The organism is Candidatus Desulfosporosinus nitrosoreducens (genome assembly GCF_030954495.1).
In the GTDB taxonomy this organism is placed as follows: Bacteria; Bacillota; Desulfitobacteriia; order Desulfitobacteriales; family Desulfitobacteriaceae; genus Desulfosporosinus; species Desulfosporosinus nitrosoreducens.
In genome coordinates this window covers 1-57671 of the sequence record NZ_JAVHUW010000044.1, presented here as the reverse complement: position 1 = coordinate 57671, position 57671 = coordinate 1, and the positions used below count along the sequence as shown (strand labels likewise).

At 47.8% G+C, this 57671-nt stretch carries 53 protein-coding genes (1 of these 53 running past the window's edge); 11 read left to right on the top strand and 42 right to left on the bottom strand.

The window, feature by feature from the left end:
* A protein-coding gene (locus REC12_RS08750) for an ABC transporter ATP-binding protein (protein WP_308893662.1) crosses the window boundary here: on the bottom strand, nucleotides 1-551 show its start. It extends 1675 nt beyond the left edge of the window; 551 of the gene's 2226 nt are visible here — the first part of the coding sequence; it begins with the start codon at nucleotides 549-551; its stop codon lies beyond the left edge, outside the window.
* A 275-nt stretch (nucleotides 552-826) separates the two neighbouring features.
* Here REC12_RS08750 and REC12_RS08745 point away from each other — a divergent pair, with 275 nt between their 5' ends.
* On the top strand, nucleotides 827-1804 hold the full coding sequence (locus REC12_RS08745) for a 2-hydroxyacid dehydrogenase (protein WP_308893660.1): 978 nt from the start codon (nucleotides 827-829) through the stop codon (nucleotides 1802-1804).
* A 108-nt stretch (nucleotides 1805-1912) separates the two neighbouring features.
* On the opposite strand, the gene REC12_RS08740 is transcribed toward REC12_RS08745, so the two are convergent.
* Nucleotides 1913-3262: an MFS transporter gene (locus REC12_RS08740; RefSeq protein ID WP_308893658.1), complete on the bottom strand. Its 1350-nt coding sequence runs from the start codon at nucleotides 3260-3262 to the stop codon at nucleotides 1913-1915.
* A 166-nt stretch (nucleotides 3263-3428) separates the two neighbouring features.
* Between REC12_RS08740 and REC12_RS08735 the strand changes: the two genes are divergently transcribed.
* On the top strand, nucleotides 3429-3971 hold the full coding sequence (locus REC12_RS08735) for a transcription repressor NadR (protein ID WP_308893656.1): 543 nt from the start codon (nucleotides 3429-3431) through the stop codon (nucleotides 3969-3971).
* 215 nt (nucleotides 3972-4186) lie between these two features.
* Here the strand turns inward: REC12_RS08735 and REC12_RS08730 are convergent, their stop codons facing one another.
* From REC12_RS08730 to REC12_RS08680, 11 genes are all read right to left on the bottom strand, one after another.
* Nucleotides 4187-4708 (bottom strand): hypothetical protein, encoded by a 522-nt coding sequence (locus REC12_RS08730; RefSeq protein ID WP_308893654.1) that lies wholly within the window; start codon nucleotides 4706-4708, stop codon nucleotides 4187-4189.
* A gap of 1 nt (nucleotide 4709) precedes the next feature.
* Nucleotides 4710-7310: a selenium-dependent xanthine dehydrogenase gene (xdh, locus tag REC12_RS08725; protein WP_308893653.1), complete on the bottom strand. Its 2601-nt coding sequence runs from the start codon at nucleotides 7308-7310 to the stop codon at nucleotides 4710-4712.
* A gap of 46 nt (nucleotides 7311-7356) precedes the next feature.
* Nucleotides 7357-7899 (bottom strand): 4Fe-4S binding protein, encoded by a 543-nt coding sequence (locus REC12_RS08720; protein ID WP_308893652.1) that lies wholly within the window; start codon nucleotides 7897-7899, stop codon nucleotides 7357-7359.
* Between the two features lie 225 nt (nucleotides 7900-8124).
* Complete coding sequence (gene hprK / locus REC12_RS08715) at nucleotides 8125-9018, bottom strand: HPr(Ser) kinase/phosphatase (RefSeq protein ID WP_308893651.1); 894 nt, start codon at nucleotides 9016-9018, stop codon at nucleotides 8125-8127.
* A gap of 114 nt (nucleotides 9019-9132) precedes the next feature.
* Nucleotides 9133-10839, bottom strand: a complete 1707-nt coding sequence (ptsP, locus tag REC12_RS08710; protein ID WP_308893649.1) for a phosphoenolpyruvate--protein phosphotransferase — start codon at nucleotides 10837-10839, stop codon at nucleotides 9133-9135.
* 10 nt (nucleotides 10840-10849) lie between these two features.
* Nucleotides 10850-11119 (bottom strand): HPr family phosphocarrier protein, encoded by a 270-nt coding sequence (locus REC12_RS08705; RefSeq protein WP_308893647.1) that lies wholly within the window; start codon nucleotides 11117-11119, stop codon nucleotides 10850-10852.
* 2 nt (nucleotides 11120-11121) lie between these two features.
* Complete coding sequence (locus REC12_RS08700; protein WP_308893646.1) at nucleotides 11122-12381, bottom strand: zinc-binding dehydrogenase; 1260 nt, start codon at nucleotides 12379-12381, stop codon at nucleotides 11122-11124.
* A 36-nt stretch (nucleotides 12382-12417) separates the two neighbouring features.
* Entirely contained in the window at nucleotides 12418-13347 is a 930-nt protein-coding gene (gene pfkB / locus REC12_RS08695; protein ID WP_308893644.1) for a 1-phosphofructokinase, read from the bottom strand.
* Nucleotides 13347-13787, bottom strand: coding sequence for a PTS mannitol transporter subunit IIA (locus REC12_RS08690; protein WP_308893643.1), 441 nt, complete (start codon nucleotides 13785-13787; stop codon nucleotides 13347-13349). Before REC12_RS08690 ends, pfkB begins: the two co-directional genes overlap by 1 nt.
* Entirely contained in the window at nucleotides 13784-15829 is a 2046-nt protein-coding gene (locus REC12_RS08685) for a BglG family transcription antiterminator (RefSeq protein WP_308893641.1), read from the bottom strand. Before REC12_RS08685 ends, REC12_RS08690 begins: the two co-directional genes overlap by 4 nt.
* Nucleotides 15830-15840: 11 nt before the next feature.
* Nucleotides 15841-17247: a PTS mannitol transporter subunit IIBC gene (locus tag REC12_RS08680; protein ID WP_308893639.1), complete on the bottom strand. Its 1407-nt coding sequence runs from the start codon at nucleotides 17245-17247 to the stop codon at nucleotides 15841-15843.
* A 342-nt stretch (nucleotides 17248-17589) separates the two neighbouring features.
* Between REC12_RS08680 and REC12_RS08675 the strand changes: the two genes are divergently transcribed.
* The 4 genes from REC12_RS08675 (at nucleotide 17590) to REC12_RS08660 (ending at nucleotide 22250) form a co-directional block, all read left to right on the top strand.
* Nucleotides 17590-18255, top strand: coding sequence for a Crp/Fnr family transcriptional regulator (locus REC12_RS08675; RefSeq protein WP_308893637.1), 666 nt, complete (start codon nucleotides 17590-17592; stop codon nucleotides 18253-18255).
* Between the two features lie 319 nt (nucleotides 18256-18574).
* On the top strand, nucleotides 18575-19069 hold the full coding sequence (locus REC12_RS08670; protein ID WP_308893635.1) for a 4Fe-4S dicluster domain-containing protein: 495 nt from the start codon (nucleotides 18575-18577) through the stop codon (nucleotides 19067-19069).
* Between the two features lies 1 nt (nucleotide 19070).
* Complete coding sequence (gene cooS, locus REC12_RS08665; RefSeq protein WP_308893633.1) at nucleotides 19071-20981, top strand: anaerobic carbon-monoxide dehydrogenase catalytic subunit; 1911 nt, start codon at nucleotides 19071-19073, stop codon at nucleotides 20979-20981.
* 15 nt (nucleotides 20982-20996) lie between these two features.
* Nucleotides 20997-22250: an NAD(P)/FAD-dependent oxidoreductase gene (locus REC12_RS08660; RefSeq protein WP_308893631.1), complete on the top strand. Its 1254-nt coding sequence runs from the start codon at nucleotides 20997-20999 to the stop codon at nucleotides 22248-22250.
* A 69-nt stretch (nucleotides 22251-22319) separates the two neighbouring features.
* Here REC12_RS08660 and REC12_RS08655 read toward each other — a convergent pair whose 3' ends face one another.
* The 4 genes from REC12_RS08655 to REC12_RS08640 form a co-directional block, all read right to left on the bottom strand.
* Nucleotides 22320-24296, bottom strand: coding sequence for a glutamate mutase L (locus REC12_RS08655; RefSeq protein ID WP_308893630.1), 1977 nt, complete (start codon nucleotides 24294-24296; stop codon nucleotides 22320-22322).
* A 71-nt stretch (nucleotides 24297-24367) separates the two neighbouring features.
* On the bottom strand, nucleotides 24368-25015 hold the full coding sequence (locus tag REC12_RS08650; RefSeq protein WP_308893692.1) for a DUF1638 domain-containing protein: 648 nt from the start codon (nucleotides 25013-25015) through the stop codon (nucleotides 24368-24370).
* A complete protein-coding gene (locus REC12_RS08645; RefSeq protein WP_308893628.1) occupies nucleotides 25015-26976 on the bottom strand; it encodes a hydantoinase/oxoprolinase family protein in 1962 nt (653 codons plus the stop codon). Before REC12_RS08645 ends, REC12_RS08650 begins: the two co-directional genes overlap by 1 nt.
* 404 nt (nucleotides 26977-27380) lie before the next feature.
* Nucleotides 27381-28655, bottom strand: coding sequence for an amino acid permease (locus tag REC12_RS08640; protein ID WP_308893626.1), 1275 nt, complete (start codon nucleotides 28653-28655; stop codon nucleotides 27381-27383).
* A 119-nt stretch (nucleotides 28656-28774) separates the two neighbouring features.
* Between REC12_RS08640 and REC12_RS08635 the strand changes: the two genes are divergently transcribed.
* Nucleotides 28775-29713, top strand: coding sequence for a LysR family transcriptional regulator (locus REC12_RS08635; protein WP_308893624.1), 939 nt, complete (start codon nucleotides 28775-28777; stop codon nucleotides 29711-29713).
* A gap of 104 nt (nucleotides 29714-29817) precedes the next feature.
* Here the strand turns inward: REC12_RS08635 and REC12_RS08630 are convergent, their stop codons facing one another.
* Nucleotides 29818-30366, bottom strand: coding sequence for a flavin reductase family protein (locus REC12_RS08630; protein WP_308893623.1), 549 nt, complete (start codon nucleotides 30364-30366; stop codon nucleotides 29818-29820).
* 549 nt (nucleotides 30367-30915) lie between these two features.
* Here REC12_RS08630 and REC12_RS08625 point away from each other — a divergent pair.
* Nucleotides 30916-31647, top strand: coding sequence for a class I SAM-dependent methyltransferase (locus tag REC12_RS08625; RefSeq protein WP_308893621.1), 732 nt, complete (start codon nucleotides 30916-30918; stop codon nucleotides 31645-31647).
* Between the two features lie 307 nt (nucleotides 31648-31954).
* Here the strand turns inward: REC12_RS08625 and REC12_RS08620 are convergent, their stop codons facing one another.
* From REC12_RS08620 to REC12_RS08595, 6 genes are all read right to left on the bottom strand, one after another.
* Nucleotides 31955-33130, bottom strand: coding sequence for a DegT/DnrJ/EryC1/StrS family aminotransferase (locus tag REC12_RS08620; protein ID WP_374214191.1), 1176 nt, complete (start codon nucleotides 33128-33130; stop codon nucleotides 31955-31957).
* A gap of 116 nt (nucleotides 33131-33246) precedes the next feature.
* Nucleotides 33247-34371 carry a DegT/DnrJ/EryC1/StrS family aminotransferase gene (locus REC12_RS08615; RefSeq protein ID WP_308893619.1) on the bottom strand — a complete coding sequence of 375 codons (1125 nt, stop codon included), beginning with the start codon at nucleotides 34369-34371 and terminating at the stop codon, nucleotides 33247-33249.
* Nucleotides 34372-34409: 38 nt separating this feature from the next.
* Nucleotides 34410-35183 (bottom strand): DeoR/GlpR family DNA-binding transcription regulator, encoded by a 774-nt coding sequence (locus REC12_RS08610; RefSeq protein ID WP_308893617.1) that lies wholly within the window; start codon nucleotides 35181-35183, stop codon nucleotides 34410-34412.
* A gap of 213 nt (nucleotides 35184-35396) precedes the next feature.
* Nucleotides 35397-36800 (bottom strand): FMN-binding glutamate synthase family protein, encoded by a 1404-nt coding sequence (locus REC12_RS08605; protein ID WP_308893615.1) that lies wholly within the window; start codon nucleotides 36798-36800, stop codon nucleotides 35397-35399.
* Between the two features lie 33 nt (nucleotides 36801-36833).
* The gene (locus REC12_RS08600; protein ID WP_308893613.1) at nucleotides 36834-38222 is read right to left on the bottom strand and encodes a cbb3-type cytochrome c oxidase subunit I; all 1389 of its coding nucleotides are present in this window, start codon (nucleotides 38220-38222) and stop codon (nucleotides 36834-36836) included.
* The gene (locus tag REC12_RS08595) at nucleotides 38219-38614 is read right to left on the bottom strand and encodes a c-type cytochrome (RefSeq protein WP_308893612.1); all 396 of its coding nucleotides are present in this window, start codon (nucleotides 38612-38614) and stop codon (nucleotides 38219-38221) included. The genes REC12_RS08600 and REC12_RS08595 overlap by 4 nt, the downstream gene beginning before the upstream one ends.
* Nucleotides 38615-38853: 239 nt before the next feature.
* Here REC12_RS08595 and REC12_RS08590 point away from each other — a divergent pair, with 239 nt between their 5' ends.
* The 3 genes from REC12_RS08590 (at nucleotide 38854) to REC12_RS08580 (ending at nucleotide 42363) form a co-directional block, all read left to right on the top strand.
* A complete protein-coding gene (locus REC12_RS08590; protein ID WP_308893611.1) occupies nucleotides 38854-40029 on the top strand; it encodes a pyridoxal phosphate-dependent aminotransferase in 1176 nt (391 codons plus the stop codon).
* 174 nt (nucleotides 40030-40203) lie between these two features.
* Nucleotides 40204-40752: a hypothetical protein gene (locus tag REC12_RS08585; protein WP_308893610.1), complete on the top strand. Its 549-nt coding sequence runs from the start codon at nucleotides 40204-40206 to the stop codon at nucleotides 40750-40752.
* Between the two features lie 303 nt (nucleotides 40753-41055).
* Nucleotides 41056-42363, top strand: coding sequence for an aminotransferase class I/II-fold pyridoxal phosphate-dependent enzyme (locus tag REC12_RS08580; protein WP_308893609.1), 1308 nt, complete (start codon nucleotides 41056-41058; stop codon nucleotides 42361-42363).
* A gap of 132 nt (nucleotides 42364-42495) precedes the next feature.
* Here REC12_RS08580 and REC12_RS08575 read toward each other — a convergent pair whose 3' ends face one another.
* From REC12_RS08575 to REC12_RS26465, 18 genes are all read right to left on the bottom strand, one after another.
* Nucleotides 42496-43554 carry a hypothetical protein gene (locus tag REC12_RS08575; protein ID WP_308893608.1) on the bottom strand — a complete coding sequence of 353 codons (1059 nt, stop codon included), beginning with the start codon at nucleotides 43552-43554 and terminating at the stop codon, nucleotides 42496-42498.
* Between the two features lie 429 nt (nucleotides 43555-43983).
* The gene (locus REC12_RS08570; protein WP_308893606.1) at nucleotides 43984-44964 is read right to left on the bottom strand and encodes an MBL fold metallo-hydrolase; all 981 of its coding nucleotides are present in this window, start codon (nucleotides 44962-44964) and stop codon (nucleotides 43984-43986) included.
* Between the two features lie 49 nt (nucleotides 44965-45013).
* Entirely contained in the window at nucleotides 45014-46708 is a 1695-nt protein-coding gene (locus tag REC12_RS08565) for a M3 family oligoendopeptidase (protein WP_308893605.1), read from the bottom strand.
* Between the two features lie 50 nt (nucleotides 46709-46758).
* Nucleotides 46759-47268, bottom strand: a complete 510-nt coding sequence (locus REC12_RS08560; protein WP_308893603.1) for a GNAT family N-acetyltransferase — start codon at nucleotides 47266-47268, stop codon at nucleotides 46759-46761.
* Between the two features lie 193 nt (nucleotides 47269-47461).
* Nucleotides 47462-47905, bottom strand: a complete 444-nt coding sequence (locus tag REC12_RS08555; protein WP_308893602.1) for an acyl-CoA thioesterase — start codon at nucleotides 47903-47905, stop codon at nucleotides 47462-47464.
* Between the two features lie 119 nt (nucleotides 47906-48024).
* Nucleotides 48025-48810, bottom strand: a complete 786-nt coding sequence (locus REC12_RS08550) for an enoyl-CoA hydratase/isomerase family protein (protein ID WP_308893600.1) — start codon at nucleotides 48808-48810, stop codon at nucleotides 48025-48027.
* Between the two features lie 70 nt (nucleotides 48811-48880).
* Complete coding sequence (locus tag REC12_RS08545) at nucleotides 48881-49594, bottom strand: NUDIX hydrolase (RefSeq protein WP_308893599.1); 714 nt, start codon at nucleotides 49592-49594, stop codon at nucleotides 48881-48883.
* Nucleotides 49595-49771: 177 nt separating this feature from the next.
* Entirely contained in the window at nucleotides 49772-50059 is a 288-nt protein-coding gene (locus REC12_RS08540) for a hypothetical protein (protein WP_308893598.1), read from the bottom strand.
* Between the two features lie 200 nt (nucleotides 50060-50259).
* Nucleotides 50260-50931, bottom strand: a complete 672-nt coding sequence (gene hisIE / locus REC12_RS08535) for a bifunctional phosphoribosyl-AMP cyclohydrolase/phosphoribosyl-ATP diphosphatase HisIE (RefSeq protein ID WP_308893597.1) — start codon at nucleotides 50929-50931, stop codon at nucleotides 50260-50262.
* 153 nt (nucleotides 50932-51084) lie between these two features.
* A complete protein-coding gene (gene hisF / locus REC12_RS08530) occupies nucleotides 51085-51849 on the bottom strand; it encodes an imidazole glycerol phosphate synthase subunit HisF (RefSeq protein ID WP_308893595.1) in 765 nt (254 codons plus the stop codon).
* A gap of 1 nt (nucleotide 51850) precedes the next feature.
* Complete coding sequence (hisA, locus tag REC12_RS08525; RefSeq protein WP_308893593.1) at nucleotides 51851-52618, bottom strand: 1-(5-phosphoribosyl)-5-[(5-phosphoribosylamino)methylideneamino]imidazole-4-carboxamide isomerase; 768 nt, start codon at nucleotides 52616-52618, stop codon at nucleotides 51851-51853.
* The gene (gene hisH / locus REC12_RS08520) at nucleotides 52596-53225 is read right to left on the bottom strand and encodes an imidazole glycerol phosphate synthase subunit HisH (protein ID WP_308893591.1); all 630 of its coding nucleotides are present in this window, start codon (nucleotides 53223-53225) and stop codon (nucleotides 52596-52598) included. Before hisH ends, hisA begins: the two co-directional genes overlap by 23 nt.
* A 30-nt stretch (nucleotides 53226-53255) precedes the next feature.
* On the bottom strand, nucleotides 53256-53846 hold the full coding sequence (gene hisB / locus REC12_RS08515; RefSeq protein ID WP_308893689.1) for an imidazoleglycerol-phosphate dehydratase HisB: 591 nt from the start codon (nucleotides 53844-53846) through the stop codon (nucleotides 53256-53258).
* 120 nt (nucleotides 53847-53966) lie between these two features.
* Entirely contained in the window at nucleotides 53967-55040 is a 1074-nt protein-coding gene (gene hisC / locus REC12_RS08510; RefSeq protein WP_308893590.1) for a histidinol-phosphate transaminase, read from the bottom strand.
* 21 nt (nucleotides 55041-55061) lie between these two features.
* Nucleotides 55062-56342: a histidinol dehydrogenase gene (gene hisD, locus REC12_RS08505; RefSeq protein WP_308893588.1), complete on the bottom strand. Its 1281-nt coding sequence runs from the start codon at nucleotides 56340-56342 to the stop codon at nucleotides 55062-55064.
* Between the two features lie 100 nt (nucleotides 56343-56442).
* Complete coding sequence (hisG, locus tag REC12_RS08500; RefSeq protein WP_308893587.1) at nucleotides 56443-57123, bottom strand: ATP phosphoribosyltransferase; 681 nt, start codon at nucleotides 57121-57123, stop codon at nucleotides 56443-56445.
* A gap of 190 nt (nucleotides 57124-57313) precedes the next feature.
* Nucleotides 57314-57544 carry a hypothetical protein gene (locus tag REC12_RS08495; protein ID WP_308893585.1) on the bottom strand — a complete coding sequence of 77 codons (231 nt, stop codon included), beginning with the start codon at nucleotides 57542-57544 and terminating at the stop codon, nucleotides 57314-57316.
* Nucleotides 57508-57597, bottom strand: coding sequence for a group II intron maturase-specific domain-containing protein (locus tag REC12_RS26465; RefSeq protein WP_374214189.1), 90 nt, complete (start codon nucleotides 57595-57597; stop codon nucleotides 57508-57510). Before REC12_RS26465 ends, REC12_RS08495 begins: the two co-directional genes overlap by 37 nt.
* Between the last annotated feature and the right edge of the window lie 74 nt (nucleotides 57598-57671).

Sequence of the window (57671 nt, the reverse complement as noted above, 5' to 3'; positions counted from 1 at the left end):
GAAAGAAACTGCTTATTCATAGCCTCATTGATTTGAGATAATTGGGCCGGAGGCATCTTAGCCAGCAACGCAAACAGATCTGTATTAGCCGGAATCTTCATGCCGTTAAAGGAAATGACTCCTCCTTTGGCTTCGGATTTCAACTTGTCGATACCTGAAACAGCTAATAAAGCCCTCCCCATTAGCGGGTTCAGTTGATCCGTTTCCGACTTGTCAAGAGTATTAAGAACATAGACAGGCTCCTGGGCCAGAGCCGGATAGTCTTGAACATACTTGGCATAATCCGGGCTCGAAGCATCTATCAAGGTGTAATCCCTCATGACCTCTGTCTTGGCGTCCGCACTCATAAATAAAACGAGATGATTCATTTGGCTTTGTCTGATTGCCCGCGGGATAGCGTTGACAATCCCCCCTTGCTGAATTCCCTGATTTACAATATTGGACATATAATCCGGCAAGGAAAGGTCACACATAGCTTGGACAAAGATCAAAATAATTGCCCCGATAATTATAGTTAGAAACGGTTTCAGATATTTAGCTAGTTTTAGCATGGCAGTAATTACTCCTTATCCATCCGGTAGATTTTCAAATTCTCTGGAAAAACTTCCTCACAATGAAATAATTGTTCCCATAAAGCAGGCGCAATATGAGCAGAAAATAAAAACGCTCCCCTGCTGATATAGGATGGCTGGACATGCTAAAATACAATCAAGAATTTTAATTCAGCTTGATCCGCCCTAACCTTTAACCATAGTTTGGAGTTATAATGTACTTCATAATGGGAACTAATAGTTTTATAATCAGATTACACAAGCGGAGGATGAACATGACTAGATGGAACGTTTATGTAACTAACGAAATCCCTCAGCCGGCTCTTGACCTGCTGGCTGAACATTGCGACATTGAAGTGAATCGCGAGGGTAGGGTTCTCTCCAAACCGGCTCTTTTGGAAAAAATCCGGGGCAGGGACGCCGTGCTGTGCCTGCTGACTGACCTTATTGATACCGAAGTGCTTAAAGCGGCCGCAGGCACCAAAATCTTTGCCAACTACGCAGTTGGTTTTAACAACATCGACATTCCCTCTGCGACAGAACTGGGAATCATGATCTCCAACACCCCTGGGGTGCTTACCGACACTACCGCCGAGATGGCTTGGGCTTTATTATTTTCCGTCGCCCGCCGGGTCGCGGAATCTGACCGGTATACAAGAGAAGGAAAATTTGAGGGCTGGGGACCATTGCTTTTTCTTGGGCAAGACGTCATGAACAAAACTATGGGAATTATAGGGGCCGGAAGAATCGGCTTGTCCTTTGCGAAAAGGGCCCCGGCTTTTGCTATGAAAGTGCTCTACACAGGCAGAGCACCTAACCTCCAATTTGAAAAGGAGACGGGTGGTCAGTTTGTCAATCTGGAAACCCTCCTTAAAACCTCGGACTTTGTATCCATCCACACGCCGCTTCTGCCCGAGACCTTCCACCTGATCGGCGAGAAAGAGTTCGGGTTGATGAAAAAAACAGCCATCTTAATCAACACTTCCCGTGGCCCGGTCGTCGATGAATTAGCCCTCGTCAAAGCCTTAAAAAGCGGGGAAATCTGGGGAGCAGGCCTGGATGTCTATGAATGGGAACCTAAATTAGCCGAAGGTTTAAGTAAGCTCGATAATGTAACCCTCTGCCCCCATATTGCCAGTGCAACCATAGATACCCGCACTAAAATGGGCCTCATTGCCGTATCTAATATCTTAGCTGCGATGAAAGGGGAACTTCCCCCCAATTGTCTTAACCCTGAAGTGTATAAAAAATAAGCCAAGGGCAAGTGGTTTATGCTCGTCATCCGCAAGCACGACACGTTCCCTTGGCAATATTGTCCGGTAAGGTGAGAAACTTCAACGTTTAGCTTTAGCTGGATCAATTCACTGTTCCGGAGCAAGCTGCTCCAGCGATTGCCCCTTTGTCTCTTCGCCCAGAATAAGGACGTCCAGCACTACCACCACTAAAACAAGGGCGAACAGGAGAAACACGGTTTGCGTCTCCAGATGATTGCCAAGCATTGCCCCCACGATCATAGGGGCTAAAATGCCTCCGATACGCCCGAAGCCTGCCGCCCAGCCTGAACCTGTCGCCCGGGCGTGAGTCGGATAAAGTTCGGGGGTATAGGTGTAGAGAATTCCCCAAGCTCCCAAGTTAAAGAAGGACATTAGAGAGCCCATGGTAAGAATGACCGTCGCTGTTGTTCCTTGCCCAAAGAAATAGGCGGTAATCGCCGTTCCCAAAACATAGAGCGCCAGAGTCGGTTTACGTCCGAGCCGGTCTACAAAATAGGCCGCGCTGAAATAGCCGGGGATCTGGGCGAGGGTCATGATTATGACATAACTAAAGCTCTTCGTCAGCGAGAAGCCCTTAAGAGCCAGCAGGGAAGGAAGCCAGGTAAAAATCCCGTAATACGAAAAGACGATTCCGAACCACAGCAGCCAGAGAAAAATCGTCCTCCGCGCAAAAGTAGGGGAAAAAAGCTCCTTGAACTTGGCCTGATCAGGCTGTGTTCTCACTTCTGCTTCTCTGCCCCTGCTTGCTCCTCCCGAAACCTTTGGTTTTGCTGAGGCGTTACTTGCCTGCTCGACTTTCGCCACGATCTCTTCTGCTTCCTTTATACGCCCTTGGCTCTCCAAATAACGCGGCGACTCGGGGATGGAGCGCCATAAATATAAAATATAAAGAGCCGGCAGAAATCCGATAAAGAAAGCAATCGGCCAGCCAAACCTTGGAATAATAAGGTAAGAAATTATGGCTGCCAGCAGCCAGCCGAAAGCCCAAAAGCTTTCCAGCAGAACCAGAAATTTGCCGCGATGTTTAACCGGAGAAAACTCACTGACTAAAGTGACCGCCACCGGAAGCTGTCCGCCCAGGCCAAAACCGACGATAAAACGGAAGACCATCAGCGATGTTAAGTTCCAGGAAAGCCCGCACAACCCCGTAGCTATACTGTACGTCAGCAAAGTAAAGGCAAAGACCTTTTTCCGTCCGATTCTGTCCGCAAACGTTCCGGAAATAATGGCCCCTATTGCCATACCCAGCAAACCGATGCTGCCAATATTTCCAACCTGTTCCGGCGTTAAATTCCACGTTTTCATCAGCACCGGCAAAACAAACGATACAATGCCCGTGTCCATGGAATCAAACATCCAACCTAAACCTGCTGTGATAAGTAAAGCATAATGAAACCTTGAGACCGGCAACTGCTCCAACCGTTCACTAATTTTCACATCGTACTCCTCTTTCTTTATAAAATAACGGGGATCTCAGAGCCATGGCAAAACCCTCATCTCTCGTTATCTTGTTTTATCACAATATCTTTACATGTGTCAAGACACTAATTTGACAATTTTTCACCTCCCATATTAAAATCAAGCATAAGGCAGGTGATTTTTGATGAGCCAAAAAGAAGGACAATCTGGGCGAGAACGCCGAGATAGTTTGCTGAACATTCTCAAGAACAGCCAAGAACCTATTAAAGCCGCTTCTTTAGCCAAACTTACAGGAGTGAGCCGCCAGGTTATCGTTCAAGACATAGCCCTTTTGCGGGCGGCGGAAGAACCGGTCATCGCTACCCCTCAGGGTTATCTCTATTCTACGGATATCGGCCCGAAAGGCCTGCAAAAAATCGTCTATAGCCGGCATTCACCTTTAGATACAGAGAAAGAATTGAATATCTTAGTGGACCATGGAGTTAGTGTACTCGATGTTGGAGTAGAGCATTCGGTTTACGGCAAAATTTTTCGCCCTCTGAAGCTTAAAAGCCGCCTCGATGTCAAAAAATTCGTGGCGCAAATGGCAGAAAATAATGCCAATTTACTCTCCTCTTTGACAGGAGGGCTGCATCTGCACACTATCGAAGCCCCCAATGAAGAGGTGTTGGAACAAGTATGTGACGTTCTTCGCCAAGAAGGATTTTTAATTGACTTCAAAGAATAACAAATAAGGCATATTCGGAAAACTCTGCCTGTTTGCCTGCAGAGTTTTTCGGATATGCCTTAATACTGGAATGCTAGGGGCCGTTAACCCGTTCCAGGTGAGGAAAATTACAAAAACAGATGCGGCAAAAGCATCTGTTTTTGCTTGTTGGTAATCAAAGCAGTCCCGACCACGGTTGGAGCAGATTTCCTCCAGATGTTAAGCTTGCAGCTGCGCTAACAAAGCATTGACCTGCGTGCATGCCAGATAATATTTGCGGCCATATCGCTATAATCTTGATAACCTAGAACTTCGTCACCCAATACCAATAGCTCAGTCATACAATTGGGTTGCCAGCCGGGCCGAAAATAAAAGACTGCCCCAAAAAGAGGATCATGGGTATTATAGGGATTACGCAATATTTGAACGCCGCAAAGATGAATATGGCAGAGAATCTCTTGGTTGCCGATAACGTCACAGCTATCGCCATCTACAGAGTCAGAAAAGCCCTTTTCCCGATTTCTGTGTTTAATCATCAGAGAGCAAATCTCCTCCAAAGCTTGGAATCCCATATTGTTTAGACTATTCTCTATATAGCTTTCAACTTGGGACAGCCGAAAAAGCTGCTCTTCAAACTGATAAATCGTATACTGCTTAAACAAGGAAGAATATCCGGCCCCGGCCACCATTGCTATGTCCTTCATTGAAGAGGAGGAAGAAAAATGAACGACATTTTCAAGATGGAACGAGTTCTCCATCTTATACACCTCCTGCCTTTTGGGGCTTTCTGTAATAGGTATCCTCCATGGGGAATTTGGTTCGAAGAACATGATCCAGAGCATAATATGCTCCTTGCACCGCGGGAGCGGTTGGGATCGTAGCGATCTCGCCAATTCCCTTAGCGCCGTAAGCTATATCCAGCAGCTCATCCTTTTCTACATAAATGGCGTGGATATCCGGAATTTGATTGGCCCGCATCAATCCCAGAGTGCCGTATTTTGCTTGCGGGACACAGTCCTTGAGCGGAAAGTCCTCAGTCAGCGCATATCCAAGTCCCATCAGAACGCCGCCTTCAATCTGCCCCTGTATGGCAATGGGATTCACAACTTTTCCAGAGTCGTGAGCCGCATAGACCTCTTTCACCCGGCCCTCATCGTCGATAATTACTACATGGGTCGCAAAACCGTAAGCCACATGGCTTTTAGGGTTTGGCTTGTCCGATCCCAGTTTGTCGGTCGGCTCAAAGAACTCCGCGAAGAATTCCCGCCCCTCTAGCTGGTAAAGATCCCCGCCCACTTCCCGCAGGGCCTTGTTCAGATCGGCGGAAGCCATGCGGATTGCTTCTCCCGTGATCAAGGTCTGGCGGGAACCGGAGGTCGTACCGGAATCGGGCGCCACCTCCGAATTACTCCCCATATTCCGAATCTGCTCCCGTTTCAGGCCGGTCGCTTCCGCAACCATCTGAACAAATACGGTTGCGCAACCTTGCCCGATGTCCGAAGCGGCGGCATAAATCTCCACAGTGCCATTCTGAACCACCAGCTTGGCACGCCCCTTATCCGGCAGCCCGACACCAACACCCGCATTTTTCATAGCGCAGGCAATGCCGGCGCGGCCTGGATTTTTCTCATAAGCCTCTTTAACCGCCTCCAGTGTTTCCTTTAAAGCGGTGGAGCAATCCGCGATTTGGCCGTTGGGCAGAATCTTACCGGGCTCAATGGCGTTGCGATAGCGGATTTCCCAGGGAGAAATTCCAACCTTTTCCGCCAGCAGGTTAATGTTGGATTCCAGCGCAAATTCACTTTGACATACGCCAAATCCCCGGAAAGCACCGGCCGGCGGGTTGTTTGTATAGTAACCATAGCCGCGGATATCGGTATTCTGATAGCAATATGGGCCGACAGAATGGGTGCAGGCACGCTCTAAAACCGGGCCGCACAGCGAGGCGTAGGCGCCGGTATCAAAATAAATTTCACAATCGAGGCCCGTAAAGATCCCATTTTCATCACAGCCCAAGGTAAACGTGCCCTCCATAGGATGGCGTTTGGGATGAAAAGCCAGCGATTCCTTGCGTGAGAATTTCACTTTTACCGGGCGCTGTACCTTCAGCGCGGCCAATACTGCGATGTGCTGAACCGAAACATCCTCCTTCCCGCCAAAACCGCCGCCTACCAGCTTGTTCTCCACTACAATCCGGTCATAATCCTCCCATCCCAGCATGATAGCGATCTCATGCCGGGTGTCATACACGCCCTGATCGGTGCTATAAACCTTAACCCCATCTTTGTAAGGAAAGGCAATAGCGCATTCCGGCTCCAGGAAGGCATGTTCGGTAAACGGAGTACTGTAGCTCTGGGTTACGGTATATTTCGATTCGGCCAAGGCCTTCTTCGCGTCGCCCCTGGTGACATGGCGGGATTGGCACAGGTTTCCCTTCTCGTGAATTTTCGGTGCGTTTTCGGCCATGGCTTCCCAGACATTGCGCACTGGCTCCAATTCTTCATAATCAATCTTGATCAGCTTTTTGGCTTTCTCCAAAATCTCCTCGGTTTCGGCGATTACCAAACAGATGGCGTCACCCACCGCCCGTGTGATGTCCCCTTTGGCAATCATGGTATCCCAATCCTGCTGGATATGGCCTACCTTGTTGTTAGGTACATCTTCGGCTGTCAGCACATCCAGAACGCCGGGCAGAGCCAGGGCTTTGGTTGCATCGATTTCCAGCACACGAGCCCTTGGATACTTGGAGCGGACAGCGGAGGCATGAACCATTCCCTCCATTATTACATCGTCTACATACTCGCCGTAACCCAGCACCTTTTCCCGGACATCGATCCGGAAAGCGCGTTTTCCCACGCCAAAATCCTCGCCTTTTTCCAATTCGGTTTCGATCTGTGCATCGCCGCGGAGGATTGCTGCTGCAAGCTGGATGCCTTCGATTATTTTTTTGTATCCGGTACACCGGCAGATGTTGCCCTTAAGCGCAAGCTTAATCTCTTCCTCCGAGGGATCGGGAATCCGGTCAATTAACGCTTTTCCCGCCAGCACCATTCCGGGGATGCAGAAGCCGCACTGAACCGAACCCTTATTTCCAAAAGCGTAGACAAACGCTTCCTTCTCCCGGTCGCTCAATCCCTCCACAGTCAGGATCGTTCGCCCTACCGATTTCTTAGTGGTCAAGACGCAAGACTTTATGGCCTTGCCATCTACAATTATGGTACAGGTGCCGCAGGCCCCTTCACTGCAGCCATCCTTGACAGAATGCAGATGCAGGTCGTCCCGCAGAAATCGAAGCAATGATTTGTCCTCTGTGGTATCGCAGAGCGCGCCATTAACGGTAAAACAATAGTGTTCTCCCATAGTTCCCTCTTCCTCTGTAATTTCATGTCAATACCGTGATTTGCTGTCACACGGTTGTAAAAATTCCATCCGAGTCAATGATCACACCGCGGGGGCACTTTACCGCACACATCCCGCAGGCAATGCAGCGCTCTTCATTGATAACAGCGTGATTCTCAATCACCATGATTGCATCGGCAGGACAGTTTTTTTCGCAGATGCGACAGGCAATACAGCTGACTGCGCAGACTTTTCTTGCGGCAGGACCTTGGTCTAAATTCGAGCATCGGGGCATAATCGTGTTTTCGGGCAGGATCATACCAATGAGTCCCTTGGGACATGCCTTAACACAGAGCCCGCACCCTACGCATTTTCCAGGGTCCACCTCTGCGACGCCATAGGAATTGATCTGAATTGCTTTCAAGCGGCAGCTGTTGACACAACTGCCCAGACCAAGGCAACCCCGCTCACATTCCAGAATGCCTTCGGGATATTTCGCCAATGCCTGGCTGCAATCACCGTCTAATAAGCTGCGCTCAACCTTTGAGTTTGCGCGAACTCCACCGCGGCAATAAACCACCGCTCTTCGCTTTTTACGTTTTTTCTCCAACGAAGGCTCATCCTTTCAAAAGACTACAACTTATGGTCGTTTGCTTAACCTGACCATATTATTTGTTGATTTAAATCAAAATTTATCATTTTTAGAATATAACATTATTATTGTAAGGTCAATGTGATTTATGCATAAATAGTCGAACTGTGTTTATAAATTATTGGCACTGCCAGTAAGGGGGCAACTTTCGTTGCCCCCTCGAAAAACCGTTGCTAGTTTTCTTTAGTATCCGCTCTGGAACAGCGGATGCCCGTCTTCCGTCTTGCGCAGCCGGTTTTGCATAACCGCAACCTCGATGATCGACGCCAGCTGGCGTCCCGGACGCACCGGGACTGTCACTTTGGGGACGGGGATGCCGAGAATCGTAAACGTTTGAGGAGGATCAAACCCCAAGCGGTCGTAATATTTCCCTTCTTGCCATTCCTCTAATTCCACAAGCAGGTGGATTTCCTTCTCATCGCGAACAGCACCGGCTCCAAAAAGTTTCGTGACATCCATGATTCCCAGCCCCCGCACTTCAAGGAGATGCCGGATGGCTTGAGGCGCTCTGCCGTACAAATTTTCTTCGTCAACCCGCTGTACCTCAACGGCATCGTCGGCCACTAACAAATGTCCGTTGCGAATCAGTTCTAAAGCTGTTTCGCTTTTCCCAATGCCGCTATCTCCAGTGATTAAAACCCCGACTCCGTAAACATCGACCAAAACGCCGTGAACTAAGGTTGAAGGCGCCAGGCGATTGGCCAAAAAACGGATGAGCAAGTAGTAAAGCTGAGTTGTGGAGCGTTCGCTGGCCAGCAAAGGGATATTTCTCTCTTCTGCCAATTGAATAAATTCCGGCGGCACCGGCAAGCCCCGGGTGACAATCAGACAGGGGACTTCCGCAAGCATGACTCTGCCCAGATTCTCATAGCGCAGCTCCGGCGCGAGCTGCTGAAACAGCCCCAGTTCCGTGCGGCCGTAAATCTGAATTCTTTGGGGAGTAAGGTAGGTCAGATAGCCGACTAATTCGGCGCTGGGCCGTTTGAGACTATAATCCGTAATCTCCTTATTCAAGCCCCCGCGCCCGGCCACAATCTTAACATTAAATTCCTCTACTAACTGGCCGACTGTCAGCATCTTAACCCTCCCTCTATACCATGGACATTTCAGGTAATAACCAAGGTAATCAAAAATCCATACGGTTCTTAACTGCCTAAAACCACTGAACAAAACAAGCGCAAAGAAGGACAGTTAGACAATTTGCCTGGAGAGAAAGGATTCAAGGGCTTCTCTCACACCGGCAGCACTGCCGCAGGCCAAAACAGATTCGACCAAGGACTCACTCTCACCCGGCGATAAAGCCAGTTTCCCCAAGGCTGCCCTGACTTTCACCAAAGAACCCGGCGCCATGCTCAATTCTTTGATCCCTACGGCTCGAAAGAAAGGAGCCAGGAGAGCATCCCCTCCCGCTTCTCCGCACACTCCTGTCCAGATTCCTCTCCGGAGCGCGGCCTGACTGACGCGGGCAATCATCCCCAGAACGGCGGGGTGATAGGGCTGATAGAGGTCAGCCAGTTCCGTGTTTTCCCGATCAACGGCCAGCATATACTGGGTCAAATCATTGGTGCCGATAGAGAAAAAGTCAACCTTGGCGGCAAATTGGTCGGCCAGCCAGGCGGCGGAGGGAATCTCAATCATCATCCCGATCTGGAGTTCTCCCACATCATGACCCGACTGTAACACTTCTTCCCGGGCGGCCCAAAGAGCTTCCTTAGCCTGATCAAGTTCCTCCAAGGTTGCTATCATAGGAAACATGACAGCAGTCGGGCCCGAGGCAGCCGCCCGCCATATGGCCCGCAGCTGTTGGCGGAACAGCTCGGGCCGCCGCAAAGTCAGCCGCAGCGCCCGGACACCGAGAAAAGGATTTTTCTCTTGAGGAAGGCCCAGGGCGGGGGCTTTTTTATCTCCCCCGATATCCAAGGTTCTGATGACGGTTAGTTGCGGTGCACAGGCTGCAACGACCTGGCGATAAGCTTCCACCTGCTCTTCTTCACTGGGAAGCTCCTCTCCCATAAATAAAAACTCTGTCCGGTACAAGCCGATGCCTTGAGCTTTAAACTTCTCTACCAGCGGCAAGTCACCCGGACTGCCGATATTGGCCGCTAAAGTCATGTCCTGCAGAGCATTGTCGGGCAAGGAAATTTCTTCCTCTCTTAACCCGCTGTCGGCAAAGACAATGCGGTTTTCAGCGGAAGGACGTATCCAACCTTCCTCGCCGTCCAGTTCAACCCATTTCTCAAGCTTCAAATCTTCCCAGTCTCCGGCCACACCTGCGAGGGCGGGGATACCGTAGGTCCGGGCCAAAATGGCGGCATGAGAGGTTTTCCCTCCCTGGCGCACAACAAAACCAAGAACGCGTTCCTTGGGCAAGGCAATGGTCTGGGCAGGAGTCAGCTCATCGGCCAGAATAACATAATCTCCGGTTGGGGGAAACAAGTCCGCTCCTTCTTCTTGGACATCCTGAAGACTTTTCAAAAGTTGTACCAAAACATCCTGCACATCTACTGCCCGCTCTTGAAAATAAGGATCTTCCAAACCGCGCAGCATTTTGACGGCTTCTTCCGCCACTTCCCGAAGGGCCTCTTCGGCACTTAACTGTCCTTTTTGCAAGCGTTCCTGAGCCTCGCCGATAAAGGCGGGGTCGCTGAGCAATAATTTATGGGCGACAAAGATTTGAGCGACTTCCTCACCTTGCTCAACCTTGACTTGTTCTTCCAGACGGGTCAGGGTCTGTTCCGTGCGGGTGACCGCTTGCTGCAGACGGGACAGTTCCTCTTCCGGGGAACGGCTTTCAGAGGTCTTCGGCGTCGCCTCCGCTTGAAATCCTTTTAAATACCAGGTTGGGCCTGCCGCCCTTCCTGCCGAAACCCCAAGCCCGCGCCAAATCTTATTATTCATGTCCTTCTACCTACCCGTCCTGGTTTTCTAAATCAATCATTAACGCCTCCAAGGCGGCAACGGCCTCCGTTTCATCCTCGCCCTCAACTAAGAGTTCAAAAATGCTGCCTTTCGATAAGCCTAAGGAAAGAATCCCTAAAATACTTTTGCCATCGACGACAGTATCCTGGCGCTTAATCTTGATTTTGCTGCGAAAGCGACTGGCGGTTTGAACCCACAAAGACGCCGGACGGGCATGAAGCCCCGACTTGTTGTTGATCGTCAATTCACGGGTGAGCATGATTAATCCCTCCATTTCTCAAGCAGATAGCGTTCCGCCTCAGCGCACCACAAACCCTTATTGTTGCTGACAATGTCGGCCAGGCAGGCAAAGCGGGTGTCATTGAGTCCAAGTTTAACAAAATCATCGATAGCCGTTAATTTCATATTAATGTGCGTATAGATCAGCTTTTTCCCGCCGGGAATATGGGGCAGGTTTAAAACCGTCTCCGCCACGGCATCCAGGCCGCCGACATGGGTTACCATAACGGCGGGATTGATTTTTTTCTCTTCCGTCATTTTCAAGGATTCCAGCAGATCTGCCGTGTTCCCTCCCGTTGTGCCCATAATATGGGTTGACCCGTAATGAACGTTATATAAGTTCAGGTGAGCGCCGAATTGAGGATCGGTCGGACCGGCAAAAAAGTTAAGACAACCGTCACGGCCCAAAATCTGGTCCCCCTGTTCAACCACAGGCTTGACCGGAGTAAAGACGAACACATCATCAAAACCGGTGTCGCCTGTCAAAGCGCGCAGCTTGGCCGGAACGTCGGCCACTCCCTGCGTGTTGACAAAGACCAGCTCCACTCCGCATTTCTTGGCTTCTGCCGCGGTAAAAATCGTGCGGGCCCGGGCGAGTTTCTCTTCATCGACGTCTGTCACCACGAGCAGAGAGGGGCGGCGATCCGCGTGCAGAGCATAGTCAATGGCTCCCAGTCCCATGGGGCCGGCGGCCGCTAACAAAGCCATTTTTCCGCCCTCAACAATACCCATGCGGTGTTCATAACTTCCCATGCTTGTGTGGTAGCTGGCGTGGAAAGCTCCGATAATACAAGACATCGGTTCGGCCAAAGAAGCCTCATAATAGGTTTCTCCCTGATAATTAAGGAAACAGCCGATTTCCATGACCTCACGGGGAATCACATTATAGGTGGCATCGCCGCCAAAATAGCGGTAAGAATAGCCGGGCGACCACATACTCCCTTTGTAATTCAAAGCGGGCTGCAAGGCAAATTTATTTCCTTCCTTAAATTGGCCCTTCAGTTTTTTACCTACTTTTACAATGTTGCCGGCAAACTCGTGCCCCACGATAATGGGATGAACATCGATATCTTGAGGCACTCTCTTGTGTTTTGTGCCTAAAATGGCCGCTTTATAAGTCGACATGCAGACGCTGTCTGAGATGACTTCAACCAAGATTTCCTCATCCGTAATTTCCGGCAGCTCGAATTCCTCCAAACGCAGATCATTTTCTGCATATAAGCGTACTGCTCTGGTTTTCATGACATACCCCTCCAGATTCTATTTAGAATAGTAAGCCTAGATATTAGTGCAGCGCACTTGATCCAGATAGGAAAGCACTTTCGTCAGTTCCGGAGGCTGAGTCCCTGGGGTCGTTATTTGGGCGGCGCTGGCTGCTATTGACCAGCGAACCGCTTGAGCCAAATAATCTTCACCGCTCGGGACAAGGGTCAGGGCGGCAACCATGGCATCCCCTGCTCCCACCGTGCTTTTGACCTCGACAGGCAAAGCTGCGGCATGGACCACTTGCTCCCCATAAGCAAAGAGGGCGCCTTGGGAACCCAGGGAGACGACCAGCATTTCCAACCCTTGAGCCAATAAGCTGCGGGCAGCCTTCGCTACATCCTCAAGGGTTGGCAGTGTCTGCCCAACAAGACCCTCCAGTTCATGAAGATTGGGCTTGGCGAGAAAGGGCTTGGCCTTAATCCCTTCACGGAGCAGTTCACCGTCGGCATCCAAAAAGGTTTTCCCGCCGAGGGCTTTGGCTCGTTCCAGCCAGCGCCGATAGATAGAGGCGGGCACTGAGGCCGGAACGCTGCCCGACAAAACTAAACTTGTGCCGGCAGCAAAATCTTTGAAGATCTTTGCTTCGAGCTGTCTAAGCTCATCTTCGGAAATGGCAGTTCCGGGTTCATTGATGTCCGTGAAAGTTGAATTTAGAGAGTCCACAACTTTTAAATTCGTTCGGGTCTCACCCGGGATAAACAGGAAATCATGGGCAATCCCCCGGCGCTCCATTTCAGCCTGTATAAATTCGCCATTATGCCCTGCCAGGACGCCCAAGGCCATACTCTCACCCTGCAAAGCCTGAATGACCTTGGAAACATTAATTCCTTTTCCTCCGGCATCAAGCTGAAGCTTAGTGATGCGGTTGACGGCCCCTAAGCGGAAATCTCGGACCTCGACGGTTTTGTCGACGGCCGCATTCAAGGTGACAGTTCTGATCATCAGACATCACCGCCGGCCAGAATTTCCAGGACTTCCTCTTTGCTGGCAGCCTGTTTAAGCCGGGTCACATTCTCTTCGTCCTGACAGACTAAGGCGATGGTCGAGAGAAGTTCAAGATGTTCATCATCTTTGCCGGCGATGCCAATCAAGAGGTACGCTGTGTTTCCCTCCCCAAAGTCAACACCTTCAGGGTACTGCAGGAAGACAAGCCCGGATTTAAGGATATAGGGGATATAGTCCGGCAAACCATGGGGAATAGCGACACCGTTGCCGACATAGGTCGTCAAACTCTCCTCACGTTTGGCCATTCCCTCCAGGTATTCGTTTTGCACGTAGCCATTTTTCCTGAGAAGTTCGCCCGCTCTTAAGATAGCGGCGCTTTTCGGTTCGGGAGCCAGGTTAAGTTGTATATTGCTTTCATTAAATAGTTCCTGCTTCAATACTCTTCCTCCTTATTTAGGATCTCAACCAACTCATTGCGTATATCCTGCAAGTCTCCGAAACGCAAAACCTCGGCAAAGCGATTATTCTCCACAAGAGCGACGCTGATTTTTCCAAGCAGTTCGAGAATGTAGTTGCTTTCATCTTTGCGGGCAAGCATCACGAGGAACGTATCGATGTCTTCAGAAGAGTACCCGACTCCTTTGGTTTGGATAAAATGCTTGATGCGAAAAGCGCCCACAAAGGGTGCGCTAATTTCTTCAGCGCGGAAGTGGATGAGGGCTATATGCCGCCCGGGAATAATAACATTGCCCTTTTCCTCCCGTTTCCTGATCAAGTCGTGGATACGTTCTTTGTCCTCCAGGCGATGGAAGGTGTATATCTCTTGGACAATATCCCGGATCGTATCCTGATAGGTTTCAGCCCCTAGATTTTTAAGCTGAAAATTCGCGAGCAGGGCATTGGCCGTGTCAAATTCTTTGGCTGTTTCATTGGCTTCGCTGACGGGTAAGGATACATTCTTCTCCAAGGCCCTCTCTTGACCCGCCTTATTCAGAACTGCCTTGATTTTCTCGATATCTTCCTTCGGCAAAAACGGAGAGATTACGGTCAGCCCGGGTATATCTTTATACCCGATATTAACCGTTGAAACAACCATGGTATAGCCTTCTTTAATCTTATCATGCATATCCCGCAGGGAACATATCTCAATGGTCTCAAAATCGGGAAACTCGTTCCGGATTTTATGGTAGAGCATTTTCGCCGTACTCATGCCATTCGGACAAATAATCAGCATCTTGTTTATTCTCTCCAGCTTGCGTTGGCGTTCAAGAGCCGCTCCGATATGCATCGTAAGATAGCCAACTTCATTGCTGGGAATGGTTAAGTTATATTTTGAGAAAACATGCCGGCAGGCATAAGAAACCGCCTGATAAAGTTGTTCATAATGGTGTCTGATCTCATTGATAATCGGGTTTCTTACTTCCAGACCCATTGTCAAACGGTACAACGCCGGATTAATATGCTGGATTAAGCCTTTCAGCAACGTCTCGTCACACATGATTTTTTGGTTGAGTTTTTTCTCAGTGAGATAAATCAATTCCCGGATCAGGTCTTCGAGTTCAAAACCCAGCCCTTTGGCTTCATTTTCATCTTGAAAGAGTTTCCTTTCCCCATGCAAGTGTATGGCCAGATAGGCCAGTTCGCTCTCCGGAAGGTCAATGCCTTTCTTACGAAGAATTTCCTGCACTTGCGTCATAAAGCCGAATTCCTCGGAATTCAGGATATCCCGAACTAATTGAGGGGGCAATTCAATAGGATCTTGACTTTCCGTACGTTTAATAACCAGCAAGAGATGAATATAAGCACTGAAAAACTTAAGGTCATTGTTCAGAGACACGTTTTCATAAATCTCTTCGATAAGTTCTTTGGTGAGGGAGGTTAGCTTTTCTCCAAAAGTAACCCTGAAAAAGGCCAATAAAGAATAATCCTTGCTGTCTTCATAGAGAAAGGTCAGCAATTCGCTTAAGGGTTTATAGTTGTAAAGGAGATCGACAAAAGCATTGCGCTTATACCAATCAGAGCCTTTAACTTCCAGACCATATCCTCTTTTACGCAGGAGTGTCAAGTTTTTCTCCTGCAGCCAACTTTGAATTTTATCCAGATAAAAACCGATCGTTCCTTCGACAACATTGAATTGATGACTGAAGTAAGCCGATTTGATGGGTTCATTGGCCAGAAGAAGCTGAGCCGTGATCAGCACTTGGCGCTGGTCCTGAGTAAGCATCCAGAGATGGGGAATTTCTTTGAGCGCCTCCCTGACCCTGGCTAAATCCCGCTCCGCCCCATCGATATAGAGCTTTCCCCCGCTTTCTGAAATTCGCACCTTGTGCTGCTTGAGCCAATCGTTCAAAGCCGAGGTTTCCCGTAAAATGGTTCGTCCGCTGACATCAATTTGTTGAGAAAGGCCCCTGATGGTCAGGGGACCTTTCTCCAGAAGATTATTCATAATGAACTTTTGCCGCACGGTTAATTTTTCCACATTCTCACAACCTATTTTATTAAACTGTTGACATAGTCTTCATAGGCTGATTTATCCAGGAAGTTTTTGATGGGGACGATTTGCGCCTTAGGCACAACTTGCGCTGCGCGCTCTGCTAAACCTTCCTGTGTGAAAACAACATCGACATCCGCAGGAATTTGATTTACGGCTGAGTGGCGCACCTCAATATTCAAGCCTGCATCTTTGAGACTCTTTTTGAGGATAGATTCTCCCATTGCCGATGAACCCATACCTGCTTCACAGGCAAAGATGATTAGTTTAGGCAGTTGATTTGATTTTTGTCCTTTACTCAGGGACTTCATTTGGTTGACCATTCGTTGGGCTCCGGCAAGTTCTTCACTATTAACCTCAGTTTTGTCACGTTTTAAAATGACGGAGGCGATTAAAAAGGAGACCACTGCGCCGACGGCTATACCCAACATAACCACCAGAAATCCGCCTTTGGGAGCCATTGCCATTTCAGCGAAAATACTTCCCGGGGAGGGGGTGGCTACTAAGCCCGCCTTAGTGATGACGAAGGTTAAATCTGCCGCAATCCCACCGCCGATGACAGCTAACAAGAGCAAAGGCTTCATCAGTATATAAGGGAAATAGACTTCATGAATTCCACCCAAGAACTGAATAATGATAGCACCCGGAGCTGATTGCTTGATCAATCCTTTGCCGTAGACCCAAAAAGCAAGTAAAATTCCCAAGCCAGGTCCGGGATCTGATTCCAGGAGGAAGAAGATGGACTTTCCGGTTTGAGTAACTTGCTGAATTCCTAAAGGTGCCAGAACACCATGATTGATAGCATTATTTAAAAATAATATCTTACCTGGTTCAATAAAGATAGCGATTAAGGGCAAGAGTCCGGCATTAGTGACCGCCACGGCTAAATTACCCAACACGGTCGAGAAACCTTGTACTACGGGTTCAATCACGGTATAAGCGAGGATTGCCAGCAGAGCGCCCAAAATTCCTGCCGAAAAGTTACTGATCAACATTTCAAAGCCAGTGGGCACTTTATCTTCGATCAGTTGGTCGAATTTCTTGATAACCCAACCACCAAAGGGCCCCATGATCATGCCTCCCAGAAACATTGGAACTGAGGACCCCACAATAATTCCGGCAGTAGCAATGGCGCCGAGTACTCCGCCTCGTTGTTTATAGACCAGACTTCCTCCCGTATAACCGATCAGCAGAGGGAGTAGATAGGTAATCATCGGAGTGACTAATTTGGCCAGATAATCATTGGGCGTCCATCCTGTTGGTATGACAAACATGGTGATCAAGCCCCAGGCAAGGATGGCGCCCATATTGGGGATGACCATCCCAGCCATGAAACCGCCGAATTTCTGGATCTTAGCTTTTGTTTTTCCGCCGCCGGTGACTAGAGAATTTACATTGGCCGACATATCCATACCTCCTTTGTTTTGTTAAATTCATCTTAAGCCCGGCTAAGGCGTTTTACAATTTAAAGAAAACCAATCTTGACACCGCATTTTACTGACAATTTTAACAATTTATATTCTGCCAATTTATGTAATTTACAAATAAAACTGCACCCTTCTACTTCAGAAAGCATAGCTTGATTGCCTAGTTTTGGCAATGTAACGTAACATTTTTCAAAAAGAGCATTGCCATATAGCAACGATTTGAAAATTTCAGTAAATCCAGTGACGCCCTCTCCACATTATGGTATCCTTAAGGCAAAAAAGCTCTTGTGTTGATCATTGGTCTCAAAAGGATGTGATGTAATGTCATTAGCGTTAGAGCAATTTCCTTTGTTTCACGGTCTTTCCCCGGAACTTTTGACTCAGTGGGGAAAATTTTTCAGAGAGCGACGCTTTACCAAGCGTCAGCTTCTTGAGTTTTCCCCGGACTGTTTAGAACCCATCTACTTTGTCCGATCAGGGCGAATTAAGATTTCCTATTTATCTGAGGATGGTAAAGAATTCACAGTAGCCTGCCTTTCTCCTGGGGATGTCTACAGTGTTCATTCTTTGGCCTCCGCCACAGCGCTGGAAAATTCAGTCGTTATTTATCTGGGGATGGACAAGTTCCGCCCGTTGCTTGAGGAATGTCCGGAACTTAGTTTACGTTTAATCCGTTTGCTCGGCAACCTTTTGAAAGACACTAATGACGTCATCCTGGACCTGGCCTTTCGAGAAGTCTCCGTGCGTTTAGCCCATGTCATTCTGCGTGAAGGACATCCCGCAAACAAGCAGCAGGTTATTGTCAAGTTACCCAGTTTTCTCGACTTTACGCACGAACAATTAGCTGCCTTGATCGGAACAACCCGCCAAACGGTCAATGAGATCCTTAAACGCTGGGAACGCCAGGGAATCGTGGCTTTAAAACGCGGGAAGGTTGCCGTACTTAATTGGGAACTGCTTAACGATAAAGGAAATCTATTTTCATGAAGGAACACGCTTCATAAACATTTAACCTTACTTGTCAAAAACGTATTGTCGCTTATCCTCTAAGGTTATCCGCTTTACCACAGATAAATTCTAACGTTGCCATGAGCTTGACAAAAGGGCTGTGCGAAAACTTGTTGATCGTTTGAGCACAGCCCTATTTTCGTTTATATGATCATTACGCAAAAACGCCCTTATTTCTCTTGGCAGAGAAAAGGACGCTTTTGTTACAACAGTGTCAGCAAGCCGATGGAAGAAATGAGAATATTGCAATAGATTTATTCTGAGGTATTGTCCTAAACGTTCAAAAGGAGGGATAAGGTTGAAACAGATTCTGACCAAAAGTGAATATTGCCTCGGCTGTAAAAGCTGTGAGCTGGCCTGTGCCGTGGTCCACTCCGCCAGCAAAACCTTGTTTGCAGCAATTAAGGAACTTGAAGCGCCGCAAAAACGGGTCTTCGTAGAGTCCAGCGAGGGACTCAATTTCCCCCTGCAATGCCGGCAATGTTCAGACACGCCTTGTGTACATGCCTGCATGAGCGGAGCTATGCAGCTTGATCCCCGGACCGGACTTGTTCAAGTCGAAGAGCTCCGCTGCGTGGGCTGCCTGATGTGCGTCATGGTCTGCCCTTTCGGAGTAATAGCGGAGGTTTCCGCGACCCGCAAAGTTGCCAAGTGTGACCGTTGCCGGGAACTGGATTACAATCCGGCCTGTGTTGCCGCCTGTCCGACGAAAGCACTGGAATTTGTCGAGGTTCAGGAATTTGCCCGCAGCGGACGGCAAAGCTTTTTAAACCAAATGAAGGGGGCTAACTAAGATGAAATCTCATCCGCAATCAATTGATCCCGCCGTTCTTGAATTATTGCCTAAAGCAAGCTCAGACGGCGTAGAAACAGTTTGGGATCGTTACGAAGCACAACAACCTCAATGTGGGTTTGGCAGCCTAGGAGTCTGTTGCCGTCATTGCGTTCAAGGCCCCTGCCGAATTGACCCCTTTGGCAACGGACCTAAAGCAGGAGTTTGCGGCGCCGGCGCCGATGTCATTGTCGCCCGCAATCTGCTCAGGCAAGTGGCGGCCGGAGCCGCCGCTCATGTCGACCACGCCTACGACGTGGTTGAGGCCTTGGAATTGGCGGCCAAAGGAGAAATTAATTACGCCATTACAGACGAAGCAAAATTGCACCGGGTAGCCCAAGGACTGGAGATAGAGATCTCCGGCAAAACTACGGCGGAAGTAGCTTTAGCGGTTGTCAAAGCCGCCTATGCCGATTTGGAAAACCACGGAAAGCGGCCCGCTAAGTGGCTGATGTCTCACGCCCCGCAAGAAAGGGTTGCCCTTTGGGCGAGCCTGGGCATTCTCCCGCGCAATCCCGACCGGGAAATCCGGGAAGCTCTGCACCAGACGACTATGGGTATGGACGGCGACCCGGTGAATTTAGTTCTAGCCACCGCGAAACAAGGGCTTGTCGACGGATATTCCGGCCTGAAATTGGCCACGGATATGCAGGATATCCTTTTCGGAACCCCTGCTCCTGTCGTGACAGAGGCGAATTTAGGCGTTCTCAAAGAGGATTACGTCAATCTGATTGTCCACGGTCATGTCCCCTTGCTTTCCGAGAAGATTGTTTATTGGGCCGCTAAACTCCAAGAGGAAGCGCGGCTTGCCGGGGCTCAAGGGATTTTAGTCTCGGGGATTTGCTGTACCGGCAATGAAGTTTTAATGCGCAAAGGGATTCCGCTGGTGACCAATTACCTGGCCCAAGAGCTGGCTATTGTTACCGGAGCTGTTGACGCTATGGTCGTCGATGTGCAATGTATTATGCCTTCCTTAACCCAAGTGGCCTCTTGTTATCACACGGAAATCATCACAACCATGCCCATTGTCAAACTTCCGGGAGCCGCTCACATTCCCTTCACCTTAGAAAATGCTGATGAAGCGGCTCAGGAAATTGTGCGCAAGGCCATCTCCTCCTATACCCGGCGGGACCCCCAAAAAGTCCATATTCCCAATTACAGGCGCAAAATTATGGCCGGATTCAGCGTTGAAGCCGTCGTCGGGGCCCTAGCCACGGTCAATCCGGCGGACCCTCTGAAGCCTCTTATTGATAATATCGTCAACGGCAATATCCTGGGAGTTGTGGCTACAGTGGGCTGCAACAATGTTAAAGTGACTCAGGATAGCCTGCATGTCGAATTAGTGAAAGAGCTGATCAAAAACAACGTTCTGGTTGTGGCCACAGGTTGTTCCGCTCATGCCTTAGCCAAGGCCGGTTTTATGAACTCCGAAGGTACCGAGACCTATGCCGGCGAAGGGTTAAAAGCCGTCCTAGGGGCTATTGGTCAAGCGGCGGGTCTGGGCGCCCCGCTTCCGCCGGTTTTGCACATGGGCAGTTGCGTCGATAACTCCAGAATCGGGGATTTAGTCACCGCTATTGCCAAATACCTGAAGGTCGATTCGGCTTTGCTCCCGGTTGCTGCCAGCGCACCCGAACCCCAGCATGAAAAAGCTCTGAGCATCGGGACTTGGGCTGTAACCATGGGGCTGACCACACACCTGGGGGTTGTGCCTCCCGTGCTGGGAAGCAAGGCAGTCGCTGAGCTGCTTACCCAAGGACTGACCGACGTGATCGGCGGCAAATTCTATATCGAAACCGACGCCCAAAAAGCCGCCCAGGGACTTATCGAGGACATCCGGGCCAAACGAAAAAAACTCGGACTCCCCGGTTAAAGGACGGAAAAAATCATGAGCTATATCATTGTTGGCAACAGCGCCGCGGGGCTGTTTGCCGTGGAAGAAATCCGCAAGCACGACACCCAATCCGAAGTGGTCCTGCTCACGGCGGAACAGGAGCCCAGTTATTCCCGTTGTCTGACCACCTATTTTTTAGCCGGGGATATCCCCGCCTCCCGCCTTTATTTGCGCGGCGAAGATTTCGCCCAACGGCTTAAACTGACGATGGTATACGGAGCCGAGATTAACGGCGTCGATCCCACGCGTCACTGTCTGCAAAGCAGCGCCGGGCAGGAGTGGAACTACAGTAAGCTTTTACTCGCTATGGGAGCCACAGCCAATAAGCTCACCATCCCGGGCGGAAATCTCCCTGAGGTTTTTACTCTGCGCACCATGAAGGATGCCTTAGCCATTGCCGCCGTTTTGGAGCGGGGGGCGGGCAAGGCCGTCGTCATCGGGGGAGGCCTGGTCAGCCTGAAAAGCGCTTACGCCCTGAGAAAACGCGGGCTTGAGGTCACCGTTTTAGTCTCTTCCGGCCAAATTCTCTCCCAGATGCTTGATCGGAAGGCCGCTAACCTGATCCAAAACCATTTGCAGGCCCACGGCATAAACTTTCTTTTACAAACTGAAGCCTTGGAGATCACCGGTGAAGGTCATGTACAAGGTGTTCTGGTCTCTCCCGCCGCCAAGCTTGAAGCAGATATTGTCATCGTTGGCAAAGGAGTCCGGCCCAATGTGGGAGCTTTAATAAATTCCGGTTTAAACATTGGCCAAGGGATTCGCGTAGATTCCCATTTAGCCACCAATCTTCCCGGCATTTACGCGGCAGGCGATATTGCCGAAACTTGGGATCTCGTCCGCCAAAGGTTTACGGTGAACGCTACCTGGCCGAACGCCTCGGCCCAAGGCAGAATTGCCGGAGCCAATATGTGCGGAAAGCAAGAGGTCTATCCCGGTTCCTTAGGTCTGAACTCCGTAGACTTTTACGGCCTCTCGGCTATGTCCGCCGGCATCACCAAGCTCCCTGAAAATAAGGAACCGGGGAATTGGCAGCAAACGGAAGGTTTAAAAAAGACCGGGGGATTGCCCATCTATCACAGTCTAATTTGGCAGGGGGATATTTTAAAGGGGTTTGTGCTCGTGGGTGACACCTCCCAGTGCGGTGTCCTGACGGCTTTAGTTAAATCAAGCCGACCTCTCAGTTCAGCCCAAAAGAATTTGACTCTCGGCAAACGAGGAACCCTGGCGGTAGGCATGATGAAGTAGAAAAGAGGCGGCACTGGACGTAAGTCACAGGCCGCCTCTTGGAGAATTTCCTCTCCGGATCTTAATAAGTTAGTGATCCCCAGACAGTATATATCCCGAGGCAACAATTTCCAAAGCCTCGCTGACAAAAACCGTGCCGAAATCTGTCTCACAGGAAAACACATCGTGATTGACGACAACCTCGGGATTAAATACCCCGGCTTGACGGGCGTTTTCCAGGACACGCTCCCGCCCTTTGGTCAGAATACTGTTGCGGGCATCTTCCAGTTCCATATAGGTCTCGTACCCCCAGGGAGCATGCACTTTGAAGCCGGGTTTAATGATAGCGGTCACCCGCTCACTAACTTTTCCTACTGCCGCTCCAACGGCATTGGCAACCTCGCTGTGTTCAGGAATAATGATTTCGCTGTGTAATAACCCTCCGACATCGGGCAGGTATGCTGCCACAGGAGCTCCGATAGCGGCTATAGGATAATTCAGCCCCACCCTGACGCTGAAGTCGTGATCCGCTTGCTTAGGTTTCAAGACCGGCCCCATAAGAAAATTAAAATTTGGATCAGCGGCGGCTGTTAAGGAATAGCCTTGTTTTAAAGCGATACTCTGTAAGACCGTCAGCCCCAGGGAACGGGTTATTTGTTCGAGGCAGCGCGCGGCAAAGCTTTCGCTTCCGCAGCCATAATGCTGCGCGAGAATTCTGGCCCCTTCCAGAGAAGCGGCACGATTCCAGGTCTGAAGCAGTCCCAGGCAATGTAACACATCGGTCGGAGTAAAGGCGGCCCGCCCGATAATTTGCGCCTGTTCCAGGGACCTTAGAGCAAGGGGACTCAGGTAATCCTTAATGCGCCTTTCCAAGGCCAGAACATTATGCGCTCCATCTTCCAGAGCCCTGACAATTGCCTGCTCCTCAGGGCGTAAGCTCTCCGGGTTCTGAGGATGTTTCAGCATCAGCCAGCAATCCACGTCTTGTCCTTGATAAACAGCATGTTTTCCTTGTATGGCCTTAAGCTCTTCAACAAGGTTAGGGTAACGCATACTGACAACACTCAAAGGCCGGACCCGCAACGGTCCTATATGCAGTTTTTCCTTTTGAGAGCCTCTGATATAACTCTCTCCCTCAACCCTGATATAGCTGTCCCCGCCGATACCAAAGGTCGTAATTTCCGCCGTGTTGACATGGGTTCTCCAGCCGGCCACCACCGCTCCCTTTTCGTTCATGCGCCAGCGCTTGTTTTGGACGATCCCTATATCGGTGGTAGTCCCTCCCATATCCAGGGTCATAACAGTCTCCAAACCTGTCAGAAATGTAGCTCCCACCACACTGGCCGCCGGGCCGGATAAAATTGTTTCAACGGGCCGTGCGAAGGCTTTCTCTTCGCTGATCAAAGAGCCGTCCCCTTTGACGACCATCACGGGCGCCTCAAGACAATGCTTCTTAAGCACAGCCTTTACGGCCAGGAGCAACTCCCGGATGATGGGCAAGAGCCTGGCATTTAAACAAGCGGTCACCGTCCTCTCATAGTAGCCGAGTTTGGAACTCAGTTCGTGGGCACAGACAACCGGCACATCCCACTCTTTTTGTACAATCTCCCTGGCCTGATTTTCGTGGTCGGGATTTCTGTTGCTCAAGTTTCCGGAAATAGCTAAAGTATCGACTTCCCCTCGCATTTGAGCAATAACCTTCCTTAACTCCTGCGTATCAAGATCAGCAAAGGGTATTCCGTATAGATCATGCCCGCCCGGAACCAGAGAACATTTCTGGGCGGGCAATACCCCGGCCGGTTTTCTTTTACCTATGAGGATTAAGCCTACCTTGCCGCCGCGCCCTTCAACAATGGCATTCGTTGCCAGGGTGGTGGAAAGGGCAACCATTCCGACCTTTTCAGGGGCAATCTTGCCCAGATTGTTAAGACACTCCTCAATCCCCAGAGTCAAGTCCTGCGGCGTTGTAAAGGCTTTGGCCTTCGCAACCACGGCTTTATCTTCGAAATTCAAAAGCACGCCATCCGTATAAGTTCCCCCGGTATCAATCCCTAAAATATAGGACACCGCTATCACCCCATTCCTCAATGATCTATCCGGCTTGATCCCTTGGGATGCCGCTACTGCGAAAACAGTCTTTAAAAGAAGCTTTCCTGAGTAACCATCATCCGTGGTGGAATCACGACGAAATCCCTATCCCACTCCCCGGTCAGCAGCCTCTCTAAAAGCGGACATGAACTTTTCCTTTCTTCAAATGCGGCCCCCATAAATTCGGCGACTTGCCGGGAATGCTCAACTAACTTGGCATACTCCCCGACTCCTGTATCTATAAAAACAAGCCTTTTATAGTGGTTATACTCGGTTTCAATAATATAACGGGCGTTTTCCTCGCCGTATTTAGCGCTGTATTTCTCAAACTCTGCCCGCGGTTCACCGCCCTGATCTATCCAGCCTTTATTTAGATAAATGGTTCCCGGGCATTGAGCAAATTCCTGCTCATAAATTTGGCGTGAACCAAGCAGGAGACTGATGCAGTCATGAACTCTGGGGATGACGAGAGTATGAATTTTGGAATGAAGATTTACGACACCGTTGGAACACAATCCGTAGCCGAAAAGAAGTGTGTCATGATCTTGATCCGCGTCAATTCTGGCTTGCAGCTCCCAATTGAGTTTTCGCGGCTCGCGATGAAGGGCGTAGGGCAATAATTCGCAAGCCATTCCCGAGGGCAGAACTTTTTGGATTTCGTCGGCAATCGTACTGCAAGCAAAAATCTTGGCTTTCATCACTCTTCACTCTCCTCTTGCCGATACCCGGAAGCAATGATCTCAAAAAACTCCTCCAGAAAAACCGGGCCAAAATTGGTATCGCTGATAACCTTATCCCGGTTCACGGTAATCTCCGGATTAATGATTCCGGCTTTTTTAGCATTCTCCAGGACAATCGCCTTACCTTTCGTAAGAATTCTCTCGCAGGCCTCCTCCTGATACATAAAGGCCTCACATCCCCAGGGAGCGTGAACTTTAAAGCCAGGTTTAACCAGAGCGGTAATCTTTTCGGCGACTTTTCCCATGGCGGCACCTACGGCACTGGCGACTTCACTGTGCTCAGGAATAATAACCTCGGCTCTTAAGAGCCTGCCAACCTCAGGCAAATAAGCAGTTACCGGAGCCCCGATGGCCACAATGGGATAATTTAAGCCCAGCGGAACACAGAGATCTAAATTCCTGTGCTTCTCCTGGAAAAAAGGTTCAAGAAAAAACTTCAAGGTTTCATCTTTAATGTCGAAGGTATAGCCTTGTTTGGCGGCAATACTTTGCAGGATGGCCAGAGTTATAGACTGAGTCATAGTCTCCAGGCACTTCGCGGCAAAATTCTCAAGCTTGGTTCCGTAAGAATTGGCCAGAATTCTGGCCCCTGCGAGGGAGGCCTCGGCGTTCCATTTTTTTAAGAGCCCGAGACAATGCAGAACGTCTGTCGGGGTAAAAGAAATACGCCCGATAACCCGCGCTTGTTCGAGGGATTTTAGAGCAAAAGGGCTGACGTAATTGCCAATTCGTTCTTTTAACCATTGAACATTATGCGGCCCGTCGGCCAGCTCTTGGACTATGAGCCGTTCATCACGGCTTAAGCTTTCCGGGTCAGAAGGCGGTTTAACGATCATCCAGCAATCCAGAGTTTGCCCGTCAAAGATAGTTCCGTTAACTGCTTTGGACTGCTGGATTTCGCGCAGTTCCCGGATTAAATGGGGATGGCGCAGACCCATCACGCAAAGTGGTATGACCCGTGTCGGGCCCAGGCACAGCTGACCCTTGGCTTTTACCCTTAGATAGCTATCTCCGCCAATCCCAAAGGTGCTAAGCCCGGTTGTATGGATATGGGTTTTCCAGCCGGCTACTATCGCTCCTTCTTCCTGCCTCCGCCAATAGCTATTCTTGACGATCCCTATATCCGTGGTCGTGCCTCCCATGTCCAGGGTTAAAAAGGTATCCCTGTCCGCCAGAAACATAGCTCCTACCACACTGGCCGCGGGACCTGACAAGATGGTTTCAATAGGTCTTTCCAGGGCTTTCTCTTCACTGATCAGAGACCCGTCACCTTTGACGACCATCAGCGGGACTTCGATCTTTTTTCTTTTAAGTACCCCTTTAACCGCCCCTAACAAATCTGAGATGATCGGCAATAGTTTGGCGTTCAGGCAGGCCGTTACTGTCCGTTCATAGAGACCTATGTCGGAACTTAGTTCGTGGGCGCAGATAATGGGCACATCCCATTCCCTGCGCACGAACTCTCTGGCCAGATTCTCGTGTTCGGGATTGCTGATGCTGAAGATTCCGGAGATGGCTAAGGTATCGACTTCACCTTTCATTTGAGCGATGACCCTGGCCAGCTCTTGCGTGTCGAGCTCACACTTTGCAGTTCCCAGCCCGTCATGCCCACCTGAAATGACGCTGAGCATTTGGGCGGGAAATTTCCCGTCCGGTCTGTAACCGATTAAAATTAATCCGACTTTACCGCCGCGTCCTTCAACGATAGCATTTGTAGCCAGTGTCGTAGAAAGAGAAACCATTTTAATCTCTTGAGGATTGATTTCTCCCAAATTAGCAATACATTCCGCGATCCCAAGGGTCAAGTCCCCGGGCGTTGTGAAGGCTTTAGCTTTCGCAACAACAGTCTTTCTTTCAAAATCCAAAAGCACGCCATCCGTATAAGTCCCTCCGGTATCAATTCCCAAAATATAGGGCACAGTTACCACCCCTCATATAAAATTCCTATGTAAAACGGTGAAGTATTTATCCGCTTGCAGTAATAGCCTATTTTTACATAACAAGTGCAATTTTTATGCCATCCTCTCCCATTTAAGGCAATACTTCAAAGTCGGGTTGTCGGCTTCTGTTGTTTATCAGTGTTAAGAAGTTATTTCTCCTGTACTATAAAGGCAGAAGCTTTCGAAAATAAGGTTTGGTCCCTAAAGCAGGGCCTGTATTTTTCTCAATAAAAAATTTATAATTATGTTTTTAAGTCAGTATTAACTTGTAACCCTTTTTATGAATCAATATTAACTTGAATTAACATCTGGCTTTACAATTTAAGAAAAACCATATTGACGCATTGGCCTATGCTGCTTACACGAAAACAAGGCCGGAATCCTCATGCCTCCGGCCTTGTTTCTCTTGTTTCTCCTCTTACCAATCTGGCTGTCTGGAAAAAAGCCACTATAACCAGCGGATATAGAACCGCCCACCCTACGAAAGGAAAAATAACAGCCGTTAACAGAAAAGACAGCCAACTGATGCCTACTCCCCAGACGCTCCCCTTTAAGAGGCGGATTCCCGCCGCACAACCGCCAAGATAGGTCAGAATAAAGGTGGCGTTGGGCAACTGGATGAGGGTTGTCAGGGAGATTGTCCCACTGCCGTAGAGAATAAGTACTACCACAAAGCACAGGGCAAGAAAGCCGATTCCACCGGTTGGCGTACCATATCGTTTGGACAAAATGCCCAGCCGGCGGGGAGCGTCCCCCTTTCGCGCCAAAGCAAAGGCCAGGCGGGAAGCCGCACCCGTATAAGCGATAATAACGGCAGTACAGATGAACACACCCGTAAATCCTGCAACCAAAGCCCCCCAAGGTCCGAGCAGTTTACTTATGACCAATACTAATGCCGCATCCGATCCCGCGGTATGGTAACTGTGCGTCCCCACGGTAGCAAGCGCCGTAAGGAAATACAATACTCCGACTATCAGCGCGGCAACGGTTACCCCTTTGACGGCCTGCTGCGGGTCCAGGAATTCTTCCGATAAATGAGAAACTGCCTCCCAGCCAATAAAACACCAAAATAGAATCGCGGCCGCCCGCCCGACACTCACCCAACCATGGGGTAGAAAAGGTGTAAAATTCGCGAACTGAATATGAGGTACGGCCCCTATAATGGCCAGCACCAGCACGGCAACAATTGCCAGCACAACGGCAATTTGCACTTGTCCCACCACTTTCATCCCGATAAGATTGGTCAGAAGTCCGACCGCCAGCATTCCCGCAGCCAGCGCCACTCTCGTACTGTCACTCCAGCCCAGCGCAACCGTCATATAACCGGCGCCTGTCAGCGCCGCCACCGGTGCGCCAATTGGCACTGACATGAGAAAAAACCAGCCGACAAGCGATCCGGCCCGTGGTCCAAAAGCTAAGGTGACAAAATGAGAAACCCCGCCGGCATTCGGAAATTTGGCCGATAGCAATCCCATGGACAGCGCCAGCGGTAATACGAGCAGGGTCATAAGCCCCCAGGCCAGCAGGGAAGCCGGACCGGCGATCTCTGCGGCCAGCCCGGGCACAATGAGCACACCCGAGCCAAGTACGGCCCCGATATATAAGGCTATGGCCTGCGGCAGGCCTATTGTACCTTGCAAACGATTCTGATCACCCATATTTCCACTCCTTCTCCCTTGTATTTCCTCTAATAGTATCAGATAATGACGCTATCGGAGAAACGAAAGATTTCGATGATATGCATCGCCTTAACCGATGATACGAAAAGGAGAAGGAAATGGAATTACGTCATTTATTTACCTTTATTACAGTGGTCGAAGTTGGGGGTTTTACTCGCGCGGCTAATAAACTAGGATACGCTCAGTCAAGTATAACCGCACAGATCCAGGCGCTGGAAACAGAACTTGAAAGGCCGCTCTTTGACAGGCTGGGCAAAAAGACTGTTCTTACCGCTGCCGGACAGCGGCTCCTTCCTTACGCCCAGGAAATTACCAAAATGCACAACCTGGCAATAGACGCAATCCGGTCTGAGACGGCACTATCCGGTACACTGACCATAGGGGCCCCCGAATCCCTGGCGGCCTTTCGTTTGCCGGATATTATCCGCGAATACAAAAAACGCTATCCAGACGTTAAAATCGTATTGAAGCCCGGCGTATGCTGGGAATTGCATGATCTGATCCGCACAGGGGAACTGGATCTTGCTTTCCTGCTTCAGCCGGAAACAGAGGTTCGGGATTTGCACCTTGAAACCCTCGTACAAGAAAAAATGGCGCTCATTGCGCCACCGGACCATCCGCTTGTCTCTTATAAACATGTCGAACCTGAGAATTTAAAAGACGAAACTATACTTCATACCGAACCGGGGTGTACCTACCGGGCTCTATTCGAACAGCATCTTAACAGCCACGGGATCTTTTCCAATCCTGATCTGGAGTTTTGGAGCGTCGAAGCTATTAAGAACTGCGTTATGTCCGGTCTTGGCCTTTCTTTTCTTGGCCTTTCTTTTCTTCCCCTTATCACTGTGCAAAAAGAAGTTCGGGAAGGCAAACTGACTCTGCTGGCCTGGGATGACCGCCCTCAGCGGCTTGCTACCCAGATTGCCTATCATAAAAAAAAGTGGTTATCCCCCGCACTGGGTGAATTCTTGCTCCTTGTGGAGCAGCATGCCGCAGGCTGGCGGCAGGAGGAATTTCTGCCTGCCTTATATAGTTGAAATCTATGATATTTATTGTAATTGTGTTCACCGGGTCCCGGGCTTACCCTTAGTTCTATTTTTCTGTCTGAGGACTCGGCATATCCAAATAATTCCGCATGCATTTACTTATTTGCACTACATACCTTAAAGACAGAGCCAATCCTATCCTTTAAATCAAAGTAACCTGAATCCATTAATATTATTGGGTTTACTTTTAAAGCATTTGGTTTTCCATTTTCCAAACAGTCTTCATTTGCATATACCGAAACAATCTCTCCAATAAACATTGTAAAATCAAATATAGGAATAGTCTGTATTACCCTACAAAGATAATTAACAGGACATTCTGTGATCATTGGAGCGTTGCCGGCTTCATCATAAAACGAATCAAAAATAGTTGCCTTATCGGTTTTAAAGCCAGAAACCCTCCCGCAAAAATCAACTTTTTCAAGAAGCTCGGAGGATGGTATATTTACACTAAAAAATCCATGTTCTGCGACACCTGATGTTGTATAGTGAGAATTCTTCAATGAAATATACAATACAGGTTTCTGACTTACTACCCCATAGGCACCGATCGGGGCATAGTTTGGCTTTCCCTTAACAGTAGCCCCTGCTAAGACAGTAATATATGGTCCAAAAGGAATGCTCCCTATCTTTGTTTTTGTCATCGTTAATCTCCTATCTTAGATTTATTGGGTTGCAACGATAAAATTATAAGATAAAAATCAATAATTATATAGACTTTTTCTTTTCGACGGCTTATCATATAGATAAAGTGCGCCCTTTATGTCAAGTCGCTCCGTTGAGAAGTTCAAAATGCAAAAATATATATTAATTTTTATGTTAAAAAACAATGCAATTTTCATTATAAATTGCTATTGGTTTTGTAGTGCAAAAGAACCACTCAATTGCTGAGTGGTTCTTTTGCTTAAACTTTTGTTGCGTGGAATTATAGTATCACAAAAGCCCTCAAATCTCCCCGTAAACAACTGCATCATAAATACTTTCGACTAACGTATCTCCTCGCTTTCGTGTATTTGCGCTTTTCTCGTTCATGAATATACATCGCTTCTGTCAGTATTTCTGTAAGAAATAAGTATACAATTTGATTAAAAGATATAAGATACATATTGTATTTTATATTTAAAAGGTGTATATATAATATAAGATGCACTCCGCACCTTATCAAGAAGTTGTTCGAAATAAAGGAGGAAATTATGACAAATAGCGTACTGAAATCCAAACCGAATTATGGTTTTGACGGTTCGCCTTTCGGCGTCACCATTGTTTGTTTTGTGGGAGTAGTTTGTTTTGGCGGGGGAGTTGCTTTAATCACTTTTCCCAGTCTCAGCCTGAAGATTGTGGCCTTTGTTCTTATGCTTTGCGGGTTGTTAATGGTTCTTGTTTGTGGTTCATATTTTTATTACATTAAGCTCGGCAAACTACACCGTAGGGACAAGATGATTTCCATGATCGATTGGCAAGGAAATGAAAAAGTCCTTGATATCGGCACCGGACGGGGACTTTTAATGATTGGTGCTGCCAAAAAATTGACTCTGGGAAAGAGCATCGGCATTGATATTTGGAATTCGGGAGACATGCACAGCAATACTTGGCAAAATACCATGAGAAATGCCGAGCTTGAGGGGGTCCTTGAAAAAGTTGAAGTAAGAAATGAGGATGTGCGAAGTATGTCCTTTCCCAATGATACCTTTGACGTGGTTCTTTCCAACCTTTGTATTCACAACATCCCTACCGAAGATGGACGAAAGAAAGCCTGCCAGGAAATAGCGAGAGTCTTGAAACCGAATGGAACAGCGATCATTTCCGACAAATCACACACAAAACAATATGGTGAAATTTTCGAAATGGAAGGGTTAACAGTGGAATTTTTTCGTCTTTCTTTTGACGGTTCACTCCGCAGGATTGTAAAGGCGGTCAAAAAGTGAAGCTTATATTTGATACAAAACGCTTCAAAACTATTTGTGATTGGTTGTTTTTGTAAAACGCAAAGGATAAAAGCATTTTCCCCAATGACGAATCACTACTGTATAAGTGAATGCTACCCTTAAACGCTCTACTCTTTTTACTTTTGAGTGGGATTTGCGTATAGAAAATGGCTATTTTTCTCTCCATTATTTTCTGATCTATTTTTTAATTTTCAGGTTTTTAAATAAAAAAGAAGACAGCTTTGCACGTACATTGTCAAGCTGTCTCTTATGCTCAAGACTAAAAGTTTATGTTTCTTAATCAGCTTTAAATTGACTCAACACAATCGATAAGCTCTTCAGCCACATATTCCGCCTCATCGAGAGTTAACTTCGAATAAAGGGGCAAAGAAATTTCGTTGGCATACTGAGCCTGGGCGTTCGGATAATCTTCCAGCCGGTAACCAAGATTCCGGTATAAGGTAAACATGGGCAATGGCATAAAATGCACATTCGTGGCGATATCCTTTTCCCCCATCTTTTGGATGACACGATCTCTCTGGTCCTCGCGCAAGCCTTTCAACCTTAAGGTATACAAATGATAGCAGGATTCCATGACTTCGTTTTTGTCAAAAGGCAGAATCGCCCAGTCCTTGCCGCCAAGTACCTGACTGTAAACCTGATGGAGCTCAGCCCGTTTTCTTAACATATCGTCATAGCGCCGCAGCTGAACCCTGCCGATAGCCGCCATAATATCCGTCATATTGCATTTAAAACCATCGGTTAAAATATCGTATTTCCAAGCCCCTGCCTGCATTTTAGAGAAAGCGTCCTTGTTTTGTCCGTGTAAGGAGGTATATTTAAATTCCTTATACAAGTCCTCTTTGCCCTGAAAACGATTGTTATTGTAGGTAATGGCCCCTCCTTCCGCCGTCGTCAGGTTTTTGATGGCATGGAAGGAAAACACATGGAAATCCATTTGTCCCCCGACCTTCCGGCCCTTATACCTGGCCCCAAAAGAGTGCGCCGAGTCGGAGATCAGCGTAATATCCTGGCGGTCTTTGGCCTTTAGAACCTCCCTTATCTGATCATAGTCAACCGGTACCCCGGCAATATCCACAGTCATGATCGCTCGTGTATTGGGGGTAATCGCTTCATACACCTTTTGTTCATCAATTAAAAAGCTGTCTCTTTTGACATCGACAAAGGTTGGCATGATTCCCCGGTGAACAAGCACATTGGAAGTTGCCGCATAGGTGTAAGGTGTTGTGATCACCTCATCCCCTTCGCCTATACCCAAGACCTTTAAAATAAGCTCCAAACCTGCGGTAGCACTATTCAAAGCAACTGCCTGCTCTGTGCCGCAATAATAGGCCAGCTCTTGTTCAAAGCGGGCAGAATTCGGACCGGTAGTGATCCAGCCCGACCTCAGTACTTCCGCTACCGCTTCAATTTCTTCTTCGGTAATATCCGGTGGTGAAAAGGGGATTTTTCTAATCGTCATCATCAAGCTCCTTCCCGATCTTCGTTGATCGCTTTAATTCTTTCCGACATGCCTGGCGTAAGATGTTCGGTACCGGAAAATTAAAACCTCAGGTTAATCCTTCAAAGAAAAACAGTCTAGCCCCCTTGGTAAAAGGCTTTTACCGTATCACAGATAAACTCTACTTCGTCCGTCGTTATCTCAGGATAGATCGGAAGGGCAATAATCTCTTCCGCTACCCGCTCGGCGACAGGAAAGTCTCCTTTTTGGTAGCCAAGATCTTTAAAGCAGGGCTGTAGATGCAGCGGGCGAGGATAATAGATGCTGTATCCGATTTCGTTCTTGGCCAAATGCTCTGCTAATTTGTCCCGGTTTTCTGCCAAAATATTAAAGACATAATAAACCTGCTTTTGATCACCTTTGACCTTAGGCAGTCTTACTCCCGGACAATCCTCTAACCTTTCCAGATAGCGCTTGGCAATCGCGGCGCGTTTGCTGACAGCATCGTCAATATATTTCAGCTTAACCGATAATATCGCCGCCTGAAGTGTATCTAAGCGTGAATTGTAACCGACATACTCGTAATGGTATTTTTTCGAGGCGCCGTGCACCCTATAGTATTTCGCCTTGCGCGCCAGTTCTTCATCATTGGTGATCATCATTCCCCCGTCACCGTAACCCCCCAGTGTCTTAGTCGGGAAAAACGAGAATACGCCAAAATCGCCGATAGTTCCGGCATGGCGATATTGTCCGCCCTGTCCCTTCCATCTCATGCCAAAGGCTTCCGCTGCGTCTTCCAGGACTCTCAGCCGGTATTTAGCCGCAATATCCATAATCCGATCCATATCCGCCATTTGGTCAAAGAGATGGATCGGCAGGATGCCAATCGTCTGTTGATTGACTTTTTCTTCGATTTTAGTTACATCCAAAGCGAAGGTCTCCTCGTTGATGTCCACAAAAACAGGGCGTCCCCGGTGTTTAGTGATACACGATGTCGAGGCCAGAAAGGTAAAAGGAGACGTAATGACCTCTTTGCCGTCCTTGAAGCCGAGAATATCTGAGGCTATCGTCAGAGCGTCTGTTCCCGAGGCCACACCGATGGCATATTTAGCTTGAGTGTATTGCTGAATCTCATTCTCCAGCTGAGCAACCTGTTCGCCTAAGATAAAATTTCCTTTTTCCAGAACTACCTGAATGGCACGATTAAATTCCTCTTTTTTTAAGGCATATTCCCTTTGGGACGTATAAAAACTTACTTTCATAACTCTCCGGCCTTCTTTCTTTCCAGGTATTCATGTCCTTAAATAGTTTCCTGAGCTACCAAGACTTTTACACCCGTTTGCTGAATTTTTTCCAGCTCTTCCTCGGGTGCCTCCCAATCCGTAATCAGAACATCCAATTCTCTTAAAGCAATAGTTCTGGCAAAAAACTCCGTTCCCACCTTGTCAAAATTAGCCAGGCATATTTTTTGACGGGAAACCTCCGCCACAGTCCTTTGGAATATCGCGCCTTCAGGAGTTGAACTGCTCAACCCATGTTTGGCGGAAATTCCTCCTCCCGTCAGGAAGGCTTTGTCAATGCGCAAGGTCCTGACAAATTCTGTTGCCAGAGGATCAACAATCCCTTCTTCTCTTTCAATTTTTCCACAGACGATATAGGTTTCAATATGACCGTAATTTTTTAACTTCTCAGCGATGATCAGCGAATTGGTGATGACGGTATAGTCCCGATCAACCGGCAGGTATTTCAGCAATATGTAGTGAATGCTTGCGCCGCCGATAAAGACTGTATCCCCCTGCTCGATGTAAGAGGCGGCAAGCTTGGCAACGGCGTTTTGATGCTCGGTTCCTTCACTGTAGCGAATCTTGTCATCCATCGGAAACCTTCTGACCTTAGAGAGCGAGACAGCACCGCCGTGAGTTCTTTTAAGAAGGCCCTCTTCCTCCATCGTTGTTAAGTCCCGGCGGACGGTATCAATGGAAACCTGAAATTCATCCGCAAGTTCTTTCGCAAATACCCTGCGCGAGGCTTTGATTTTGGCAAGAATTTTCTCACGCCGTTCCTCTGCAAACATATCTTTACCCCTTTTAGAAATATCCTACCCTGATCATAGCACTTTTGTGCAGTTTTGTTAAGTATATATTACAGTTTATTGCTGTTTTTTGCTGTAAAAATTTAAAAGGCCCTTATCATGATCGTTATCCTCTGTCTGGCTAGTTGCCAAGGGACAGAAATGATATTTAGTCGTGCTCAGAGAAACTCGTTAGGGAAGCTGCTTGCTTCATTTTCAATAACCCCTCTTTACACCGGTCACTTCGGCAGTCAAAGAATCCAAGGCAACCATATCATCCGGAGAAAGTTCTTGGAGAGATGTTTTGCCCAAAGCCCTCATTCCTTCTTCCATTTCTAAAACCATAGCCGTCAGGCTGTTAACCACACTTGTGGCAGCCTGATCTATATCCAGCTTTCCTTTGGAGGGTGAGTCATAATAGACCAATGTCGTTGGCGGTTCCCAAGGTATTACTTTTCTGACTTGGTTGTGAGTCAGAGACAGAAGCGGAACAGTAGCCATATAAATGGCATCCGCCCCCAGAGCAATGGCTTTGAGACACTCTCCGGGCGTAAAATATCCCCCGGCGGCAATCAGGCTGATTCGCTCCCGCACCTTTTGGCTCTTTAAAAAGCGGACGGCTCTGCTCAAGGCAAAAAGACTGGGAATACCAAAATCATCTTGTTTAATCGGAGTTGTAGCGTGGGACCCTCCCTGCGCTCCATCAATAATAACGGCATCAAAGCCTAATTGAATCGCAACCGCCAGATCTTCCTCCAGATTGCCGGTGGCCATAAGCTTTAAAGCGATAGGAATACCGTTTGCCCGTTTGCGCAAACTTTTCATAAAGCCCGGCCAATCACTTGGTCTTTGTATCCCCGGCGGCGCCGGAAAAGCTGTGGCCGGTTCATCGGGAGCCAGCCCTGAAAGCTCTTGCGCCCGGCCCTGAAATTCTATGGCCTCCACCGCTACCGAGCCCACATCGGCGCCTTGCCCCATTTGTACTTCCAGCATATCGGCAGAAGCGACCTGCTCTTGTGTTCTGGCTCCCCAGGCCCAACGGGAAATTTGCAGGACATATTTTCCCGCTTCTTGACGCTCTTCCGGCAAATAAGGCCCTTCTCCGGAGCAAGTGGAGGTTTGTAAGGCCTTGGCCGCCCTGGCCAAAGCCCTTTTGGCTTCCTCACTGAGGGCAATCCCATAAGCCATGGCTCCAATCATAATCGGAATATTAATGGTCATCGGCCTAGCGGCTTTCGGGCCAAGGGTAACCTGCATATTCAGCGGAGTGCTTTCCGGTAAGGACATTTTCGTCATTAAGTGGGGAGAAAACATGAGGTTATCGTACCCGGGAAAATGTTTGGGAGAGCCAAGAGGGCGTGTAACGATCTTCCCGCTTTGAGAGCGAAAGCCAAGCTCCAGAATATTTAATACCGAGATTCGCTTTCCTGCCGGCCACACTTCCATCAGATTCTGAGTGTATTTGTCTGAAAGCAATTTGTCCACAAATTCGCTGACCTGCTGACCTATGATATAGCGCATTATTGGCTTGATCGTTAGTGTAAGCACTAAAAGCAATTGAAGGACCAGCAAAAAGATCAGGAGAAACGACCAAAGAGAGTTCGTTATTGTCATCTGCATTTTCTGACCTCATTACCTAAAGTTCGGCTACTGTTACTTTTGGGGTTTGGTGGCCTTCCATGTCTTATAAAAGCTCCACGCCAAAAGAAGGTCGCCCAGCATAAAGATTATTCCCCCTAAAGCCCGTATCATTAAATAGGGATTAAGGAGCATACGAACCTGCATAAAATCCATATCCAGAATTCTCCAAAGATAAGTCTCCACAAAGCCGGCGACCAACAGGGCCGAGGCCATGACAATCAGCCCGCTGTTCAGCAGCAGGACAGCCAAAACTCCGCCTCTGTAGCTTTTGAGAGTTGGTTCGCTGCCCTGGCTGAGAACATAATAACAACCCGCTAATACCGTAAAGCCCAAACTGCCGAAGAGAGCCAAATGAGCATGACCGGATGTAACATAGGTTCCGTGCATGTAGAGATTGACCCAAGGTATTGTCATAAACAGTCCTAGGAGGGATGCGCCGGTTATATGGTAAAAAATGCTGCTGAGCAGCAGCCATAAGGTGAGTTTCTCGCGCCTGCTCCCGACTTTGGCCTCTTTCAAGCCTTTATAGGTCATATGAACCAGCAGGCCCACAGGAATGACTTCCACGAGACTGACTAAAGAGCCAAGCACCAGCCAAATAGCCGGGAAACCGATCCAGTAATAATGGTGTCCGGTAGCGTACAAACCTCCAACGACAGCTAAGGTAGCCTCTAAATAAAGCCACTTCTCCACTTTGCTTCGGTCCGCTAAACCGGAAACAACATAAAAGGTGGCGATAAATCCGGCAGATGTCAACTCAAGGGCCATTTCTTCCCATAAATGAATGATCCAGTACTTTATTGCCTCGTCCGCGACGGGGTTGCTGTAAGTTATAGTATTTGGCAGTAAAAGAATGCCCAGGAAACACATGCCCACGGTCATAATCGCCGCCGCCGGTGTAATATTCTTCTTATCGCTTAAAAGGGTTCTTATCAGATTATAAGAGGCTAAGGCCAGAGATAAACAAATGCCGACATAGAAAATAGGCATCCCTTCCAAGAATTCGCGTCCGTTGCCAATTTTCAGGGCTAAGGTTCCGAAAATGGACAAGGAAAAGGCCAGGACAATCCAGTATTGCCAACGGGCCAAAGAAGGAGAATAGATCTCTCGATTCAGCTCCGCCGTGATAAAAAAATAAACCATACCCATCGTCCCGATCAGCGGCCAAAGATCTGCCAAGCCCAAATGAATCGCCCTGCCGTACTCAAAAGGGATCGGTGACGGTAAATCAGGTATTACCAGATCCAGGGCACCCATCAAAGCCACGATACTTTGCAGGGCAAATAAGGCTACGGCAGAAAGACAATACCTGCGGCTGATTTTTTGGGCCAGAAATTGTTGTTTGGGAATTGGGGCTTTATTAGTCTTTCCCCTAAAGGAAAATAATTTAAATAGTTTCAAAAATTTTTCCCCTCCTCACCTTGTTGGGGAGGCCACCCTAAGGTCGGTATTGTGTCGACAAACTCCAGATAATCCACCAAATTTGCAGCGTCCGCTTCAGCAAGGGCCGGATGGCGGGTATAATTGTTAGGACGCATAACCGGCGGCTCCACAAGAAAGTGAATGAGGGAAGACGGAGCCTTTTTGGCCACAATATGGGTCAAATCCTCTGCCGCATACCCCCCATCGCCAAATAAAGTATGGCAACTGACGCAATTATGTCTTTGCCAGACAAGCTTACCCGCGACAGCGCGTTGGGGAATAGAAGAAGGAAGCCTGGCCGATATTAAGGTAATTCCGGCGAATAAACCAAAAGACACGATGCTTAGCAGTAAGAACGTGCGCAATTTCAAAATATTCCCTTCCATTCTGTATATCTGTAGTTTATCCAACACATGGTATTGTTTGCCATTAATATGAAAGTATACCAAACTGTAAACTTAGGAAAACTTCTTATACACATAAACCCGGGAAACAAGTTATAATATAGTTCAAATTAGGGATTAATACTCCTGGGCTCCACTTTATATTGAGCGAACATCATCAATGTACTTAAACACCATAAGATTTACTATTTTTGAAAGGAGACTTTATGAAACAAGTATTTGCTGAGAGAATGGCCTTGCTCGGTACGGAAACTGCCTTTGAAGTTTTGGCAAGGGCCAAAAAGTTAGAAGCTCAAGGGAAGGACATTGTTCACCTGGAAATTGGTGAGCCGGACTTCAACACACCCCAAAATATTATTGACGCCGCCTGTCTGGCCTTAGCCAACGGATACACCCATTACACACCCGCTCCAGGCCTTCAAGAGGTGCGCGAAACCATTGCGGAATACATTATCCGCCATAAAAACGTGGAAGTATCCGCAGAGAATGTCGTCATTGTTCCCGGCGGCAAGCCGATCATGTTTTTCTCGATACTTGCCACTGTGAATCCGGGGGATGAAGTTATTTATCCTAATCCCGGCTTTCCTATTTATGAATCCGTCATCCGGTTTGCCGGCGGGAAACCGGTTCCTATTCCTTTACGGGAAGAAAATCAATTCCGCTTAGACGTCAATGAACTCGCCCAACTGATTACTCCCCATACGAAAATGCTTATTATCAACTCTCCGGGCAACCCCACCGGCGGCGTACTCACTGACAAAGACATCGAAGCCATCGCCGACTTAGTGCGGGGAAAGGAAATACTCGTCCTATCCGACGAAATTTACGATCGCATTGTGTATGGTGATACTCGCCCCCTCTCCATTGCCTCACTCCCGGGGATGAAGGATTGGACAATCATTTTGGATGGGTTTTCCAAGACCTTCGCTATGACAGGCTGGCGGTTAGGATACGGGGTGATGCATCCTGAGATCGCCGACCGGCTGGCTCAGCTTATGGTCAATTCCAATTCCTGCACCTCCGCTTTTACGCAGATGGCCGGCAAAGAAGCCCTCACCGGGCCTCAAGCAGACGTTGAACGCATGGTGGCCGAATTTAAAAAACGCCGCGACCTTATTGTCAAAGGACTGAATTCCATCCCCGGAATTACTTGCCTGGCGCCGGAGGGGTCCTTCTACGTTTTCCCCAATATAAAATCCTTCGCCAAGAACTGTAAAGAGGTAGCGGATTATCTTCTCAACAACGCGGGCGTCGCCTGTTTAGGAGGTACCGCCTTTGGCTCATATGGTGAAGGATATCTCCGCCTCTCTTATGCTAACTCGACAGAGAACATTCAAAAAGCTTTAGAACGCATCGAAACAGCTTTAGGCAAGCTAAGATAACAGGGCATCCCAAGTAGGGCACCTATAAAAACGCTGGAGCAGAGACTCCAGCGTTTTTTCAATTTTATGGTCTGTCAGCCATTACTTGCAAAATAACTGGATACATTTTAGTGATTTTGTTATATAATCTCAATATACATAATTTTATCCATTTCAGATTAAGGGAGGATTACTATGAAGAACAAAAGATTTTTGGTGTTCCTAGGGTTGATTTTAGTCATGATGCTTTCTTTTCCCGGTATTGCCTCTGCCCAAACCGATAAATATGGTTATAACGCCGAAGCCATGACCTTCAAGGGAACTTTAGACAATTGGGAAATCTTTATCAGCGGTACGGGAGCTGATCCAATCCCTTTCACCTGGCGAGACAAAGGTACCGTTTTTCTTGAGCGGAAATGGGACAAGCGCTTTAATGCCATGCTCCAGGGAAATCCGCCTTCAGCTCCCGGAGCTTGGGAAAAAGCTGATCTCTGGGAATATTTAACCGGTGATCAGTTGGGCTGGACATGGCACGAGACTATGGAAATTGTCTATTCTCCCAATACTCCGATTCCAAACGCCATTGCCGTGCCGGCTGAGGATATGGGGCTCTCCGGGTTTTATTATGTACAATTAAAAGAATGGACAACAGGGCCTAAGGGAGAAGTTATTGTGTCTCAGGATCTCTCTCTTAAAAACAAACCCATAAAAGGACCCCATAAAGGACATACCTGGAAGCATTAGGTTCCAGACATAATATGAGAAACTGGCTGACGTCTTGGCATAGACGTCAGCCAGTTTAATTTTGGTTTTCTTAAGGTCATGCTCCCCTGCTCTTTAGCCATAATATACCGCACATTGTATACCTTAGATTTTTGTCTCATCCTAGTAGAGGAAACCGTTATTTTAGTGTAAAATTTACTTGCTTGACAGTTGAGCAACAATTCGGACTGTGTTGGTAAAGAAGCTTCTATACATAGAATAACTATTGAACTATTACTTAATAACAAGGAAAACAGGCTGACTTAAGAAAGGGAGAAGCAATGTATGAATGAGATCGCAGAAGAGTTGAATCGCCAGATACGGCAGGCAAATCCTCATGTTTTTGAATTGTTGTCAGATCTCGGTAAAAATCTGTACTTTCCTAAAGGAATCTTAACTCAGAGCGCGGAAGCGAAGCAAAAAGCCTATCGCTATAATGCAACCATAGGAATTGCGACTGAGCAGAATCAACCAATGTTTTTACCTGTAATTCAAGAAACGCTGGCCAAATACGAGCCTAAGAACCTATATCCCTACGCTCCGCCTGCGGGAAAACCCGAATTACGACATTTGTGGCGTGAAAAAATGCTTAAAGAAAACCCTTCACTTAAGGAGAAATCCTTTAGCAACCCCATCGTTACCAATGCCTTGACTCATGGTCTAAGCATTGTGGCTGATCTTTTCCTTAATGAAAATGATCCCCTAATTTTGCCCGATAAATTGTGGGGTAATTATAATCTTATTTTTGGCCTCCGCAGGGGGGCGAAAAACGTTACGTTTCCTTTCTATACTGAGAAGGGAACTTTCAATACGGCGGGTATGAAAGAAGCCATACTTTCTGAAAGAGATCACGGAAAAGCTGTTTTGTTGCTCAATTTCCCCAATAACCCAACGGGCTATACTCCCCGTGAACAAGAAGCTTCGGAACTTGTTGCTGCCTTGAAGGAAATCGCCGACCAAGGAATGAACTTAGTCGTTGTGACAGATGATGCTTATTTTGGCTTATTTTACGAGGACTCTGTCAAGGAATCACTATTTGCCAGAATTGCCAACATTCATCCCAGAATATTAGCGGTCAAAGCAGACGGAGCTACAAAAGAAGATTTTGTTTGGGGCTTTCGTGTCGGTTTTATTACTTACGCCTGTGAGCACCCGGCAATCTTAAACGCTTTAGAAAATAAGACTTTAGGCATTATTCGGGGAACAATTTCCAGTTCTTCTCACCCCGCTCAAACTTTTTTAATCAATGCTTTACAATCCCGGGAATTTGAAGCTCAGAAAACCGTAAAATTTGAACTTCTGAAAAAGCGGGCGGCCAAAGTCAAACAAATACTTAAGCAGGGAAATTATAATGATGCTTGGGACTACTATCCATTCAATTCAGGCTATTTCATGTGTCTTAAACTTAATGGAGTAAACGCCGAGTCCCTGCGCCTTCACCTCCTAGAAAAATACGGAGTTGGAATTATTTCCATAGGACAAACCGATGTACGCGTTGCTTTCTCATGCGTCGAAGAAGAAGAATTGAAGCAACTCTTTGACCTTATTTACCAAGGATTTCAGGATTTAAAAGCTGAAAAAGCAGAAAACTAAGGAGCCTATCCTTTAGGTCAGCTAGGTCAAAATTTGTCTATGTACGGCAACAAACTCCGCACTACTTTTTAAAAGCGATGCGGAGTTTGTTTTTTCTTAGAGACAGTGAGACAAGATGAAGCGTTCTAAATTTTATTTACTAAAAACAGCATCTTCCTGAGCCTGGGTAATCGTGCCGTTGGTGACGAGAGCATCCAGAGCCGTTTTCATTCCGTTAGCAGACCCCTGTTTGAACTCGCCCTTTGCCGCACCTTTGTTCATGCCAGCTGTGAGCGCGTTTTCGATAGCGGTTTCTTGATCCGCGGTTATTGTTCCGGCGGTGACAAGTCCATCCAGAGCAGTCTTAAATGCGTTGGAAGCGCCTTGCTTAAACTCACCCGTTGTTGCACCTGATTTGAAAGCGGATGTAACTGCGTTTTCAATAGCCGTTTCTTGATCCGCAGTTATTGTTCCGGCAGTGACGAGACTATCCAAGGCAGTTTTAAACCCGTTGGTCGCTCCTTGCGTGAACTGGTGCTTAGTTGTACCGGTTTTCATACCTGAGGTGACCGCATTTTCGATAGCCGTTTCCTGGTCCGCAGTTATTGTTCCGGCAGTGACAAGACTATCTAAAGCAGTTTTAAACCCGTTGGTCGCCCCTTGCTTAAATTCTCCTTTGGTTGCACCTGATTTGAAGGCGGATGTAACTGCGTTTTCAATAGCTGTTTCTTGATCCGCGGTTATTGTTCCGGCAGTGACAAGACTATCCAGAGCAGTTTTAAACCCGTTGGTCGCCCCTTGCCTGAACTGGTGGCTAGTTGTACCGGCTTTCATACCTGAGGTGAGCACGTTTTCAATAGCCGTTTCTTGATCCGCAGTTATTGTTCCGGCAGTGACAAGTCCATCTAAAGCAGTTTTAAATCCATTAGAAACTCCTTTTTGGGACTCACCATTTCCCAGACTTGACTTCATACCTGCAGAGATTGCATTTTGGATGGCATCCTCTTGAGCCTGGGTCAAAGTGCCTGATGATACCAGGCTATCCAGATGGCTTTTAAATCCACCTTTAGCACTGCTTGCATATGTTCGGGTAAACTTCGAGGAATGTACGGAGACATTGTCTGTCGTGGCTGCATAAACGGCCGTCGCCGATAAAAGAGTTGTAACAGCCGTAGCTATTACGATTGTTTTCGTTTTATTCAGTTTCATCATTGCGGAACCTACACCTCCTTAAAATTTGCCGTAACCCTCTAAATCGAAGTTACTGCATAGTAATAATTTACTACTTTTTTAAGTACAGGATATGTGGTTCATATGAATAAAATATGGTATCTTTGTGAACAATTTGTCAGGACGCCTGCCGACACTTATTTTACTCAAATTATCCCCTGACAACGGAACTTCAAAGTTATCCATAGGGATATCTAAGACTCCCGCTTCGGCAAGCGGTGAGTTAAGAGCGGATTAGTCCCTGGATAAGTGCGACTAAGATTCAGATGGAGTTAAAACTTCACCTGAATCAAGTCTTCTTTATTGGCGCACGTTTAAAAGACCGCCCCCGTAAACATTTAGCGGGAACGGTCTAATTTATATTAGGGAAATTAAGTCTGCCTATCGGATAAGAGAGCATTTCAATTACCGTCAGACAAGACCATAATAATAGGCTCCATCGTTTTCGATCCGTTCGACTCGCCCGGTATGCACGAGGTGCTCCAGATGAGACAAGGCCTCCCCGGAGGCAAACCACTTTTGAGGATGAGGGAAATCCTCCCACTTTTTATAACTTAAATCCCAATGCATAGAAGCAGCCATTTCAGCGATTGTTTTTCTTCCGCCCCGCAAAATATCCAAAATCTCTTGGAGTCGTTCATCATGATGGGTGATCAGCTCGGTAATTCTGGTCTGATGATCCCGGATTATTTTTCTGTGGGCCGTGAACAAATAGTTTATATCATACTCTCTGACTTTATTTAGGCTCCTCAAATACGTCGCTAAGATGTCCTGGTCAAATCCCCAGAAAGTTATATTGGGAGTAATCCCATCTAAAATATGGTCACCGCAAAAAAACAGCTTGTGACTTGGCTCATAAAGGCCAATATGTCCCGGGGTATGGCCGGGAACATCGACAACTTCCATACAGTAATCCCCAACAACCAGTTTATCCCCTTCGGACAAAGGCGTAAATTCCAGAGGCTCATCAAGTCTAGACCCAAACTCCTTCCCAAACCTTGAGGCAGAATCATTGTCAAAGCCAAAGATTCGGTTGAGTGTTGCAAAGAAAGTGTCACGCTCTGATTTTCGCTTTTGGGAAGTTTGATTAAAAAGCTCTCCGTCAGTTTGACTAAAATAGATTGTTTTCACGCCATGTTCTTTAAGGACAGGCGCCAGCCCTGAGTGATCGGTATGCATATGGGTAATCAGAAGATCTGTCTTTTTCAGATCAATCTCCAATTCCTTTAAGCCTTCCATTAAAGCGGCCTGGCATTCTAAAGTATTAAAACCTGTATCAATAATTAAATTTCCGGAATCAGAAACTAAGATATAACTGTTAATAGCCCTTAAGGGATTTTTCGGCAAAGGTATTTCATTCAGATAGATTCCGGGATAAACTTCAGTAACCAAGATAAAAGCCCCCAATTTAAATAAACTGCGTTTTAAATCAGCTTAAGTTCTAGAACTGACTGTCGTCAACCTTATCAAGCCATTCTTCAATGGCCTTAACAACGTTTTGGACACACTGATCTTCAAAGGGAGATATTAACCGGGCTAATTTGACCAATTCCAGAAATGACTGACTGCCGCCGGCCTGACATAATTTCAGGTAATCCTGCCAGGCAGTTTCCCGGTCCTCCCTCGAACGTTTCCAGAACTGGAAGGCGCAGAGCTGAGCAAGAGTATAGTCTATATAGTAGAATGGAGCACTGAAAATATGACTTTGCTGATGCCAATACCCGCCTTGCTCCAGGTAGCTGTTGCTTTCATAATTGCGGTGAGGAAGATATTTTTTCTCAAGCTGTCTCCAGACACTTTTTCTTTCTTCTATGCTCGCTTCAGGTTGGGAATAAACAAAATGCTGAAACTCATCGACAGCTACACCGTAGGGAATAAAAAGAAGCGCCTCACTCAAATGCGTAAAACGGTATTTGTCTGCTGATTCTTTGAAAAACAGTTCCATCCAAGGCCAGACAAAAAACTCCATACTCATGGAATGGATTTCGCAGGACTCATACGTAGGCCATTGATATTCCGGCAAAGAAAAGTTCCGGCTGCTGTATACCTGAAAAGCATGGCCCGCTTCGTGGGTTAAAACGTCGACATCAGCGGATGTCCCATTGAAATTGGAAAAAATGAACGGTGAATAATACTCGCTGATAAATGTACAATATCCGCCTCCGGCTTTGCCCTTTTTGCTCACCAAATCCATAAGTTCATGATCTAACATAAAGGTAAAGAATTCATCTGTTTCCGGGGACAATTCCTTGTACATCTTTCGCCCATTGTCCAAAATCCATTCCGGATCTCCCTGAGGCTTAGCGTTTCCCTTTAAAAAGCTGAACTTTTCGTCATAATACCTAAGCTCAGCCAATCCCAGCCGACGTCTCTGCCGCTCACGCAGTTTGGAGGCTGCGGGTACGATTTGCTCAGCCACTTGTCTGCGAAAATTAGCCACCATTTCCGGATTATAATCCGAACGCAGCATTCGGGCGTAACCAAGCTCTACATAGTTTTCATACCCAAGTTTCCTGGCAATCTGAGTTCGAACCTTTACCAGCTCATCGTAAAGCTTATCGATTGCTTGCTCATGGGCAGCAAAAAAGCCATATCTTGCTTCGCTGGCTTTCTTTCTCATAGACCGGTCCGTTGACTGTTGGAAAGGACCAAGACCCGGCAGGTTGCGCTCCTCACCCTCGAACATGATACTTGCTGAGGCGATGAGTTTCGTGTATTCTGTCGCCAGTTTGTTCTCCAACTGCAAATCCTCGATAATTTCCGGTCTGAAGGTCTTTAAGGTCAGCTCGGCAATCGTAAAAAGCTGTCTGCCCCATTTCTCCTCCAAAGCACTGCGGAACCGGGAACCGACCAGGGCCTGATAAAATTCGGAAATCAGTCCTTGATAGATGGGCGTCGTTTCGTCAAAGTATTCTTGTTCCTGCTCATAATATGTATCCGTCGTATCAATAGTATGGCGAATCGAGGCCAACTGAGACATTGACTCAAATTCCCCGCGCAGCGTGTTAATTTCAACCATTGCCTCATCTTGCTCATCAGCCTTCGCGGCCTTTGTAAACTTATCCAGCAAGGCCGTGAATCTGACTTTTATTGCCTCAAGATCAGGCCGACGGTATGGATAATCTTTGAATTTCATGAACTCACCTTCCTAATTATCACTGGGTCACGATTGAATGATCACTTAATTTAAGAGAAGCTGCTTGCCAGTTTATACAATGCTTCATCGTGGACTCTATAGACTGTCCATTCTGCCATGGGAACCGCTCCTAATTGTTTATAAAACGTGATCGAAGGTTGGTTCCAGTCTAAACACCACCATTCCAAACGACCACAGTTTCTTTCTATTACCAATTGGGCGAGAAAGGAAAGAATTATTTTACCCAATCCTTTCCCTCTCATTTCCGGTTTGATGTATAAATCCTCCAAATATATTCCCGGTTTGCCTAAAAACGTAGAATAGTTGTGAAAGAATAAGGCAAATCCCACAGGCCGGTTCTTATATTCCCCAATAATCACCTCAGCCATCTTCCTTTGGAATAATGATTCCTTCAAACTTTCCTCTGTGGCTACGACATCAGAGAGCATTTTTTCATACTCCGCTAGTTCTTTAATAAATCCTAAGATAAGCGCAACATCTTCGCTCTCCGCAAATCGTAATTTAAACTCAGGAATTTTAGTGTCAACAAGCCGCGGCATTTTTTATCCCCAATCCAATTTTAGTGAAATTAGTTTGTGCCCTTTCCGTCAGCGTTTCTTCTGTAAAACACTCTCTTTACATCCTCTTGCTCCCAGCTAGTTATTTTGCTGGTGCCGCATAGCAGTACGGAGGGCCACCCTTATAATATTTCAATAACTAATTGTCCTCATACTTCTCATGCCTCTCTACATTTTAACTCAAATCCTTGGAAAAGGAAGTCCCTTCAAACTCTTCGATTCGTTTCCTGAGCACAGAGGGGATCTCCGCTTTGCGTGACGCATGATAATCATACATCACAATAACCCCTTCGCCGGAGGCCGCCACTCCCGCTGTTTCGCTGACGATTAAATGCTCCATAACAAAGCTGGACTTACTCATAGATTTTATTTTGGCACCTACTCTGACTTCATCGGGAAATTGCAAGGGTTTATGGTACTTGCAGATCGTCTGAGCGAGAATCGGGCCGAGATTTGTCTCCAATTTGAGGTCCAAAAGCCCAATTTCTCTGAAATATTGAATCCGAGCAGTTTCAAAATATCTTATATAATAAACGTTATTGAGATGACCAAAGGAGTCCATTTCCCCCCAGGCTATCGGTATCGTTACTTGAACCGGAAAATCCGCCAATTCTGCCATTCTATTCGTCGCCTCCCAGATAATCAAAACTCGGAATAATTTGATATTAGTTTAAAGTTCCAGCATCTCTGATTCAAGGCTTTCTATAAACCCTGCAAACAAATACTTAAGAGTCAGCCTCACTTATTTTGAAACACCGGTTTGCGCTTCTCGGCAAAAGCCCGGCATCCTTCTTGGAAATCAGCGGATGCCCAGGTCAGAACCTGGTACATAGCTTCCAACTCAGTCTGCTGATAATAATCATTGCGGCAGGCTTCACGCATCAGTTTCTTATCCAAGCCTACCGTCAGCATGGGCTGCCGGGCCAGCCTCTCAGCCCATGCTATGGCTTCCGGCAGGCACTCCTCAGGAGATACGATTTTATTCAGAAATCCCAGTTTATCGGCTTCCGCAGCGTCAATAATTTTACCAAACCACAGCAATTCCAGCGCCTTATGGTAGCCAACTTTTTGATTTAAAAAATAGGAAGCGCCGCTATCCGGGCAAAAGGCCAACTGCATAAAAGTAAAGCCGAAACGGGCTTTTTCCGAAGCAATAATCAGATCGCAAGCCAAACAGGCGGCTAAAGAAGCGCCGGCAACGACTCCATTGACTGCCGCTATCACCGGCTTTTTCAGCTCGTAAATCGTAGTCACGAGGTCGCCAGAGGAGTCGTAAGTTTCCTTAGCACTAATAGGATCTTTAATCACGGCCAAGGTCGAGATATCTCCCCCGCTCGACCAGCCATTGCCGGCGCCTGTAACAACCAGAACTCTCACCGCTTCATTTTCCGAAACCTCACGGCAGGCTGCCTGAACATCCCGGCAAAACTGATCATTAACGGCGTTCATAGTCTCAGGTCGATTGAATGTCAGCACAGCAACCCCTGTTTCCCTAACATCAAGTTTAACAGTCTCCCATTTCATTTCTTTACCGCCTCTCCCCACTTAGCTTATAATCATCACTATCCTTTTCTTAATTCTCCCAAAATACAAACTATTCCTTCTTTTTCTGGCCGGAGGATATGGTTTTGCCTTTTGTCCCGCCTAAACTCCTGATCTTTACCGCAACGTCTCTGATTAAGCGGGCTGTGATTCCCCAAATAGTAACATCGTCAACTCTGTAGACATAGATATTGCTTTGCACGTTTCCCCACTGCCTGTGGTAGCGATCCGGAAGCCCCAATTCTTTGGCAGGAAAGGTTATGACCTCTTCTCCGGACTGATTGATATAGGAAGGATGAACTTCTAAAGTTACTTGGTAAATTTCCGGCTCATTTTTCTCGAAATAAGCAACCGGAATCGTAAAAATTCTCTCTACCTCAGCCGTATTTATTTTTAAGTTCTCCAAACCGTCTACATCAAGAACTCCCAGAAAAGCATCCACTGTTGTGCCCGTTGTCGAAATCACTGTATCTAACGGCCCGATAACTTTAATTTTTTCAGCCTTGGCCCCCAATTCTTCTTCAGTTTCCCGAACGGCCGCTTCCTGATAATCCGCGTCCCTTTCCGGATCAAATTTCCCTCCCGGAAAACAAATCTCGCCGGCCTGCCTTATCTGGGCAGCCCTTTTTTCAAAAACAAAGTGATATTCGCCGCCCATAAACATCAACAATACTAAGACAGCCGAATTGAAGTATTCATCTTTCCCGTTAATTCCCGGCGCCAAAGGCAATAATTTCTTTAGGCCTTCAAGTATAAATTCATCCATGCACTCACTCCCATATTTAATTCTCACAGGAATCCTCTTTCTTGAGAACTCCTCTTGCCCAATCCCATCGAATCCCTGCCACCAATCTATTCCTATCCGAACGATTAAGTAACAATTAATAAGAACAAGGCCGGAAGCATTTGCCTCCAGCCTTGTTTCCGTCACCAGACTATATCACTAAAGTCGCTCATACTCGCCTTTATCATTCAGATACTGGATGTCAAAGCAACCATAATACTCACCATACATATCAAAAGGATCAAAGCCGCTTTTTTTGGTGTTATCGTCTGAATAGCCAATAAAGTAGACAACTTCATCAACGTCACGCATACGAAATTTATACTGAGGTCCTGCTTCAAACTTTTTAATCAGCTGCTCGAATTCTTCAGTACCCTTTTTAGCCTCCGAGCTAAAGTATTCTGTAAACTGTTTGTTTTCCAGACAATCCTCCGTGATCTTAAACACAGCAACCACCTACATTCTATTTTGCGCTCTAGCTTTTAATCATTTATTTTGCCATTATTAATAAATAAATCACGGTAGTTTAACAAAAAGTGATATCTTCAGACCTAAGCCCAGTTTTTCTCTCACAAAGCATTTTCTAATAGTATACTATACAATTCTCCAAATTCCAAAATACTCCTTCTTGCTTAGACCAAATTTACTTATTTTTTTCTTATGTAAAGCTCCTTGCTGATTTCTTCAACCCCCACTCCGCGCTCTTCCAACATTACCAGAACATGATAAAACAAATCCGCGACCTCATATCGAATCTCGCCTGGATCGGCATTTTTAGCGGCAATAATGACCTCGGCACACTCTTCGCCAACTTTTTTAAGGATTTTATCAATCCCTTTTTCAAACAGATAAGTGGTATAAGCGCCTTCCGGGCGTTCCTGATTGCGGGAATGAATCACTGCGCTCAAAAGCTCCAAGGTTCTTCCTAAAGGCATCTGAGGCCGTACTTCGGGTTCTCCTAAAACTTTAAACCCATCACGTTCCAAATTATAGTGAAAACAGGAAAAATGATTCTCATGACAGGCCATCCCGGTCTGTTTCACCGTCAAAAGCAAGGCATCCTGGTCACAATCAAATTTTATATCCACAATTTCCTGGTAATGCCCCGAAGTCTCTCCCTTCAGCCACAGGGCTTGCCTGCTGCGGCTGTAATAACAAGCCTTGCCTTCGCGCAAAGTCCTGCGCAAAGCTTCCTCATTCATATATGCAAGCATGAGAACTTCTTTCGTCTCTACATCCTGAGCAATCGCCGGAACCAGTCCCTGAGCGTCCCAACGTATTCCGGACAAATCCGGAAATTCTCTTTGATTTTCTTCCATTTCGCATCTCTACCTTTCCTGATATATCCTCGACCCAAGCCCGGACCACGGGCCTGACAACGGCATGCCGTCTTAAGGCAGGCAGACAGCAAACTCCCTAAAAGCAGCCTTGAACGGCCAGTTTGCTCTGCAGGCGTATGACTGAGCGCCGTGTCACACAAGTCCCCTTACCGGAATCCCCCGTTCCGCCAGATATTTCTTCGCTTCTCTAATACTATACTCTTTATAATGAAAAATCGAAGCAGCCAAAACCGCGTCCGCTTCCCCGAGTGTTAAGCCTTCCGCCAAATGCTCCAAAGTTCCTACTCCGCCGCTGGCTATAACCGGCAGGGATACGGTCCGGCTTACCGCCCTGGTCAATTCCAATTCATACCCGACCTTCGTGCCATCCCGGTCCATGGAAGTCAGGAGAATTTCCCCGGCACCAAGCTTCTCAGCCTCCTCGGCCCAGGCCAGCACATCCTTGCCGGTTGCCGTCCTGCCTCCATGAATGTACACTTCCCACTGCCCGGGAGCTGTGCTCCGGGCGTCAATCGCCAGAACAATACATTGGCTTCCGAAAGCATAGGCGCCTTCCTGAATCAAGCGGGGATTCTGAACCGCCGAGGTGTTTAAGGACACTTTGTCCGCGCCTGCCCTCAACATCTTGCGAATATCTTCAATCGTCCTCAACCCGCCGCCGATTGTAAAGGGAATAAAAACCTCTTCCGCTGTCCTGCGTACTACCTCCACCATCGTCTCCCGTTTATCCGACGAAGCTGTAATATCCAGGAAAACAAGTTCGTCAGCACCTTCCCGATCATAGAGGGCGGCCAGTTCTACCGGGTCTCCCGCGTCCCGCAATTGAACAAAATTTGTCCCCTTAACAACACGCCCGTCATGAACGTCCAGACAGGGAATAATTCTCTTGCTTAACATTTCATTCCCCCCTGCTCCCGTTAGTTTTATCCTCGGGCTTGAATTGAGCGGCCTTCAGAGCTTCCCGCAAGGTAAAAGCTCCGCTGTAAAGAGCTTTTCCCGTAATAGCGCCTTCAATGGAGACTCCTTTCAGATGCTCGGACTGCAAGCGGCGTAAATCCTCTAAGCTGGATATCCCCCCGGAAGCGATAACGCCCAGCCCGCTTTCCCGGGCTAAATGAACCGTACTTTCAATGTTCGGACCACTCAGCATGCCATCCCGGGCTATGTCCGTGAAAACAACGCTTTTAACGCCCACAGCTTTCATGGCCCGCGCCAAATCAAGAACCTGCATCTCAGTCGCTTCAGCCCACCCCTGGACCGCAACCTGACCGTTCATGGCGTCAATCCCCACTACAATCCGTGCCCCATAGCGGCGTGCGGCTTCGGCAACCAATTGTGGATTCTTAACGGCAATCGTCCCTAAAATAACCCGCTCCACTCCTAAATCCAAAAGTTCGCTGATCCGCTCCAGCGTGCGAATTCCTCCTCCTACCTGAACCTTCAGGGAAACATTCCCGACAATTTTCCGGATGACTTCATCATTGACCGGCTTTCCGGTAAATGCTCCATTCAAATCAACGACATGCAAATGGGAGGCACCTTGCCTCTCAAAGCCTTGGGCCACTTCAAGAGGATCGTCGGCATAAACCGTAGAATCTTCCATCCGGCCCTGCAATAAACGCACCGCTTTTCCCTCTTTTAGATCAATGGCTGGAAAGAGCAGCATACTCACTCACCAACTTTCCAAAATTAGACAGAAGCTGAAGCCCCCAAGGACTTGATTTTTCCGGATGAAACTGCGCCCCCCAGACATTGTCTTTCCCCACAAGGGCAGGAAAAACGACCCCGTAATCGCTCGTCCCTATAATATCCCGTTGGTTTGCCGGCAATGCGTAGAACGAATGCACAAAATAAAAGTAGGCTTGATCGGGAATTCCTTCTAATAACCGTGAGGGCTGAACTAAATTTACGTTGTTCCAGCCCATGTGAGGGACCTTACCGCCGGGCGGAAATTTTACCACACGGCCTGCCAGAAGCCCTAAACCGGCATGTTCTCCATGTTCTTCTCCGAATTCAAAAAGCACCTGCATGCCGAGGCAAATCCCCAGAAAGGGACGGCCCGAGCCTGCAAAGCCGATGATCGGCTCAATCCATTCCCCACGTTGCAAAGCTTCCATGGCATCGGCGAAAGCTCCGACTCCCGGGAGAATAACTCCGTCAACAAGCGGCAAATCCCGGGGAGTTGTCATGATCTTCGCTTCGAAGCCAACCTTGGCCAAGGCCTTTTCCACGCTTCGCAAATTTCCCCGTCCATAATCCACAATTCCTATCACTTTCATTCCTCCCGTGCGCATTAAACCATTTTACAAAATTCCTTTTGTTGAAAGAATACCACTGTAGCGGGTATTCTGGCGCAAGGCAAGACCCAGAGCCCTCCCGACTCCTTTAAAAGCCGCCTCAAGGATATGATGAAGGTTTCTTCCGGAAATTTGCCGGATATGCAACGTTAAGCCACTCTGCACAGCCAAAGCCCGAAAAAATTCTTCAGCCATTTCAAAGGGAAACTGGCCAACCATTCCTTCGGAAAGTGCCATATCCCAGACAAGATACGGGCGATTGGAGAGGTCCAAGGCTACCTGGACTAAGGCTTCATCCATAGGAAGAAGCGTCTCCCCGATCCGCTCGATTCCCGCCTTATCACCACAGGCTTCCCGCAATGCTTGCCCAAGGACGATGCCGCAGTCTTCGATAGTGTGGTGAGTATCCACTTTTAAATCTCCGCTGGCCTGGAGCAGAAGATCGAAATAGGCAAAGCGGGCAAAGGCCGTGAGCATATGATCAAAAAATCCTATCCCCGTCTCCACCTGAGCCTCTCCGCTTCCGTCAAGGTTCAGGCGAACCCGGATTTCAGTCTCTTTGGTTTTACGTTCCACATAAACTTCCCTCATAACGATAACCATGCCTTTCGCCGGCTCAAGGCACAGAACGGGGTAATTCCCTCCTCACTGTCTTGAGCTTATTTTCTAAACTAAGTCCACTATGTTTGTCCACTATGCTAACCAGGACCGCTATGGTTAAAGGGCGTTGATCTCCGCAACGGCCTGCAAAAAGCTCTCGTTTTCCTCAGGCAGTCCGGCACTGAGGCGCAGGCATTTGCCCAGAACCGGAAGCACGCCCATATTGCGCACAAGGAATCCTCTTTTTAAAAGTTCCCTGGCCCAACTGTCCGAATCTTTCGGTCTAAAGAGGATGAAATTAGCCTTGGTTGGATAGATAGTCAGCCCGGAAACCTTGGCTAATTCCTCGAAAAGTTTTCGGGTCTCATCCTTAATCGTTTGAATTTGTATTTGATAGTCCTGTAAATATCCTAAGGCCAGAATCCCTGCTTTCTGGCTCAAAGAATTAACGTTAAAGGGGGGCCGCACGCGATTAATTAAATCAATAGTTCCTGCCTGCCCTAATAAATAGCCCAAACGCAGGCCGGCCATGCCGAAAGCTTTGGAAAACGTCCGCAGAATCACCAAGTTGGGGTAATTTTTCAACTCAGGAATAAGAGTTTCCCCGGAAAATTCCGCATAGGCCTCATCGACCACTACCATCTTGCCGCTTTCCCTCACGAGCCGCAGAATATCCTGGCGCGGAAACAAGGAACCCGTGGGATTATTGGGGTTGCAGACGATCAACACATGGACATCGGGGGCTTTGGCGGCTTGCAGCATTTGTTCCACATCCAGATAAAGTCCTTCAAGCAGGGGAACCTCCTTGACTGCCGTACTTGTTAAGTGGGCGGAGATCTGGTACATACTGAAGGTCGGGGGGTGAACGACCAAAGATTTTCCCGCGCCGCCGAAGGTGAGAAGAATAAGCTGAATAAGCTCGTCGGAACCATTGCCGACCAGAATTTCCTCCGGAGACAGTTTGACATATCCGCCTATGGCCTGTCTCAGCGCTTGGGCCATCCCATCCGGGTAGCGATTAAAGGCCGGACTCTCAGCGGCTAATTTTTCCCGCATGCCGGCGGGCCAGGGAAAGGGGTTTTCATTGGCATCCAGAGTAATGCACTGAGGCATATGGTTCGCTTTATAGGGAACCAGCCGGCGAACTTCCGGGCGCACAAACTCTTCGACTTGTTGCAAACTAATTTCCATAGCTGGCCTAACTCCTTACTTTTATTTTTTAAAGCGCGCCTCGACGGCCCGGGCATGAGCTTCCAGCCCTTCGCTGCGGGCAAGCAGGGCAATCTGCTGACTGTCCCGCTTCAAGGCGGTTTCCGAATACCCTATCACACTGACTTTTTTCATAAAAGTATCGACATTAAGGGGAGAATAAAACCTCGCCGTCCCTCCTGTCGGCAGTACGTGATTAGGTCCCGCAAAATAATCTCCCACAGGTTCGGGAGAATATCTGCCCAAAAAAACTGCTCCGACATTCTTAACTTGCCCCAACCATGAATAAGGGTCTTTGACAACCAATTCAAAATGCTCCGGTGCGATTTGATTGGCCAAAGCCAAGCCTTCCCTAAGATCGGCAACCAAAATTGCCGCTCCGTAAGTTTCCCAGGAGGCTCGGGCAATTTCCGCCCGAGGCAAATCAGACAACTGCCTTTCCACCTCTCGAACTGTTTCTTCAAGGAGCGTGCGCGAGGGGGACACTAATATTGCTGAAGCAAGCCGGTCATGCTCGGCCTGTGACAGCAGATCCGCCGCTAACTCTTCCGCTCGCCCGCTTTCATCCGCGAGAATCAGAATTTCGCTCGGCCCTGCCAGCATATCAATATCGACGCTGCCAAAGACCTGCTTTTTAGCCAGTGTCACGTAAATATTACCGGGACCGGTAATTTTATCAACCCGGGAGATACTCTCGGTTCCATAGGCCAAAGCCGCAATCCCCTGAGCTCCCCCCACTTTATAGATCTCGGTTACTCCGGCTTCGGCGGCCGCCACTAATACTTCGGGCAGAAGCGTGCCGTCAGAGCGAGGCGGACTGACCATAACGATCTCTTTAACTCCCGCCACCAGAGCGGGCAAAGCGTTCATCAACACCGAAGACGGATAGGAAGCCGTCCCGCCGGGTACGTAAACCCCCACACGCTGAAGGGGCAGTAAAAGCTGGCCTAAAATACTCCCGTCGGAATCAGGATCGAGCCAGGAAACCCGCTTTTGTTTCTCATGATAGCGCAAAATATTCTCCTTTGCCCTGCGCAAGGCTTGAAGGAAATCCTCACCTACTTTGCGATAAGCGCTTTCCAGCTCATCCTCCGTGACTTTCAGCCCTTGGGAACGCAGATTGACGCGGTCAAATTCCTCAGTCATCTGATAAATCGTCTCGTCCCCATCTTCACGAACACGCTTCAGGATTTCCGCCACGCGCTGCTCAAGGCCCTTGTCGTCTCCGTAAGATTTACGCGTCAAACGGCTTAAATCAATGTTTTCCAAAGTCTCAACGTTCATCTTCATTCCCCCCTCATTAGCACCTGCAAAAACTCAAGTTTAAAAACTTTCCCAGGCTCAATCGCCTGTAAAACATTTACCTGCTCACCGGCACTCAAACCTATTTTGCCGAAATGTCTTCATTCATCTCCTGGCGCAGCTTGCCGACAATATCCCTGATACGTTCATGTTTCATGCGATAGGCCACCCGATTGGCTATCAAACGGGAGGTAGCCTCAAGAATTGGCGCAACTTCTACAAGGTGATTTTCCCGCAGTGTCTTTCCGGTTGAAACAATGTCGACAATCATTTCTGCCAGACCAACACAGGGCGCAAGTTCAATGTTTCCGTGCAATTTGATCGGACTGACCTGCATACCTAAGCCGCTGAAAAAGGCCTCGGCGACTCTCGGGAATTTCGTCGCAACCCGCTGATAGTTCAAGCCGCTTAAATCATACTCGCCATTCGCAAGTTTGGGCGGAACCCTCCCTTCAGGCATGGCGACCACAAAACGGCAATAGCCAAATTTCAAGTCCAATAATTCAACAACATCTTTATTTTCTTCCAAAAGTGTGTCCTTGCCGGCAATCCCCAAGTCAGCTGCCCCATATTCAATGTAAGTCGGAATATCTGTGGCCCGGCAAATTATGATCTTAACGTTGTCCGCCGGCAAATCATAGAAAAGCTTCCGCGAATCTTCGTTGACATGGTTGCACTCTATTCCAATCCGGCTCAGCAACCGGACTGAGTCAATCAGTAATTTTCCCTTAGGCAGGGCAATTGTTAAAAAATCCTTTTCCACTAAGCTTCCCCTTTCGTTACGTTCCGAATCTTTAATACTTTATCTAATTAAAGCGTTAACATGTTACTATTATACCAACCGTCCGCTGCCCTGGCAACCCCTTTTATATAATTAAGTAGGAGGCGGGGTTTCCCCGCCGTCCTCTTACACCACCGTACGTACCGTTCGGTATACGGCGGTTCGCCAAGTGTTACGAACTTCTAGATATCGGTCCATGACGCTGACTAATCCGAGCTACTGCCAATATTCCCTCGTGAAGATGGAAGTAACAAGTAAAGACGCCGCCCAAGGGCCTTTTCTTGTAGACGAAAAACCCAAGGCCATCCATTCCCGAGCTCCATCCGCCCTGAACTGTCTTATTCGTGACATTCCTTTCTTCCATTGCTACCACACGCACATTCTTAATCGGTGGCGTATCCATTGATCAATTTCCATCAGTATCTTTCGAGCGTCAGCAAGGGCGTAATATCCCATCCAGCCTGTTAAGTACTGAGAAAATTTCTAATGCGTTGCTCCATGGAGATTGGTTTATTTCTCTGTGTATGTTC

Bases quoted from the DNA above. Each gene is read 5' to 3' on its own strand.
- REC12_RS08745 (WP_308893660.1), top strand. From the start codon at position 827: ATGACTAGATGGAACGTTTATGTAACTAACGAAATCCCTCAGCCGGCT.
- REC12_RS08735 (WP_308893656.1), top strand. From the start codon at position 3,429: ATGAGCCAAAAAGAAGGACAATCTGGGCGAGAACGCCGAGATAGTTTG.
- REC12_RS08730 (WP_308893654.1), bottom strand. From the start codon at position 4,708: ATGGAGAACTCGTTCCATCTTGAAAATGTCGTTCATTTTTCTTCCTCC.
- xdh (WP_308893653.1), bottom strand. From the start codon at position 7,310: ATGGGAGAACACTATTGTTTTACCGTTAATGGCGCGCTCTGCGATACC.
- hprK (WP_308893651.1), bottom strand. From the start codon at position 9,018: ATGCTGACAGTCGGCCAGTTAGTAGAGGAATTTAATGTTAAGATTGTG.
- ptsP (WP_308893649.1), bottom strand. From the start codon at position 10,839: ATGAATAATAAGATTTGGCGCGGGCTTGGGGTTTCGGCAGGAAGGGCG.
- REC12_RS08705 (WP_308893647.1), bottom strand. From the start codon at position 11,119: ATGCTCACCCGTGAATTGACGATCAACAACAAGTCGGGGCTTCATGCC.
- REC12_RS08700 (WP_308893646.1), bottom strand. From the start codon at position 12,381: ATGAAAACCAGAGCAGTACGCTTATATGCAGAAAATGATCTGCGTTTG.
- pfkB (WP_308893644.1), bottom strand. From the start codon at position 13,347: ATGATCAGAACTGTCACCTTGAATGCGGCCGTCGACAAAACCGTCGAG.
- REC12_RS08680 (WP_308893639.1), bottom strand. From the start codon at position 17,247: ATGTCGGCCAATGTAAATTCTCTAGTCACCGGCGGCGGAAAAACAAAA.
- REC12_RS08675 (WP_308893637.1), top strand. From the start codon at position 17,590: ATGTCATTAGCGTTAGAGCAATTTCCTTTGTTTCACGGTCTTTCCCCG.
- cooS (WP_308893633.1), top strand. From the start codon at position 19,071: ATGAAATCTCATCCGCAATCAATTGATCCCGCCGTTCTTGAATTATTG.
- REC12_RS08660 (WP_308893631.1), top strand. From the start codon at position 20,997: ATGAGCTATATCATTGTTGGCAACAGCGCCGCGGGGCTGTTTGCCGTG.
- REC12_RS08650 (WP_308893692.1), bottom strand. From the start codon at position 25,015: ATGAAAGCCAAGATTTTTGCTTGCAGTACGATTGCCGACGAAATCCAA.
- REC12_RS08640 (WP_308893626.1), bottom strand. From the start codon at position 28,655: ATGGGTGATCAGAATCGTTTGCAAGGTACAATAGGCCTGCCGCAGGCC.
- REC12_RS08635 (WP_308893624.1), top strand. From the start codon at position 28,775: ATGGAATTACGTCATTTATTTACCTTTATTACAGTGGTCGAAGTTGGG.
- REC12_RS08630 (WP_308893623.1), bottom strand. From the start codon at position 30,366: ATGACAAAAACAAAGATAGGGAGCATTCCTTTTGGACCATATATTACT.
- REC12_RS08625 (WP_308893621.1), top strand. From the start codon at position 30,916: ATGACAAATAGCGTACTGAAATCCAAACCGAATTATGGTTTTGACGGT.
- REC12_RS08620 (WP_374214191.1), bottom strand. From the start codon at position 33,130: ATGACGATTAGAAAAATCCCCTTTTCACCACCGGATATTACCGAAGAA.
- REC12_RS08615 (WP_308893619.1), bottom strand. From the start codon at position 34,371: ATGAAAGTAAGTTTTTATACGTCCCAAAGGGAATATGCCTTAAAAAAA.
- REC12_RS08610 (WP_308893617.1), bottom strand. From the start codon at position 35,183: ATGTTTGCAGAGGAACGGCGTGAGAAAATTCTTGCCAAAATCAAAGCC.
- REC12_RS08605 (WP_308893615.1), bottom strand. From the start codon at position 36,800: ATGCAGATGACAATAACGAACTCTCTTTGGTCGTTTCTCCTGATCTTT.
- REC12_RS08590 (WP_308893611.1), top strand. From the start codon at position 38,854: ATGAAACAAGTATTTGCTGAGAGAATGGCCTTGCTCGGTACGGAAACT.
- REC12_RS08585 (WP_308893610.1), top strand. From the start codon at position 40,204: ATGAAGAACAAAAGATTTTTGGTGTTCCTAGGGTTGATTTTAGTCATG.
- REC12_RS08580 (WP_308893609.1), top strand. From the start codon at position 41,056: ATGAATGAGATCGCAGAAGAGTTGAATCGCCAGATACGGCAGGCAAAT.
- REC12_RS08575 (WP_308893608.1), bottom strand. From the start codon at position 43,554: ATGATGAAACTGAATAAAACGAAAACAATCGTAATAGCTACGGCTGTT.
- REC12_RS08565 (WP_308893605.1), bottom strand. From the start codon at position 46,708: ATGAAATTCAAAGATTATCCATACCGTCGGCCTGATCTTGAGGCAATA.
- REC12_RS08560 (WP_308893603.1), bottom strand. From the start codon at position 47,268: ATGCCGCGGCTTGTTGACACTAAAATTCCTGAGTTTAAATTACGATTT.
- REC12_RS08555 (WP_308893602.1), bottom strand. From the start codon at position 47,905: ATGGCAGAATTGGCGGATTTTCCGGTTCAAGTAACGATACCGATAGCC.
- REC12_RS08550 (WP_308893600.1), bottom strand. From the start codon at position 48,810: ATGAAATGGGAGACTGTTAAACTTGATGTTAGGGAAACAGGGGTTGCT.
- REC12_RS08545 (WP_308893599.1), bottom strand. From the start codon at position 49,594: ATGGATGAATTTATACTTGAAGGCCTAAAGAAATTATTGCCTTTGGCG.
- hisIE (WP_308893597.1), bottom strand. From the start codon at position 50,931: ATGGAAGAAAATCAAAGAGAATTTCCGGATTTGTCCGGAATACGTTGG.
- hisF (WP_308893595.1), bottom strand. From the start codon at position 51,849: ATGTTAAGCAAGAGAATTATTCCCTGTCTGGACGTTCATGACGGGCGT.
- hisA (WP_308893593.1), bottom strand. From the start codon at position 52,618: ATGCTGCTCTTTCCAGCCATTGATCTAAAAGAGGGAAAAGCGGTGCGT.
- hisC (WP_308893590.1), bottom strand. From the start codon at position 55,040: ATGGAAATTAGTTTGCAACAAGTCGAAGAGTTTGTGCGCCCGGAAGTT.
- hisD (WP_308893588.1), bottom strand. From the start codon at position 56,342: ATGAACGTTGAGACTTTGGAAAACATTGATTTAAGCCGTTTGACGCGT.
- REC12_RS08495 (WP_308893585.1), bottom strand. From the start codon at position 57,544: ATGGATACGCCACCGATTAAGAATGTGCGTGTGGTAGCAATGGAAGAA.
- REC12_RS26465 (WP_374214189.1), bottom strand. From the start codon at position 57,597: ATGGGATATTACGCCCTTGCTGACGCTCGAAAGATACTGATGGAAATT.